At 70.3% G+C, this 57,271-nt stretch carries 43 protein-coding genes and 13 pseudogenes (1 of these 56 cut by a window edge); 25 read left to right on the plus strand and 31 right to left on the minus strand.

The window, feature by feature from the left end; genetic code table 11:
- Positions 1–59: 59 nt before the first annotated feature.
- The 7 genes from QMK30_RS29285 to QMK30_RS29315 form a co-directional block, all read right to left on the minus strand.
- Positions 60–704: a spherulation-specific family 4 protein gene (locus QMK30_RS29285; protein ID WP_283521350.1), complete on the minus strand. Its 645-nt coding sequence runs from the start codon at positions 702–704 to the stop codon at positions 60–62.
- Between the two features lie 68 nt (positions 705–772).
- On the minus strand, positions 773–1,675 hold the full coding sequence (locus QMK30_RS29290) for an NAD-dependent epimerase/dehydratase family protein (RefSeq protein ID WP_283521351.1): 903 nt from the start codon (positions 1,673–1,675) through the stop codon (positions 773–775).
- Positions 1,676–1,682: 7 nt separating this feature from the next.
- Positions 1,683–2,396: a nucleotidyltransferase family protein gene (locus QMK30_RS29295; protein ID WP_283521352.1), complete on the minus strand. Its 714-nt coding sequence runs from the start codon at positions 2,394–2,396 to the stop codon at positions 1,683–1,685.
- Between the two features lie 78 nt (positions 2,397–2,474).
- Entirely contained in the window at positions 2,475–3,488 is a 1,014-nt protein-coding gene (locus QMK30_RS29300; protein WP_283521353.1) for an SDR family NAD(P)-dependent oxidoreductase, read from the minus strand.
- Between the two features lie 30 nt (positions 3,489–3,518).
- On the minus strand, positions 3,519–4,880 hold the full coding sequence (locus QMK30_RS29305) for a hypothetical protein (protein WP_283521354.1): 1,362 nt from the start codon (positions 4,878–4,880) through the stop codon (positions 3,519–3,521).
- Entirely contained in the window at positions 4,877–6,388 is a 1,512-nt protein-coding gene (gene pelF / locus QMK30_RS29310; protein WP_283521355.1) for a GT4 family glycosyltransferase PelF, read from the minus strand. Before pelF ends, QMK30_RS29305 begins: the two co-directional genes overlap by 4 nt.
- A gap of 73 nt (positions 6,389–6,461) precedes the next feature.
- Positions 6,462–8,627, minus strand: a complete 2,166-nt coding sequence (locus tag QMK30_RS29315; RefSeq protein WP_283521356.1) for a hypothetical protein — start codon at positions 8,625–8,627, stop codon at positions 6,462–6,464.
- A gap of 467 nt (positions 8,628–9,094) precedes the next feature.
- Between QMK30_RS29315 and QMK30_RS29320 the strand changes: the two genes are divergently transcribed.
- The 3 genes from QMK30_RS29320 to QMK30_RS29330 are packed head-to-tail and all read left to right on the plus strand — an operon-like array spanning position 9,095 to position 13,244.
- Positions 9,095–11,449: an FHA domain-containing protein gene (locus QMK30_RS29320; RefSeq protein ID WP_283521357.1), complete on the plus strand. Its 2,355-nt coding sequence runs from the start codon at positions 9,095–9,097 to the stop codon at positions 11,447–11,449.
- Positions 11,450–11,460: 11 nt separating this feature from the next.
- Positions 11,461–12,228 (plus strand): SH3 domain-containing protein, encoded by a 768-nt coding sequence (locus QMK30_RS29325; RefSeq protein WP_283521358.1) that lies wholly within the window; start codon positions 11,461–11,463, stop codon positions 12,226–12,228.
- Positions 12,228–13,244: a serine/threonine-protein kinase gene (locus QMK30_RS29330; RefSeq protein WP_283521359.1), complete on the plus strand. Its 1,017-nt coding sequence runs from the start codon at positions 12,228–12,230 to the stop codon at positions 13,242–13,244. The genes QMK30_RS29325 and QMK30_RS29330 overlap by 1 nt, the downstream gene beginning before the upstream one ends.
- 13 nt (positions 13,245–13,257) lie before the next feature.
- Here the strand turns inward: QMK30_RS29330 and QMK30_RS29335 are convergent, their stop codons facing one another.
- Complete coding sequence (locus QMK30_RS29335; RefSeq protein WP_502963250.1) at positions 13,258–14,445, minus strand: streptophobe family protein; 1,188 nt, start codon at positions 14,443–14,445, stop codon at positions 13,258–13,260.
- 235 nt (positions 14,446–14,680) lie between these two features.
- Here QMK30_RS29335 and QMK30_RS29340 point away from each other — a divergent pair, with 235 nt between their 5' ends.
- On the plus strand, positions 14,681–15,952 hold the full coding sequence (locus QMK30_RS29340; RefSeq protein WP_283521361.1) for a DUF6777 domain-containing protein: 1,272 nt from the start codon (positions 14,681–14,683) through the stop codon (positions 15,950–15,952).
- 2 nt (positions 15,953–15,954) lie between these two features.
- Here QMK30_RS29340 and QMK30_RS29345 read toward each other — a convergent pair.
- Positions 15,955–16,094 (minus strand): annotated as a pseudogene (locus tag QMK30_RS29345) (CoA-binding protein); the annotation flags it as partial.
- Positions 16,095–16,098: 4 nt separating this feature from the next.
- Here QMK30_RS29345 and QMK30_RS29350 point away from each other — a divergent pair.
- A pseudogene (locus QMK30_RS29350) lies at positions 16,099–16,212 on the plus strand (polyphosphate kinase 2); the annotation flags it as partial.
- Here the strand turns inward: QMK30_RS29350 and QMK30_RS29355 are convergent.
- The 4 pseudogenes from QMK30_RS29355 to QMK30_RS29370 form a co-directional block, all read right to left on the minus strand.
- A pseudogene (locus QMK30_RS29355) lies at positions 16,213–16,513 on the minus strand (polyphosphate kinase 2 family protein); the annotation flags it as partial.
- A 38-nt stretch (positions 16,514–16,551) separates the two neighbouring features.
- A pseudogene (locus QMK30_RS29360) lies at positions 16,552–16,884 on the minus strand (hypothetical protein); the annotation flags it as partial.
- Positions 16,868–17,051, minus strand: a pseudogene (locus QMK30_RS29365) (pyruvate formate-lyase-activating protein); the annotation flags it as partial. The pseudogenes QMK30_RS29365 and QMK30_RS29360, both read right to left, overlap by 17 nt.
- Positions 17,052–17,251: 200 nt before the next feature.
- Positions 17,252–17,494: pseudogene (locus QMK30_RS29370) on the minus strand (carbamate kinase); the annotation flags it as partial.
- A gap of 2 nt (positions 17,495–17,496) precedes the next feature.
- On the opposite strand from QMK30_RS29370, the pseudogene QMK30_RS29375 reads away from it, so the two are divergent.
- From QMK30_RS29375 to QMK30_RS29395, 4 genes and pseudogenes are all read left to right on the plus strand, one after another.
- Positions 17,497–18,108 (plus strand): annotated as a pseudogene (locus QMK30_RS29375) (sensor histidine kinase); the annotation flags it as partial.
- Positions 18,109–18,969: 861 nt separating this feature from the next.
- Positions 18,970–19,869 (plus strand): universal stress protein, encoded by a 900-nt coding sequence (locus QMK30_RS29385; protein WP_283521362.1) that lies wholly within the window; start codon positions 18,970–18,972, stop codon positions 19,867–19,869.
- Between the two features lie 308 nt (positions 19,870–20,177).
- Positions 20,178–20,903 (plus strand): helix-turn-helix domain-containing protein, encoded by a 726-nt coding sequence (locus tag QMK30_RS29390; RefSeq protein WP_349362123.1) that lies wholly within the window; start codon positions 20,178–20,180, stop codon positions 20,901–20,903.
- Between the two features lie 126 nt (positions 20,904–21,029).
- Positions 21,030–21,725, plus strand: a complete 696-nt coding sequence (locus QMK30_RS29395; RefSeq protein WP_283521363.1) for a response regulator — start codon at positions 21,030–21,032, stop codon at positions 21,723–21,725.
- A 218-nt stretch (positions 21,726–21,943) separates the two neighbouring features.
- Here the strand turns inward: QMK30_RS29395 and QMK30_RS29400 are convergent, their stop codons facing one another.
- On the minus strand, positions 21,944–22,459 hold the full coding sequence (locus QMK30_RS29400) for a flavodoxin domain-containing protein (protein WP_283521364.1): 516 nt from the start codon (positions 22,457–22,459) through the stop codon (positions 21,944–21,946).
- Positions 22,460–22,479: 20 nt separating this feature from the next.
- Positions 22,480–23,208: a CBS domain-containing protein gene (locus tag QMK30_RS29405; RefSeq protein WP_283521398.1), complete on the minus strand. Its 729-nt coding sequence runs from the start codon at positions 23,206–23,208 to the stop codon at positions 22,480–22,482.
- 532 nt (positions 23,209–23,740) lie between these two features.
- Here QMK30_RS29405 and QMK30_RS29410 point away from each other — a divergent pair.
- Both QMK30_RS29410 and QMK30_RS29415 read left to right on the plus strand, forming a co-directional pair.
- Positions 23,741–24,532: an HAD family hydrolase gene (locus QMK30_RS29410; RefSeq protein ID WP_283521365.1), complete on the plus strand. Its 792-nt coding sequence runs from the start codon at positions 23,741–23,743 to the stop codon at positions 24,530–24,532.
- A 2-nt stretch (positions 24,533–24,534) separates the two neighbouring features.
- Positions 24,535–26,934: pseudogene (locus QMK30_RS29415) on the plus strand (glycoside hydrolase family 65 protein).
- A gap of 13 nt (positions 26,935–26,947) precedes the next feature.
- Here the strand turns inward: QMK30_RS29415 and QMK30_RS29420 are convergent.
- The 3 genes from QMK30_RS29420 to QMK30_RS29430 all read right to left on the minus strand — a co-directional run bounded on the left by QMK30_RS29420 (position 26,948) and on the right by QMK30_RS29430 (position 28,454).
- Positions 26,948–27,340 (minus strand): universal stress protein, encoded by a 393-nt coding sequence (locus QMK30_RS29420; RefSeq protein ID WP_283521399.1) that lies wholly within the window; start codon positions 27,338–27,340, stop codon positions 26,948–26,950.
- Positions 27,250–27,528, minus strand: a complete 279-nt coding sequence (locus QMK30_RS29425; protein ID WP_283521403.1) for a hypothetical protein — start codon at positions 27,526–27,528, stop codon at positions 27,250–27,252. Before QMK30_RS29425 ends, QMK30_RS29420 begins: the two co-directional genes overlap by 91 nt.
- A gap of 554 nt (positions 27,529–28,082) precedes the next feature.
- On the minus strand, positions 28,083–28,454 hold the full coding sequence (locus tag QMK30_RS29430) for a hypothetical protein (protein ID WP_283521366.1): 372 nt from the start codon (positions 28,452–28,454) through the stop codon (positions 28,083–28,085).
- A 479-nt stretch (positions 28,455–28,933) separates the two neighbouring features.
- On the opposite strand from QMK30_RS29430, the gene QMK30_RS29435 reads away from it, so the two are divergent.
- The 4 genes and pseudogenes from QMK30_RS29435 (at position 28,934) to QMK30_RS29450 (ending at position 30,821) form a co-directional block, all read left to right on the plus strand.
- Positions 28,934–29,632, plus strand: a complete 699-nt coding sequence (locus QMK30_RS29435; RefSeq protein WP_283521400.1) for a response regulator — start codon at positions 28,934–28,936, stop codon at positions 29,630–29,632.
- Positions 29,633–29,974: 342 nt separating this feature from the next.
- A pseudogene (locus QMK30_RS29440) lies at positions 29,975–30,157 on the plus strand (transcriptional regulator); the annotation flags it as partial.
- Between the two features lie 188 nt (positions 30,158–30,345).
- Positions 30,346–30,450 (plus strand): annotated as a pseudogene (locus tag QMK30_RS29445) (respiratory nitrate reductase subunit gamma); the annotation flags it as partial.
- Positions 30,447–30,821, plus strand: coding sequence for a cupin domain-containing protein (locus QMK30_RS29450; RefSeq protein WP_283521367.1), 375 nt, complete (start codon positions 30,447–30,449; stop codon positions 30,819–30,821). The pseudogene QMK30_RS29445 and the gene QMK30_RS29450, both read left to right, overlap by 4 nt.
- Before the next feature lie 190 nt (positions 30,822–31,011).
- Here the strand turns inward: QMK30_RS29450 and QMK30_RS29455 are convergent, their stop codons facing one another.
- From QMK30_RS29455 to QMK30_RS29475, 5 genes and pseudogenes are all read right to left on the minus strand, one after another.
- On the minus strand, positions 31,012–32,691 hold the full coding sequence (locus QMK30_RS29455) for a sensor histidine kinase (protein ID WP_283521401.1): 1,680 nt from the start codon (positions 32,689–32,691) through the stop codon (positions 31,012–31,014).
- Between the two features lie 325 nt (positions 32,692–33,016).
- Positions 33,017–35,623: a cation-translocating P-type ATPase gene (locus QMK30_RS29460; protein ID WP_283521368.1), complete on the minus strand. Its 2,607-nt coding sequence runs from the start codon at positions 35,621–35,623 to the stop codon at positions 33,017–33,019.
- A 196-nt stretch (positions 35,624–35,819) separates the two neighbouring features.
- Complete coding sequence (locus QMK30_RS29465; RefSeq protein WP_283521369.1) at positions 35,820–38,243, minus strand: phosphoketolase family protein; 2,424 nt, start codon at positions 38,241–38,243, stop codon at positions 35,820–35,822.
- Between the two features lie 285 nt (positions 38,244–38,528).
- Positions 38,529–38,732 (minus strand): annotated as a pseudogene (locus QMK30_RS29470) (CBS domain-containing protein); the annotation flags it as partial.
- A gap of 10 nt (positions 38,733–38,742) precedes the next feature.
- Positions 38,743–39,210, minus strand: a complete 468-nt coding sequence (locus tag QMK30_RS29475; protein ID WP_283521370.1) for a cyclic nucleotide-binding domain-containing protein — start codon at positions 39,208–39,210, stop codon at positions 38,743–38,745.
- 298 nt (positions 39,211–39,508) lie between these two features.
- Here QMK30_RS29475 and QMK30_RS29480 point away from each other — a divergent pair.
- The 3 genes and pseudogenes from QMK30_RS29480 to QMK30_RS29490 all read left to right on the plus strand — a co-directional run.
- A pseudogene (locus QMK30_RS29480) lies at positions 39,509–39,911 on the plus strand (zinc-binding dehydrogenase); the annotation flags it as partial.
- A gap of 426 nt (positions 39,912–40,337) precedes the next feature.
- Complete coding sequence (locus tag QMK30_RS29485) at positions 40,338–42,368, plus strand: prolyl oligopeptidase family serine peptidase (protein ID WP_283521371.1); 2,031 nt, start codon at positions 40,338–40,340, stop codon at positions 42,366–42,368.
- Positions 42,369–42,429: 61 nt separating this feature from the next.
- Positions 42,430–42,882 (plus strand): Rieske (2Fe-2S) protein, encoded by a 453-nt coding sequence (locus QMK30_RS29490; RefSeq protein ID WP_283521372.1) that lies wholly within the window; start codon positions 42,430–42,432, stop codon positions 42,880–42,882.
- Positions 42,883–42,905: 23 nt separating this feature from the next.
- Here the strand turns inward: QMK30_RS29490 and QMK30_RS29495 are convergent, their stop codons facing one another.
- Positions 42,906–43,556, minus strand: a complete 651-nt coding sequence (locus tag QMK30_RS29495; RefSeq protein WP_283521373.1) for a cysteine hydrolase family protein — start codon at positions 43,554–43,556, stop codon at positions 42,906–42,908.
- Positions 43,557–43,670: 114 nt separating this feature from the next.
- On the opposite strand from QMK30_RS29495, the gene QMK30_RS29500 reads away from it, so the two are divergent.
- Entirely contained in the window at positions 43,671–44,138 is a 468-nt protein-coding gene (locus QMK30_RS29500) for a pyridoxamine 5'-phosphate oxidase family protein (RefSeq protein WP_283521374.1), read from the plus strand.
- A gap of 156 nt (positions 44,139–44,294) precedes the next feature.
- Here the strand turns inward: QMK30_RS29500 and QMK30_RS29505 are convergent, their stop codons facing one another.
- Positions 44,295–45,200 carry a LysR family transcriptional regulator gene (locus QMK30_RS29505; RefSeq protein WP_283521375.1) on the minus strand — a complete coding sequence of 302 codons (906 nt, stop codon included), beginning with the start codon at positions 45,198–45,200 and terminating at the stop codon, positions 44,295–44,297.
- A gap of 74 nt (positions 45,201–45,274) precedes the next feature.
- Here QMK30_RS29505 and QMK30_RS29510 point away from each other — a divergent pair, with 74 nt between their 5' ends.
- Complete coding sequence (locus QMK30_RS29510; protein ID WP_283521376.1) at positions 45,275–46,294, plus strand: DMT family transporter; 1,020 nt, start codon at positions 45,275–45,277, stop codon at positions 46,292–46,294.
- Here the strand turns inward: QMK30_RS29510 and QMK30_RS29515 are convergent.
- Positions 46,285–47,619, minus strand: a complete 1,335-nt coding sequence (locus tag QMK30_RS29515) for an aminotransferase class I/II-fold pyridoxal phosphate-dependent enzyme (RefSeq protein WP_283521377.1) — start codon at positions 47,617–47,619, stop codon at positions 46,285–46,287. The genes QMK30_RS29510 and QMK30_RS29515 overlap by 10 nt on opposite strands.
- A 35-nt stretch (positions 47,620–47,654) precedes the next feature.
- Here QMK30_RS29515 and QMK30_RS29520 point away from each other — a divergent pair, with 35 nt between their 5' ends.
- Both QMK30_RS29520 and QMK30_RS29525 read left to right on the plus strand, forming a co-directional pair.
- Positions 47,655–48,317 (plus strand): pyridoxamine 5'-phosphate oxidase family protein, encoded by a 663-nt coding sequence (locus tag QMK30_RS29520; RefSeq protein ID WP_283521378.1) that lies wholly within the window; start codon positions 47,655–47,657, stop codon positions 48,315–48,317.
- Between the two features lie 9 nt (positions 48,318–48,326).
- Positions 48,327–48,980, plus strand: coding sequence for an FMN-binding negative transcriptional regulator (locus QMK30_RS29525; RefSeq protein ID WP_283521379.1), 654 nt, complete (start codon positions 48,327–48,329; stop codon positions 48,978–48,980).
- Positions 48,981–49,033: 53 nt separating this feature from the next.
- On the opposite strand, the gene QMK30_RS29530 is transcribed toward QMK30_RS29525, so the two are convergent.
- Entirely contained in the window at positions 49,034–50,041 is a 1,008-nt protein-coding gene (locus QMK30_RS29530) for a DMT family transporter (RefSeq protein ID WP_283521380.1), read from the minus strand.
- Positions 50,042–50,201: 160 nt separating this feature from the next.
- Positions 50,202–51,197: an EamA family transporter gene (locus tag QMK30_RS29535; RefSeq protein WP_283521381.1), complete on the minus strand. Its 996-nt coding sequence runs from the start codon at positions 51,195–51,197 to the stop codon at positions 50,202–50,204.
- Between the two features lie 319 nt (positions 51,198–51,516).
- Here QMK30_RS29535 and QMK30_RS29540 point away from each other — a divergent pair.
- Positions 51,517–51,945: pseudogene (locus tag QMK30_RS29540) on the plus strand (type II toxin-antitoxin system Rv0910 family toxin).
- Positions 51,946–52,078: 133 nt separating this feature from the next.
- Here the strand turns inward: QMK30_RS29540 and QMK30_RS29545 are convergent.
- Positions 52,079–52,687: a PadR family transcriptional regulator gene (locus QMK30_RS29545; protein ID WP_283521382.1), complete on the minus strand. Its 609-nt coding sequence runs from the start codon at positions 52,685–52,687 to the stop codon at positions 52,079–52,081.
- A 205-nt stretch (positions 52,688–52,892) separates the two neighbouring features.
- On the opposite strand from QMK30_RS29545, the gene QMK30_RS29550 reads away from it, so the two are divergent.
- Entirely contained in the window at positions 52,893–53,714 is an 822-nt protein-coding gene (locus QMK30_RS29550; protein WP_283521383.1) for a PhzF family phenazine biosynthesis protein, read from the plus strand.
- 76 nt (positions 53,715–53,790) lie between these two features.
- On the opposite strand, the gene QMK30_RS29555 is transcribed toward QMK30_RS29550, so the two are convergent.
- Positions 53,791–54,591, minus strand: coding sequence for a CPBP family intramembrane glutamic endopeptidase (locus QMK30_RS29555; RefSeq protein ID WP_283521384.1), 801 nt, complete (start codon positions 54,589–54,591; stop codon positions 53,791–53,793).
- Between the two features lie 164 nt (positions 54,592–54,755).
- Here QMK30_RS29555 and QMK30_RS29560 point away from each other — a divergent pair, with 164 nt between their 5' ends.
- The gene (locus QMK30_RS29560; protein ID WP_283521385.1) at positions 54,756–56,528 is read left to right on the plus strand and encodes a substrate-binding domain-containing protein; all 1,773 of its coding nucleotides are present in this window, start codon (positions 54,756–54,758) and stop codon (positions 56,526–56,528) included.
- 248 nt (positions 56,529–56,776) lie between these two features.
- On the opposite strand, the gene QMK30_RS29565 is transcribed toward QMK30_RS29560, so the two are convergent.
- Positions 56,777–57,271, minus strand: partial view of a glutamate-cysteine ligase family protein gene (locus tag QMK30_RS29565; protein WP_283521386.1) — the final stretch only. It continues 1,014 nt past the right edge of the window; 495 of the gene's 1,509 nt are visible here — the last part of the coding sequence; its start codon lies off the right edge, out of view; the stop codon is at positions 56,777–56,779.

The raw sequence follows: 57,271 nt of genomic DNA on the forward strand, positions 1-57,271 counted from the left end.
GGCCGCGAGCAGGGCGAGGCAGGTGAGCAGGACCAGCGGGTACAGGGCGTGCGGGCGGGTCATGGGACCTTCCGGTGCAGGACGGGCGGCAGGAGCGACCAGGGGTTGGGGCCGTGGCCCGGGACCGCGCAGTGCACGGCGGCGCGGCGCAGCGCAGCCGTGCGGGCGGCGAGACCGCAGAGGCCCGGCGGTACGCCGTGGATCAGATGGCAGAAACGCTCCGGCGGGTGGGAGGCGGTCCAGGGGGGTGCGGCGGGCGCGGCGGAGTAGGCGGTCCAGTCGCCTTCGAAGGTGACAAGGAGGTCGGCGAACGCCGCGTAGCCCGGCGCCGGATGGGTCCCCGGGTTGAGGACGACGGTTCGGCCACCCCGGGAGCGCGCGGCCCGGGTGATGCGCCGGTAGCGGCGTACCGCGGCCGGTTCGGACGCGACCTGGTCCAGGAAGAAGCCGTCGGTGGCGTACCAGTCTCGGTAGCGGTCGAAGTCGGCGGTGATGGACCGCAGCGGCCGGCGGCCGTAGTCGGTGTCGGCGTATCCGAGGAGACGCACCCCCGCCGCCCGCAGAGCGCGGGTGGCGGCGGTGAACGACGGCTCGGGCGCGGCGCCAGGACCGTCGGCGATGTTGAGCACCACGCCGTACAGCAGGGGTGCGGACTCGACGAGCGTCCACCATGCGTCGGGGTCGACGGCAGGGTGGACGTACATGGGGACGAGGAGCTTGGTCGGCGGCCCCGGGTGTGCTTGCGGCCCTGGGGCTGTCTGCGGCTCCGCGCTCACCGGGCTGCCGGGACAGCGACCGGGGGCAGCGACTGCCACAGGTCGGACAGCGACTGCGCGAGCGTGTGCCGCGGCTGCCAGCCCAGCGCGGACCGGGCGGCCACGATGTCCGCACACTGCCAGGAGACGGCGGACGAACGGTCCGAGCCGCCACCCGACTCCTCGATGGTGCCGTCGAACCCGGCGGCCCCGACCAGTCCGGCGGCGAGGTCGCGGACCACGGTGGCCTGTCCGCTGCCGATGTTGAGTACCGGCGGCAGTGGTCCGGGAGCGGTCGCGGCGAGGGTCGCCGCGTGCGCCACGTCCCGTACGTCGACGAAGTCCCGGTACGCCGAGAGGTCACCGACCCGTACGGTCCCCGACGTGCCGGCCCGGCGCAGCTCACCGGCGAGCCGTCCGGGCAGTCCGGCGGCGGGCGCACCCGGGCCCACCGGGTTGAAGACGCGCAGCACGACCGCGTCGAGCCCGGAGGCGTTGACGGCGGCGGTGCCGGCGAGTTTGGTGGCGCCGTACGGGCCCTGGGGGCGCGTCGCGGCGTCCTCGGCGACGGTTTCGCCGGGCCGGGTCGGCCCGTACTCGGCGGCCGAGCCGAGGTGGACGAGGCGGGCGGTGGGCGCGGCTGTCCGAAGCGCTTCGCACAGCGCGGCGGGCCCGCGGGCGTTGACGTCGGTGAGCCGGACGGAGCTGCCGGTCACCAGGCCCGCGCAGTTGACGACGACCGTGGGTGCGACGCCGTGCAGCGCGTCCGCGAGGACGTCGGGGTCGGCGGTCAGATCGAGCGGCACATCGGCGGCCGGGTTACGGCCGCCGATGAGCAGCCGCGCGCCCGGCAGGGCGCGCAGCTGCTCGGCGATGTGCCCGCCCAGGAATCCGGTGGAGCCCAGGACGAGAATGCGCATGACCCGCTCACGCCCCCTTGAGCAGCAGGCCGCGGTGGGTGGTGAACTCCGCGTTGGCCCGGTCGTAGTCGTCCGGTCGCCCTATGTCGAGCCAGTAGCCGTCGAACTCGTAGGCGTGCGGCGGCGTTTCGGCGGCGAGCAGGTCGAGGACCAGCTCGTCGAAGCCGAGCGGCAGACCCGGGGTGTAGGGGGCGAGGGTGTCGCGGGTGAGTCCGTACACCCCCATGGAGACGCGGTAGTCGATGCTCGGCTTCTCCTTGAAGCCCACGACCTTGCCGGACTCGGTCGTCAGGACGCCGAAGTCGATGGCGACCTTCCGAGCGTACGTGGAGACGGTCAACGGGGCACCGGAATGCGCGTGTTGCTTGAGTACGTCCCCGTAGTCGAGGTCGGTCAGGATGTCGCCGTTCATCACCAGGAAGTTGTCGGGCAGCCGGTCCATCATGGTGAGGAGCGGGCCCATGGTACCGAGCGGGCTGTCCTCGGTGGAGTAGCCGACGCGCAGCCCCCACTGCGAGCCGTTGCCGACGTAGGCGCGGATGATGTGGCCGAGGTGGCCGATGGCGATCGTGCAGGTGGTGAAGCCGCACGAGGCGAGCTGGCGGAGCACGATCTCCAGGATGGCGTGCTGGTCGCCGATGGGTACGAGCGGCTTGGGCAGCGCGGTCGTGTACGGCCGCAGCCGGACGCCCTTGCCACCGGCGAGGATCACTGCATGCATGGAAGTCCCCTATGCGTCGTGTGCGGGTGCGTCATGTGCCGGTTTTCGTGTCTGCGTACGTCGTGGGTGCCGGCCCGGTCAGATGTTGTAGATGCCGGTCTTGTAGCGCGACAGGTTCGCCGGGTCGCGGAAGAACTCGATGGTGTGCGTCAGCCCCTGCTCCAGGTTGAGTTCGGGCTGCCAGCCGGTGGCGGCGCGCAGCCGGGACGCGTCGGCGACCAGACGCATCACCTCGGACGCCGCGGGCCTGATGCGCTGTTCGTCCTCACGCACGTCGAGGTCGGTGTCCATCAGCTTGCCGATGAGGTGGGTGAGGTCTCCCACCGAGATCTCGCCGCCGGTACCGGCGTTGAAGGTACGTCCGACGACGGCGGCGGCGGGCGCGGTGCCGGCCGCGAGGAAGGCGCGGGCGGTGTCCTTGACGTACAGGAAGTCGCGGGTGGGGCGGAGGTCCCCGAGGGTGATGGTCCGCTCCCCCGCCGCGACCTGGCCGATGACGGTCGGGATGACCGCCCTCATCGACTGGCGCGGTCCGAAGGTGTTGAAGGGGCGCAGGGTGACGACCGGGGTGGCGAAGCTGGCGTGGTAGCTGTCGGCCAGCCGGTCGCCGCCTGCCTTCGAAGCGGCGTACGGGGACTGCGTGTTGATGGGGTGGTCCTCGGTGATCGGCACGGTCTGCGCGGTGCCGTACGTCTCGCTGGTCGAGGTGTGCACCAGGCGGGGCGTCTCGTGTCTGCGTACGGCTTCGAGGACATTGAGGGTGCCCGTGACATTGGTGTCCACGTAGCTGTGCGGGGCCTGGTAGGAGTACGGGATCGCGATGAGCGCGGCGAGGTGGTAGACAGCCTCGGTGCCTTCGATCAGCTGGTTGACCGAACCGGGGTCGCGGACGTCGCCCAGGACTATCTCGACCTGGTCCAGGGTCTGGGCGGAGAGGGTCTCCAGCCAGCCGTAGGACGAGAAGGAGTTGTACTGGGCCATCGCGCGGACCCGGAAGCCGGCGGCGACCAGGGTCTCGGTGAGGTGGGAGCCGATGAAGCCCTCGGCGCCGGTGACGGCGACGAGCGGGGACGCGGGTGCGGATGCGGTCACGGGGTGCTCCTCCGAATACGGATGCAGGGATCAGCGGTGTGCTGTGGGCCGGCCGAGGAAGCGGCAGGCAAGGGCGAGAAGGGCAACCGCCGCGAGGAAGCGGCAGAGCAGTTGGACGGGGCCGGTGGGCAGTCCGGCGGCCGCGGCGGCGGCTTCGGCCGCCGCGGCCGTGAGACAGACGGCCGCGGGCGGCCAGGCCACCCCGAACGCCTGCAGCAGCAAGGCGGTCCAGAGCACGGCGCCCAGACCGAGCAGTGCGGCCGGTGCGGTTCCGGCGAGCAGGGCTCCGACGGCGAGCAGCGCGAGGTAGGCGGCCAGGCACAGTCCGAGGGCGCGGGCGGCGCGCAGGGCGAAGCCGCGCGGTTCGGTGCTGGCGCGCAGGGCAGCCACCGCGAGGCCGCGGTAGCGGTAGAGCAGCCATTCGGCGAAGCCCATGCTCAGAGTGAGGAGCAGTATCGCGTGCGGGTCCTCGGTCCCGGTGAGCACGGCCAGCACGCCGGCCGCCAGGCCGAACAGTCCGTACGGCAGGGAGCGCCACAGGCCGGGCGCCGGGGCCGTGGGGGCCGGGTCCGAGCGCAGGCCGGCCCGTATTCCGTGGCCGGCCGCCAGCACGGTCAGCGTCATGGTGGCGAACAGCAGGACCAGGACCACGGCGGTCGGTGGCTGCCACCACAGGGTGGCGACCGCGCCCGCGGTGATGGGCAACAGGGCGAGCAGCAGGGCGCGTTCGCGGCCGAGGACCAGGAGTACGGTCGCCGCGCCCAGGTAGCAGGACTGCCCGGCGGCGAAGACCGCTGCCGGTCCCGGGCCGGCGATGAGCAGCGCGACGGCACTGGCGAGCAGGGCTCCGACCGGGGCGCCGAGGCGCAGGGCGCGGCCCGCGGTGGACGCGCCCCCGGTGCCGAGGCGCAGGAACGCACGGTGGCTGAGTGCCTGGTTCCAGGCCCAGGCCGCGAGGCCGGCGGCGATGAGCCCGTTGGCTGCGGCCGGTCCGGCCCATAGTCCGGCGCCGAGCACATAGGCGAGGCCGGGGAGCGCGAAGACGATTCCGCGCAGCGCGCAGCGCAGATGGTCGGGGCGCCAGGGGTCGGCGGTGGGCGGAGGTTCGGGGTAGTGCCTGGGGACCCGGGCGTAGAGGTCCTCGGCGAGTGTGAACAGGTCGGGGCGTGCGTAGCGGGCGCTGATCCGATCGCCCGTCATACCGTCGGACTCCAGGAGCGCGGCGACCTCGTACGGGTGGACGGCCGCGGCGACGGGCTCGACCAGACGGTCGGCGAGCTCGTCGATGGGATCCTCGGCCCAGCTGGGCCGGCCCCTGGTACCTGACCGGGGCCTGGGCAGGACGGGCAGGCTGCCGCCCTCGCCCGGCACCAGGCGCAGCGGGCCGCTCATCCGATGGCTCCCGCGTGCAGGTCCTCGCGCCATGCGGTGGCGCCGGTGTCGACGGCGGTGTCCTCGGCGCCCTGTGCGAGTTCGGTGTAGATCGCACGGAAGGTGTCGATGGTCTGGCGGAGGGTGAACTGCTCGATGACACGCAGCCGCGCGGCTTCGCCCATGGCGGACCGGCGCACCGGGTCCCGGAGCATTTCCAGGGCCGCGCGGGCCATGGCCTCGGGCTCGCGGGGCGGCACGACGAGACCGGTCTCGCCGACCGCCTCGCGCACTCCGCCGACGTCCGTGGAGACGGTGGCGCGCCCGCAGGACATGGCTTCTATCAGGGTGAAAGGGAAGCCTTCGCTGATGCTGGAGAGCATCACGACATTGCCCGCCGCGTAGGCGTCACGGATGTCCTCCACCCGCCCCTCGAAGACGACGGCGTCCGCGTGCCCGAGCTCCGCTGCGAGCGCCTCACAGCGCTCCCGGTAGGACTCGCCGCCGCGCGGTGTGCCGCCGAAGAGCCGCAGTCGGGCGTTCGGTATCTCGGCCCTGACCAGGGCGAAGGCCCTGATGAGGGTCTCCAGGTCCTTGATCGGGTCGACGCGGCCTGCCCAGCTGAGCGTGGGGACGTCCGGTTCGGGCCCGGCGGCCGGGAAGGCCGCCGGGTCGACGCCGTTGTAGACGGTGCGTATCAAGTGCGGTGCGGCGCCGCCCTGTTCCTCCCAGAGCCGGTTGTAGCGGTTGCCCGGGGTGATCAGGGCCGCGGTACGGTACGTCTCCTCGGCCAGCAACCGGAAGAAGCCGAGCAGCAGCGCCTTGACCGGCCACCGGTAGGGGCCGGTGCGGTAACCGAGGTAGCGCTCCCGCAGATAGACGCCGTGTTCGGTGAGCAACAGCGGTACGCCGCACAGCTGTTGCCCGATGAGGCCGGGCAGCACCGCGAGGCCGCCGCTGACCGCGTGCGACACCCCCTGCTCGGGTGGTGCGGCCGCGAGCGGGCGCAGTGCGTGCTCCAGCAGATCGGTGGCGGTCAGGGCGTCGTGCAGGGACGGCCTGGCGGCGTGCACCGCCAGGTCGGGGCGGTTCCAGACGGCCGCCAGGACGCGGACGGCCTGGTCGGTGCGCAGGGCGGGCGCGAGCACGCCGGCCCTGGCCGCGTGGGCCAGTTGGTGCAGTGCGGGCCCGAACTGGTCCTCTGCCGCGGGGTCCAGGAGTGCGGTGAGGAAGCGCTCGTACGCGGCCATCACTTGCCGCTTGCGCCGGCCGCGCGGCCGGGCGCCGACCGGGTCGGGTCCCCACATGGGGACGGTGACGGGTGGTGCGACATGGCCGGGCAGCTCCCAGGCGAGCGGCTCCTGTCCCGTTCCGGTCACCGCTATGACTCGGAAGTCGAAGTCGGGCATGCCGTTGACGAGTTGGTCGCACCACACGCTCACGCCGCCGTGGCTGTGCGGATAGGTGCCTTCGGTGAGGAGAGTGACCCGGGCCGCGCCGGATGAGAGCGGGCGGAGTAAGTCGGGCATGACGAGCTGGTCCCCCGGGAGATGCGTGCGGTGACAGAGACGCGGGCGGTGCGCGGTGTGCCGGTGCTGTGGGTCAGCCGGTGACGCCGTAGGGGACCCGCTTGAGAACTCCGGCGGGCACCGGCAGACGGGGGGCGCTGCGCTGCGTCGGCTGCGCCTTGTCCGGCCGGCTCACCCTGTTCACGGAGAGCGGGACCGTGCCGGCGGGCAGCGTGAGCGTCACCCGGTCCTGGAGCAGCCCAGGGGTGGCCCGCCCGGAGAGCGACCCGGCGTAGGGGGTGCCGAATGCCTGGGTGCCGAGCAGCAGGTTCTGCCGGGTTCCCGTGGGCAGGGTGGCGATGGCCCGGACGCTGCTGGGGGCCCGCACCGTGACGGCGTTGCCGATCCGGTACGCCGTCACCTGGCCCGCCTTGACGGCGGTGTCCCAGGCGGCCCGCTCGCGCATTTCCTCGCCGATCTGCTGCTGGCGCAGGTTGATCAGCGGGGTGTTGTCGGCATACAACGCCCGGTAGTCGTTGATGATGCGGTCGAGCACCGGGTAGGCGATCCGGTCCTCGGCCAGGTTGGACTGGTGGATGAAGTGCGGCCTCGGGTCGTTGGCGAGGACGTGGCTGAGCCCGATGCTTACTTCCAGGGGCACGATGTAGTCGGCGTAGCCGGTGACCGTGTCGAGGGGCTCGCTCAGGCAGGTGGTGCCCGGCGCGGTCTCGCAGATGCCGCTGCCGCCCTGGGCCGCACTGGAGTAGATCCAGTTGTACTCGTCGATCTGCTCGGTGGCGCGGCCCGCGTTGTAGAACACGTTCATCGGGTAGCGGGGCACGGTGAGCGCCGGTCCGACCTGCCGCTGCGCGCGGTCGCGGGAGTTGTCGGAGCCGAGCGAGGTGATGTTGTTGTCGGCGAGCGCGGGCGCGAGGTTGGGGTTGTCGTCCGGCTGCTGCGGCAGGATCTTCAGCCCCGAGTGCTCACCGGTGATCAACTCGCCGTTCTGCTGCGGGAGTCCGGCGCGCTCGCCCCAGGCGCGATTGTCGCCGATCTGGGCGGCGATCTCGGCCCGGGTGACGTACTTGGTGCTTCCGTCGGGGTTCTTGGCGCAGATCCACGGGACGACCGTGACGTTCTGGACGCAGCCGAGGAAGGGGTGGTTGTAGGTGTGGTTGATCCAGCGGTAGGAGTTCTTGTCCGCGGTCAGCTGCTGCGCCAGCGGGTCGGTGCCGGCGTGCTCCTCCTTGTAGAGCTCGCTGCCACCGCCGTTGTATGCCATGTCCAGGGTGAATCCCTTGATCGCGGACCACTGCGTCGCGTACTGCGCGTCCGCCGGCGTCATCCGGATCGGGTCGGGCTCGCCACCCTGGCCGGGGGCGCAGTCCACATCGCCCGGGGTGCAGTTGAGCTCGGTGTCCCAGCGATCGTCGGCGGCGAACACGTCGTCGACGTGGACCGCGAAGTAGTTGTGGGAGGCGCCGACCCGCACGCCCTGGGTGAGCCAGTCGACGATGCCCCGGGCCAGCAGCCGGTACTGCTTCTGGTACTGGTTGTAGACAAAGCCGACGACCAGTTCGCGGCGGCCGTCGTGGCGGTACTCACCGACGAGCGAGCCGCGCTCCTGGGTGCCCGGGATCGGCGCGTCGACGTAGCTGGTGAAGGCCGTCCCCGGCAGGGGCTTGGCGACATGGGCGTAACTCTCGCCCACGGTCGGCGAGTTGTCCTCGAAGGGAACCGCGCCGTCGAGATAGCCGAAGGGCCCGGCCTTCCCCGCGACGGTCACCTCGGCGGTCGCGCCGTCCAGGGAGCCGCTGTAGCCGCCATTGGCCGGGTAGTTGAGCCCGACCTCCGGGCGGGCGTACGTGTAGGCATCGACCTGCGGAACGGCGAAGGTCTTCTCGTACGAGACGAGCGCCGCCATCTCCGCGGAATCCGCGCCGAACGGATTTTCGTTGGGCAGTACCACTGCCTGGTACTTGGCCCGCGGACGCCCGTCGACGGTGTCGGCGAGGAAGTTCCCGTTGATCACCGGCCGGTTCTGGCGGGACAGGTCAAGGGTGGTGTACGGCGTCCCCGCGCCGTCGAGTTCGGCGGCGATCGCGGCGGTGGCAGGGCCGCCGTCGCTCACCACCAGGACTTTCAGGTCGATACGCGGATCCGGCGCCGCGGCGGCCCCGGTCGCCGGTGCGACGAGTATCAGCACCAGCGTGGCTGCGGAAAGCGCGGACAAGGCAGCAAGTCTGGCCGTACGGCTCATGTGTATGGATCCTCCCCGGAAGGGGCAGGCGGGATACACAGCCGGCATGCCCCCACCCCCCAGCGGGATGGACGCTCTCGAAGCCGCCCCCCTGTCCCGCTCTGTCGGATCACATACTGAGGGCCGCAATGGAGGTCTTGTGAGGGCATCGTGAAACCTGGCGCGAAACACACCTGTCTCACCTAGAACCAAATCCGGCCGATCGACTGCCCCTGCACCCTCGCCCCACGCGCCAACCGAGCGGACACCGGCCCTGCGTCACAGCTCACGACGCCGAAAGCGTTTACCGCGCCGACTGGCACACTCGCATGGTCTAGACCGCCGAAAGATACCTCGGGACACTCACCGGATTCAGCCAATCACCGACAGTCCCCGATCCGGCGACCACGGACCGGCCAACGAATCGGCCATCTTCGATCCCGCTTCCCGATCAAGCGCATTCCCGGGTGAATGGCTAGAATTCGGACATGGGAGAGCGTGCTGTCGCGCCAGGCGCCCCCGAACTCGTCCTCAAAACCGACGCAGGTTCCACGGTGATGAGACCGAGCCGGGACTATCACGTCGGGCGTGATCCGTTGAGCGACATCGCCATCGACGATGCCCGGGTGTCCTGGCACCACGCGGTGATCCGGGCCGTGGACGACCACTGGACCCTTGAGGACGAGGACAGCACCAACGGCACCTACACCGAGGGCCGGCGGATCCACGAGTCCACCGTGGGCCCCGGCAGTGTCGTCCGGTTCGGCAACGCCACCGACGGACCGCGCGCCGTTCTCCTGGGCCATGCCCCGCCGCCACCCGCGCCACGGCCCCCGGACCGCCCATCCTCCGTCTCCATGCCCTCGGCCACCGGCACCTTCCGGCAGCCGACCACGGTGCGGCCGCTGCCGGTCCGCACCGTACGCATCGGCCGCGGCGGCGACAGCGACCTGGTCGTCGACGACCTGACCGTCTCGCGTCGGCACGCCGAACTGCGAGCACATCCGGACGGTTCGTACGAGATTGTCGACCTCGACAGCCACAACGGCACCTTCCTCAACGGCCGGCCGGTCGCCCGCGCCCCCGTCTTGGCCGGGGACATCGTCGGCATCGGCCATTCGGCGTTCTGCCTGGCCGGCGACACACTGCAGGAGTTCGTCGACACCGGCGAGGTCTCCCTCGATGTCCAGGACCTGGCGGTCACGGTCGACAAGGGCCGCAAGACACTCCTCGACCACGTTTCCTTCCCCGTGGGCGAGAAATGCCTGCTCGCCGTCGTGGGTCCCAGCGGCGCCGGCAAGTCCACCCTCCTCAACGCGCTGACGGGACTGCGCCCCGCGGATCGGGGCACTGTCCTGTACGACGGCCGCGACCTCTACCGCGACTACGCGGAGCTGCGCCAGCGCATCGGTCTCGTACCGCAGGACGACATCCTGCATTCCCAGCTGACCGTGCGCCGGGCCCTCGGATACGCCGCCGAGCTGCGCTTCCCCCAGGACACCGCGAAGACCGAACGTCGGGCCCGGGTCGCCGAGGTCATCCGCGAGCTGGGACTGGAGCAGCGGGCCGATCAGCCGATCCACAGCCTGTCGGGTGGCCAGCGCAAGCGCGTCAGCGTCGCCCTGGAGCTGATGACGAAACCGTCACTCCTCTTCCTCGACGAACCGACCTCCGGGCTCGACCCGGGCATGGACCGTTCGGTCATGCACATGCTCCGCGGCCTGGCCGACGACGGCCGCACGGTCGTCGTCGTCACGCACAGCGTGCTCAGCCTGGATGTCTGCGACCGGCTGCTGATGCTCGCCCCTGGCGGCCGGATCGCGTACTACGGGCCACCCGATGACGCACTCGCCTTCTTCGGATTCGAGCAGTGGCCCGAGGCGTTCGAGGCCTTCGAGAACGACCACGGCCGCGACTGGGCGGAGCAGTACCGCCGGTCGCCGTTCCACCAGCAGTACATCGCGAACTCCATGGTGCGGCCGACGCTGCCGCAGGCCCCCGCCCTGGTGTCCGCCGCCCCGCCGAGGACCCGGAGCTGGGGTGCGCAACTCCGGACGCTGGTGCGGCGCTACGCGGCCGCGCTGAGCGCCGACCGGACCTTCCTGGCCATCATGATCGCCCTGCCGTTCGTCATGGGCGCGATGGCCCGCGCCCTGGCCGGCTCGAAGCTGACCCAGGAAACAGCCCTGAACGCCCTGCTCATCCTGTCTGTGGGTGGTGTGCTGACGGGCGCTGCCAACGCCGTGCGCGAGTTGGTCAAGGAGCGGGTGATCTACCAGCGGGAGCGTGCCGTCGGGCTGTCCAGATCCGCGTATCTGATGTCCAAGGTCGTGGTGCTCGGCACCATCACGGTGCTGCAGGCCATTGTCTTGACCCTGGTCGGTCTGGTCGGCGTCGATCTGAACGCCCCGGGCGGTGAAGGGGTGTTCATACCACCGCTGCCGGAAATTGCCGTCGCCGTGGCGTTGCTGTCCTTCACCGCGATGATGCTCGGTCTCCTCGTGTCGGCACTGGTGCGCAAGGAGGAGGTCACGATGCCGCTGCTCGTCCTCCTAGCCATCGTCCAAGTCGTTTTTTGCGGAGCGCTGTTGAAGCTGAACGGGGTGGTGGGGGTCGAGCAGTTGTCGTGGCTCGTTCCCTCCCGGTGGGCCATGGGAGCGATGGCGGGGACGATCGGACTGGGCCGGATCGTCCCCGGCAAGCTGACGGCGGATCCGCTGTTCGCACACTCCGCAGGAGTGTGGCTGTTCAACATGGGGATGCTGGTGGTGCTCTGCGTCGTCTTCGGATACGTGGTCGCGAAGCTCCTGCGCCGGCACGAACCCGCGATCATGCGGAAGTAAGGGCGGGCCCCATGGCGACCCCGGAGTTCCACCCGACGCATGTGGTCCCCCAGGGCGGTCTGCCCGCCTGGGAGGCACCGGAGGTGTCCCGGCCCACCGACCCGCTCGACCCGCTGCTTCCCGTCCAGTTGCTCGACCGGCGCGGCGACTGGGGGCAGATCGTGTGCGCCAACGGCTGGTCCGCCTGGGTCGACGGCAGGCTGCTGGTCTCCGTGCCCCAGGGGCCACCATCGGCCGGCCAGCCGCTCGCCCGCACGGCGGACCCTCGGCCACTGCTGGCCCGCGTCGAGGAGTCCCTCGGCCAATACCGTCGCGCGGCGCAGGACTTGGCCGCCGGGCGCAGCGACGAGGAGAGCTTCCGCCGCCGTACCCAGGGACTGCGGGTCGGGATGGTCGTCGAAGGCGAGTCGGTGTGGCTGTACGACGCCGAGCACGAGCGCTGGGTGTTCTGCGACGGGACGCGGCTCACCACGTACGCGGCCTCGGGGGGACCCGGCTCGGCCAGCGCGCGCCCACACAGCAGGGCGGACGCTCCGGAACCTTCGCGCGCGGCGGGGCCGGAGGCGGCCCGGGTGGTCGTGCGGGAGGCGGCGGACCAAGCCCCGGTGGGCGCGGCGGGCCCGGAGCCCACGCAGGTCGTGGACCCGGCCCGGGTGGCCGAACACGGCCCGGCCGATGCGGCCGGCAACGGTGCGACGCGCCTGGTGAAGCCCCTCGACGGCACCGGCGGCGCCCATGGGCAGGACGGACATCCGCCCACCAGGGCCGGTGACCGCTGATGGGCCGTTCCCCGCACGAACCGGACCTGCCCGCCGGCACTGGGTCCGGCCTGCTCGGGAAACAGATCGCGAGCTACCTGGTGGAGTGCGAGATCGGCCGTGGCGGCATGGCGGTCGTCTACCGTGCCAGGGACCTGCGGCTGGACCGTACGGTCGCCCTCAAGCTGCTCGCCCCCGAACTCGCCCGCAATGACACTTTCCGCCGGCGGTTCACCCACGAGTCGCGGGTGGCCGCCGCGATCGACCATCCGCACATCGTCCCGGTCTTCGAGGCCGGCGAGACCGACGGCGTTCTCTACATCGCGATGCGCTACGTCGCCGGACAGGATCTGCGCGCCCTGCTGGACCGACAGGGGCCGCTGCCGATCGGAGCGGCGACACGCATCGCCGCGCAGGTGGCGTCGGCACTCGATGCCGCCCACGACCACGATCTGGTGCACCGGGACGTCAAACCCGGCAACATCCTGGTCGCGGAGGGCACCGACAGCGATCACCCGGAGCATGTGTATCTCACGGACTTCGGGCTGACGAAGAAGTCGCTTTCGCTGACCGGGTTCACCAGCGTGGGCCAGTTCGTCGGCACGCTCGACTATGTGGCGCCGGAGCAGATTTCCGGACGCCCGGTGGACGGCAGGTGCGATGTCTACAGCCTGGCCTGCGTCGTCCACGAAACCATGGCCGGGGCCCCGCCCTTTCAGCGCGACGACGACATGGCGCTGCTGTGGGCCCATCAGTTCGACCCGCCGCCGGCCCTGACCGGGCTGCGTCCCGATCTTCCGGCCGGCGTCGACGGCGTACTGGCGAAGGCCCTCGCCAAGAGCCCGGACGACCGGTACGACTCCTGCCTTCAGTTCGTGGCCGCGCTGCGCACCGCCGCCGCGGGCGGCGGTTCCGCGACTGTGGGGCACGCGCCGACGCAGGTGGACCTGCCCATCGGTGCCCTGCCGCCGGTGGCCGGACCTCCGCCCGCGCCGCCCCGCTGGGCGCGGCCGGTCTTCCCCGGCCTCCTGACGTAAACGTCGGCGGGCTTCAGCGCGCCGACGGCTCCACCTCGCCCCGGCGACGCACCCGCGACGCGAGCAGGCCGCCGATGAAGCCGGTGACCAGCCCCCAGGCCACTGCCACACCGAGCGCCGCCCACAGGCGCGGCCGGAGCGCCACCTCTCCGCCGAGGCCGCCGCCGAGGTCTCCGATGCCCAGCAGCGACAGGCCGTAGTGCGCCGAGATCCGGGCGACCAGGCAGACGGTCAGCACCGTGAGGGTGAGTGCCACCGCCATGTGTACGGCGTGCTGCCACGGCCGCACCCGGGCGGGCGAGCGGACGGCCATGAGGAACGCGGCGGCCAGAAGGGCGACACCGGCGACGGCCACCAGCCACCAGACGCGTCCGTCGTAGTCGGCGAGCGCACGGAGATTCAAGGGGGCATTCTCCGGCGTACGGAGTACGGAGTCCAACGCCTGCGGCATCGGCAGCCCGAAGGGGCCGTCCACCTTTCCCTCCCAAGAGGCGCCGAGACCGAGCGTGAGGGCGAGCCAGACGAGGTTCGGAAGTCCGAGAAGGATCACTGCGGCCGTCTCGGCGGGGTGACCGCGCGTCACCACGACGACGAGTCCGACGACCAGCCCCAGAGCGACGTACCAGAGGAGCAGCACCACCATGGCGTGGGCGGCGGGTCGCACCGGCTCCTGGAAGCGCACCAGGCGGGCGGGGAGCGGGGCCCTGCGTGACACCAGGAGGGCGAGAGTGAGGACGCCCACGAGCCACAGCAGGCCGAAGACAAGGGTGCTGGGGATGTCGACCTCGAACCCGACCTCGGGAGAATCGTCCAGTACATCGCCGATGACGCCGCCCGTCGGGTCCTCGACCGGGACCGTGAAGCTGTGGCGGGCCAGGGCCGAGAGGCCGATGAGCACCAGCACCCACAGCGCCGCGGGCCGGGCGGCCCGGCCCGCGAGTTCGCGGGTACCGGCCACGGCTCGGTGACGCAGTGGCCGCAGGAACCCCGCGGCGATGGCCAGGGCCCCGGCGAGCGTCACCGAGAGAGGCATCACCGTGAGGCTCGCGCTCGTCTCCGCGATCGCCCCGGCATCTCCCGAAAGCCCGACGGAACCGCCGGCCGCCATGACGACAACGGCCGCGACCACCGCCGGGAACGCGCCGCCGGGCAGACCGGTGGCACCGGCGGCCCACAGGCCGAGGGCTGCCGTGACCACCATGGCCGCCAGCCCGGCGAGCACCGCCGCCAGGGCATCACGCCAGAGCTGTGGACGCGGCGCACCGCTTCCCGCTACGGATTTCTGTTGGCTCACGCTGCCACGCTAGGCAAGGGTTGGGCTCCGCGCCCGTTGAGCGGCCGACCGCGTCAGCTTGCGGATTCCCCGGGTAGGCAGCACAGAATAGGGACTGTACGTATGAAACTGGGATGAATCCCTACGTTGGGAAGCAGAGCCCGTGAGTACCCCACCGCCTTCGTCAGGCCGCCCCACAGGGCCCCCGTCCGGCCCCCTCTCGGGCCCTTCGCAGCCGGGTCCGACGCAACAAGTGCCCACGCCGCCACCCGGTCCTCCCGCCGAACCACCGAGCGGCGGAGGCTCCGGTGGTTCTGGCGGTCCGCGCGGCGCGTCGAAGGGGCCCGGGGAGGAACCCGGCCGTCCCTGGTGGCGGTCCGCGCCCCGAGTGGCGGCGATCGCCGGCGCTCTGGTGGCTGCGGTCGTCCTCACCGTCGTCCTCACCCGGCCCGACGGCGGACCGGTCGCGGGCGGCGAGGTCCTCCTCCAGGCCGCGGGCTCGTCCGGGCCCGATCCGTACACCGGATCGACCGCGCGCAAGAGCTCCCCCACGACATCGCCGCCGAGCGCGTCCGCCTCCACGCCTCAGTCGGAGTCGACGTCCCAGGCCACCGTCACCCGCGGCGTGCGAGGGTCCGCACCCGGTCTGTACGGCGGAACGCGCAACACCGCCACCTGCGATGTGGAGAAGCAGATCACCGCGCTCACCGCCGAACCGGCCAAGAGCAAGGCATTCGCCTCCGTCCTGAGCATCGAGCCCTCCGGCGTCCCCGCGTATCTGCGGAAACTGACGCCCGTCCAGCTGCGCATGGACACCCGGGTCACCAACCACGGCTACCGCGGCGGCTCACCCACCAGCTATCAGGCCGTGCTGCAGGCGGGCACAGCCGTCCTCGTCGACAACCGCGGTGTGCCACGGGTGCGCTGCGCCTGTGGAAATCCGCTGCTGCCGCCGGTCGCCGTGCAGGGCACGCCCCGGCGGACGGGTGACAACTGGCCCGCCTACCAGCCGTCGAAGGTCGTGGCGGTGGCGCCCGCGGTCCAGGTGGTGAACGTGTTCATCATGTTCGATCCGCGGAACGAGGAATGGTTCTCCCGCGACGCGGGCGACACGGGCGGCGGCGACAAGAAGACCCCGCCGCCGGTGACCGACCCGTCGCCGCCCACGTCCCCCTGCCCGTCGCCGCCCGTCAGCGGGTCCAGGTCTCCGGACGCCGGCGGGTCCGCAGATACCTGTCCCCCGTCCTCGGCGTCACCGTTCTCGCCGCCCCCGTTCTCGCCGCCCCCGTCCTCGCCACCCCCGTCCTCACCGTCCGCACCGCCGCCGTCCTCCGAACCGCCGACGTCACAGCCGCCCCCCGAGTCCCCGGCAGAGGATTCCCCGGCGCCGCCTTCACCGCAGTCCGGCTCGGCGGCCCCCGGGGGCGGCTCCTAGCCTAGGAGGGCGCGTACGCCGGCCTTGCCGCACTCCTCGGCGGTGGCCGGGACCGCGGCGGCGGGCACGCGACCGCGAGGTCGGGGGTCTGGGGCAGGGAGCTGACCGACGGGTAGGAGGGCACTCCGAGTATCGAGGTGGCGCCGGCTGGCATCCTGCTGCGCGAGCACTGGTTCTCGGTGAGTGACGCGGTGCAAGAGGAGCGGTTCCGGCGCCGGCTGACGGATCCGACGCGGCGCTGGAAGCTCTCGCCGATGGACGCACCGGCGCAGGAACAGCTGGTGCTCCTCCTTCGTACAGAAGCCCATGACGTGCTCGACTCCGGCGCGGCCCGCCGCGGAGCGGCTCATGGGAAGCAGCCCAGCTGCGGTCGAACAGCACGATCTCCCCGGCGGCCGGCAGCTGCTCGGCGTACCGCTGGAAGTACCACTGGGTGCGCTCCCGCTCGGTCGGCTTGGGCAGCGCCACGGTTCGATCCACCCGCGGGTTGAGGTGCTCAGCGACCCGCTTGATCGTGCCGCCCTTGCCGGCCGCGTCCCGTCCCTCGAACACGATGACCAGGCCGCAGCGGACCCCGACGTGCCGTCGGCGGTCAGCGGCAGCCAGCCGTTGTCGCGGACGACCGGCAGGCGCGCCCAGGCCCTGCCCAGGCCCCACGTGGCGCCGGCGCCCACGGCCGTGAGGACGATCAGGACGACGGCGTAGATGACGTGGTAGTCGGTGAAAGGGTTGGGGGACATGCTCGGCGAGCCGTCGGACAGGTGCTTGGCGGGCGGCCACTCGGCGATCCACATCAGCGCCATCATCACGGTGCCGGCGACGGCGGCCAGTCGCAGCGCGATGCCGCTGATCAGGGCGAGGCCGACGGCGAGCAGGCCGAGCATGAACAGCCAGTCGGCCCAGCCGACCCCGGCCCAGTCGTGGAACGAGTTCAGGCGCAGGACTCGGGGCATCGCGCAGCGGGAAGGGGATGCCGAGGGCTTCGTACTTCGCGGCGCCGAGTTTGTAGAAGGGCGACCCGTTCCACGCTGCCCAGGTTGACGACGAATCGGGCCAGAGCGTCGAAGTCGTCGGTCCAGCCGGGGACCAGGACGTACCGGAAGGAGGTGCGGGTGACCAGCGGACGGCCGTCCGGTATCCCGCTGTCACCGTTGCAGTCATCGCCGATCCTCTCTCGCGCCGCATGCCTTGTGTCCCACGCTCTTGACCGTTGCCGTCCGCATTCGTCGCCGGGAGTGCCGAACAGTGCCCGCCTGCGATCCGTCCGACCCCGGTCACGGGCCGTTCGGCCCCAGCACGTCAGTCGATGATCGGACCGGGGCGGACGAGCGTGCCCGACCTTCCGTGGACGATCTCGTACGCCTCGTCGAGGGCGCCGATCGCGGCCAGGCCTCCGGTGCGTTCGACGAACCGGGCGGCGGCCTCGGCCTTGTGCCCCATCGAACCGTCGGGGAAACCGCCCCGGCGCAGCTCTGCGGAGGTGGCGCCGAGGACGGGCCGCTGGTCGGGGGTGCCGTAGTCGGCGTAGACGCAGGGGAAGTCGCAGGTGGGCCGGGCTCGGCCCGGTGGTCGCGGTCCCTCTCGGCGCGGGAGGCAAGGCCCGTGGTGTGCTCCTGCTGGGGCGCGTGACGGGCCGCACGCCGTTCGTCGACGCCGACACCGGCCCCCTGCTCGGTTTCGCTGGGCAGGCGGCGCTGGAGCTGGAGCTGGCCGAGCGGCGCCGTGACGCGGACCAGATCGTCCTGCTCCAGGACCGTGACCGGATCGCGCGCGATCTGCACGACCTGGCGATCCAGCGGCTCTTCGCGGCCGGTATGACCCTGCAGAGCACCCAGCGCTTCGTGGATCACCCCAAGGCTGTGGAACGGCTGTCGCGGACCGTCGACGACCTGGACGACACCATCAAGATCATTCGGTCGACCATCTTCGGTCTGCGTACGCACGCCGGCGGGGCGAAGGGAGACAGCGGTCTGCGTGGTCGGGTGTCCGAGGTGATGAAGGCCTCGGCCGCCTCGTTCGGCTTCGCGCCCGCGCTGCGGATCGAGGGTCTCGCCGACACCGAGGTCGACGATGACATCGCCGACCACGCGCTCGCGGTGCTGGGCGAGGCGCTCAGCAATACGGCCCGGCACTCCGGGGCGCGGTCCGTGGACGTCCCCCGGCGCATCGCCTCGTGCGCCGCCCAATCCGCAGCGGCGAGGGCGTGATCTGTTCCATCCAGTCCTACGGTGATCGTCCCAGGCATGTCGCCTCCAAGTGGTGCCGTCGCGGTGAGCATGTGCGACGGACTTACGACCTCACCCACGATTGGCAGCGGCGTCGCGGCGCCTGGGACTCCGCCTCCGGCCTGCGGCCAGCTGTACACATCTGCGCGCCCGTCGGACAAGGCCTGTGCCTGCGCCTCACCGGTCGAGGTCGGGGCCATCGACAACTCGCACCAACGAAACACGGGCTCGCCTGCTCGCATACGACTCCTCGCGTACCGCGCCCGGTCGCCGAACGGCTGTGAGCGCTTCCCCCGGCGTCCCGAGACAGCCCGCAGCGGCCTGGTGCCCGAGCTGCGGGCCGTCCAGGCCGCCGAGGGCAGTTGCGCGTTCACTTCCGGATGCGCCGGACGGTTCGAGATCGCGGTCTCCGGGTCCGGTCTGTCGCCGATCGACATAGAACTCACCGACCGTTCGATCTCAGTGAACCCCGGGGAAACATGTCTTCTGCCTCGCCAGGGCACTGGCTTCGGGCACCGTGGTGCGGGCCACGACTGCGAAACCCACCCGCTCTGTCGCACACCGGCCTCGACAACACGCCGAATGCCGGGATCCGCCGGGATCTGCTTGTCCTCCCAGCCGATCCGGGCCGTTCCGGGACCAGCAACGGCATCCAGCCACCGGCCGAACGGCCCGCAGCTCACATCCGGGCCGTTCGGACCGTAGAAGGGCCCTGGCGGCCCCTGGCCCATTCGCCTGGCGCAAGTGAGTGTGTTGGCCAGGAAGACAAGCGACCAAGCAGGAGGTACCCCCATGGCTCGTGCCGTGACCGTTGGGATCGACGGCTCTCCCGAGAGCCTGGCTGCCGCGCGCTGGGCGGCGACAGAGTCCGTGCTCCGCAGCGTTCCGCTCCATCTCGTGCACGCTTGGGAATGGTCTCCGGCCCCCTCCGCTTCCGTCCCGACCACCGAGACGCAGCGCCATTGGGCGGGGCGCATCCTGCGTGCGGCCGTGGAGCAGCTCGGCAAGAGCAACCCGGAGCTTCAGCCGACCAGCGAGCAGATCTCCGAGTCACCCGTCGCCGCCCTCCTGGCAGCGTCCGAGAATTCCGAGATACTCGTCCTCGGATCCCGCGGCTTGAGTGCAATGAGCGGATTCGTGACTGGCTCGGTAGCCCTGCGAGTGGTCGCCCAAGCTCCGCGGCCGGTCGGACTCGTACGATCCGAGGGGCGTACCGCCGTGCACTCCCCTCCCCGCGCACTCCGGCCGACCGGCGCTTCGGGCAGCTCCGACGTCGTGGTCGGTGTCGACCTCGCCCATTCCTGCGACGAGGTGATGGGATTCGCCTTCGAAGCTGCCCGTGTGCGCGGCGTGGGGCTGCACGTCGTGCACGGCTACACACTGCCGTCGTCCTACGCGATCGCCGCAGGCGCGGGCACGGTGATCGACGATTCCTGGTTGGCCAGGGAACGCGAGTACGCGCTGAGCACGGCCGTGGATCCGTGGCGCGACAAGAACCCTGACGTGGCTGTCCGCGCAAGCAGTGTTCTGGGTCAGCCCGTCGCCCATCTGGTCGAAGAGTCAGTTGGTGCGCCGATGCTGGTCATCGGCCGACGCGAGCGAACCTCTCCGCTCGGAATGCACCTGGGATCTGTGGCTCACGGCGTGATGCATCATGCCGCCTGCCCAGTGGCTGTCGTGCCCCACAGCTAAGGCCTCACCCCGGTCCGGGCAACCGCCGAGCCGTGCCGCAGGCCGGCCCCCGGCGCGGCTGCGGGGCCCGCGCCCGCCCCCACGGCGCCCGTCAGGCCCATCACTCTCCGTTCCGGCATCGAGCGCCCGACGCGTGATCCCAGTACTTTCACCGATAGGACCGGTGACCACCACCGGTCGGGGAGCATGCCGGACTCCGCGCGCTCGCCGACCGGGCCAGGTCACTCCATGGCATGACCGACAGGGCCGGCAGAGCCGGTCTCGGGCCTCTCCCCCACCGCGGTCGTCAAGGAAAGGACGTGCTTCTCATGTCGGAGAATCCACTGCGAGGCGATGCTGATCCCGGGCCGCCTTTCACAGGCAGCGACATCGGCCGAAGGGTGGCCGCCCGGCGTGAGCAGCTCGGGCTTACCCGTGAGGAGGTGGCGGAGCGCGCGGGATCAGCACCCGGATATCTCCAGTACTTGGAGGAACGGTCGGCCAACCCAGGCATCGGGTTCCTCCTGAGGCTGGCCAATGCGCTGCAGACGACGGTCGCCGAACTGAGCGGCGAAACCGTTGATCTGCCGCCCGGCACCGGTCGCGCCGCCTACCACCCCGAACTGCTGGAGCTGAGCCGCGACGAATGCCGCGCCCTGCTGGGAACCCACGGCGTGGGCAGGGTTGCGGTGACCACATCGGAAGGCCCCGCCGTCGTTCCTGTCAACTACCTTGTCACCGACGATGACGTGGCTTTCCGAACGGCCCCCGGCGCAGCCCCGGCGGCCGCGGCCGGCAACGAAGTCGCGTTCGAGGTGGATCACATCGACGATGCGCTGAGTCAGGGCTGGAGTGTCCTGGTGGTCGGTGAGGCGCGTGCGGTCACGGACCCCGTTGCTGCCCAGGTTCTGGATGAGATGGCACGCAGCACACCGTGGGCCGGCGGAGACCGAGCTCTGTGGATCACTATCACGCCCGTCCGTGTCACCGGGCGCAGGATCGCTGTGCGGCAGACCCACGTCACGCCCGAAGCCGGACGCCTCGGGGACGAATGACAGCCGCCGCGGCGGACGAGAGTCACCCTGCATTCCACGGGGCCCATCCGGCCCTGGTGCGGCCCAGGGCAACGGGCAAGGATGGAACCACAGGGCAGGGTGCTCGTCACACTGCGGAGGACGCCCATGACCGAGGACACGGAAGTTTCACCGCGGAAGCCGATTCGTGTGTTCCTGCTCGACGACCACGAGATCGTCCGGCGCGGGGTGAGTGACCTGCTCGACGCGGAGCCCGACATCGAAGTCGTCGGCGAGGCGGGGACGACAGAGCAGGCACTCGTCAGAGGACCGGCCCTGCGTCCTGATGTCGCGGTGTTGGATGCACGGCTGCCCAAGGGCGACGGGATCACGGTCTGCCGAGAGCTTCGGTCGAGGATGCCGGACCTGGCTTGCCTGATATTGACGTCTTTCGACGACGACGACGCGCTCCTCGACGCAATCATGGCGGGGGCCGCAGGCTATGTGCTGAAGGAGATCAAAGGGTCCGCGCTGGTGACCGCCGTCCGCGAAGTCGCCTCCGGCCAGCCGATGCTCGACCCACCGACCACGCCCCGTCTGATGAGCAGCCTCCGCGGCGACGGCTCTACGCGGCGCACCGAATCAGGCGCCCTGTCCGGGCTCTCCGTCCGCGAACGGGAGATCCTCGATCTCATCGGAGAGGGACTGGCCAACCCCCAGATCGGCAAACGGCTCTACCTGTCCGAGAAGACGGTCAAGAACAACGTCTCCCGACTGCTCGCCAAGCTGGGCTTCGGTCACCGCATCCAGACAGCGGTCCTGGCCACCCAGGCTGTTCCGCAGGCCGGTCAGCAGGGCCGCTGAAGCGGAGGAGCGTACGCGCGCATCCGGGGCGGACGGAGACTGAGCGATCATGAGTACGTGCAGGATGCCGCGCGGCGCTGTCCGCGATGGGGCAACTGGGCTGAGAGGGGAACCTCCACTCCACGACACTGCCGGTGGGCTGATGGGCGTGAGGACCCGAGCTCCCCCGAGATCCTCGGCGCTGGTGTGGAGCATGGCATCCGGTTCATCGACAGTCCTCAGGTCACGGCAGGTTGCGTGGCCAAATCACGGCCGACGCCCTGTGCCCAGGACCGGATCTGCTGGCGGTCGCGGAAATCTCCGTCCCGGCCCTGATCGATCATCATCCGGGCGACCTTGCCTCTTGCCCCCTTGAACAGGCTTCCGCCGAAGGTGGCATGTCCACGTGCCTCAAGACGACCGGCGACGCGGGCCACCCCTCGAACTGGTGGAATCTCACGCTCCGCGGCGGAGGCATCCAAAGGGCCGCTGCTGAAGAGCCATACCGGGGTTCCGGCCAGGGCGCGGCGGTGGCGGTGGCGGCGAGCGAAGTGTGCTGCTTGTCGGTCCCAGCGACCCCAGTACAGCGCGCCTCCGAGCACCACCGCGTCGTACGTGCTGAGGTCGCGGACCTCGGCGCCGGGGTGTGCCTCTGCCTGCAGACCCTGTTCGCACAGGGTATCCGCGATGATCCGGGCGATCCCTTCGGTAGATCCGTTCTTCGTGCCGTAGGCGACGAGCACTTGTACAGCCATCACCGATCACCTCACTCCTTTCACAGCTTTCGCATCCAGTCTTCGCCGATACTTCGTGAACCCAGCTCGGCCGGCTGCACGTGTGAGTCGTCCAGGCGATAGGTGAGTTGGTCGACGACTGCGACGACACCGTCGATTTGGCTCGCCATGCGCAGTGCGATCGGCTTCTCGCTCATACGTTCCACCTGGCCCCTCAGCGTGACCACACCGTCCTTCACGTCCACGGCCACCGTCTGAGGAGCCAGCCACAGCGTGTCGACCATCACCTCGTCGACGACCGCGCGTCTGATCTCCTGGTCGGGACGCAGGAACACCTGGAGAAGATCGCGTCGTGTGACGATGCCGACCAGACGGTCTTCCTCGTCCAGCACGGGAAGCCGTTCTATGCGGCGTTGCACCATTGTCCGCGCGGCGTCCCCGATGGTGATGTCGGCGCGGACGGTGACTGCCGGAGTCGACATCAGGGATCCGGCGCTCCGGGCATGTGCTTTCGCCCTGTCCTTTCGGGCCCCGGGGCGCAGCCGCGTCAGCCACGCATGAGCGAAACCGTCCGGTTCCGACGCTTCGGCCTGTCGGAGCACGAGGTCGGTCTCGGAGATGACGCCAATGACCTTCTCATCGTCGTCAATCACTGGAAGGCCGCTGATGCGATGTACAGCTAGCAGCCTGGCGACCTCCTTGAACGGGGTGTCGAACTGGGCCGTGACGACATCGCTCACCATTACAGTTCCGGTCTTTGCGTGTCGCATGTCGGTGTCTCCGTCCTTCGGCGCAATTGGTCGTCGCTCCACGCCCCTGCATACGCCCGGAATCAGCCGGACATACGCCTCCAGGGCGGTGAGACCACCGAGCCGTGTCACGGTTGAGGGAGGCAAGTCGCTGCCGATTGAAGCGGATCACTCACCGCGCAGGACCGGGGGTTCGCCACCAGCCTCCGCCCGCCAGGGGCCCTGCCCCAGGGGCTACCGGGGTACAGGGCGGGGCCGACCGGCCCTCGTCGGCTCCGCAGGGCCGAACGTCCCTCCGCCGGGGCTGGTCCGCCCCTCCTCCGTTCGCCCCCTAGGTGTAACGATGCCGGCGGGAACCCTTCCCGGGCGATCCATCAAAAGCCAGCTCACTGTCAGGACCTGACTGCACGACCAAAGGGAGAGTGGACGCAATGACCGTACAAATAGGAATCAACGGATTCGGCCCCGTCTGCCGCACCTACCTGCGCGACGGGCCTTGCGTCCGGCTACTCGATCTCACCACGCTGACGGCTGAACGACAGTGACCGCCGGTATGCGGCGATCCGGAGCCGCCCGCAGCAGCCTCGTCCCCCGGCTGAGCGCAGTCCGGGCCGTCGTCCTCGACACTGACGGAGTGATCACCGACTCCGCACGGGTACACGCAGCCGCCTGGAAGAGAGCCTTCGACGCATGCCTGCGCGACCACCCGCCCGCGGACCGGCGACAGCGCGGGCCGTTCGACGCTCAGGCGGACTATCTGCGATACGTCGACGGCAGGCCCCGGCTGGACGGGGCCACCTCTTTCCTTGTCAGCCGCGGCGTGGCAGTGCCGGCCGGCACCCGCGCAGACGCACCCGGGACGGGCACAGTCGGCGCGGTGGCCTCCCTGAAGGAACAGTTCTACGTCGAACGGCTGCGCGGACCGGGCATCGCGGCCTATCCAGGGTCCGTGCGTCTGTTGCGTACCCTGCGTAGCGCGAGCATCCCACTCGCTGCCGCCTCGGCGTCCCACCACGCCAGAGAAGTCCTCACGCGTGCCGGGGTCCTGGACCTCTTCGACGAGCTGGTGGACGGTGCCGAAGCCGCTGATCTGGGTCTTCCCGGCAAGCCGGACCCTGCCTTGTTCCTCGAAGCCGCCCGGCGGCTGAAGACTCCGGCCGACCGCACAGCAATCGTCGAGGATGCACTGGCAGGTGTGGAGGCCGGCCGGCGTGGCGGATTCGGCCTGGTCATCGGCGTGGACCGGACCGCCGGCCCGGGCACCGCAGAAGACCTGCTGCGGCACGGCGCAGACATGGTCGTACGCGACTTGGCAGAGCTACTCGTCCCCCAACCCAAGGGCTGACCATGTCGAACTGGACCTGGGAATACGACGGTTACGACTCCGCCGAAGAGTGTCTTCGAGAGTCGCTGTGCACCCTCGGCAATGGTTACTTCGCCACTCGCGGCGCCGCTCCGGAATGCACAGCGGATACGACGCACTATCCAGGCACTTACGCCGCCGGCTGTTACAACCGGCTGATGTCGGACGTGGCAGGACGGCAGATCGAGAACGAGGACATGGTCAACCTGCCCAATTGGCTGTCCTTCCGCTTCCGAATCCGCGACGACGATGACGAAGGCACAGGAGAGTGGTTCACGCCGGACAGCGTCGCGCTGGTGGAGCACCACCAGGCTCTCGACCTGCGCTCGGGCACGCTGGAGCGCACGGCGACCTACGCGGACCGGCGGGGGCGTCGACTGTCCGTACGCCAGCTGCGCCTGGTCCATATGACAGACCCCCACCTGGCCGCCCTGCGTACGGAATTCACCGCTGAGGGATGGTCCGGCGGGCTCGACGTCGAGTCCGCAATCGACGCGGCGGTCACCAACTCCGGCGTCGCCCGCTACCGGCAGCTGAACGGTCAGCACCTCACCGACATCCGCCCGGGCGGCTCCGGCTTCGACTCTGTGTGGCTGTCCTGCCGCACCAGCACGTCGGACATCCATGTCGCCATGGCGGCCCGCACCACCGCCGACGTGGTGCTGGGTCCTGCCCGCACCGACCACACGCCGGCGCGTGCCTCTCAAATCCTTCGGCTGACGATCGCTCCGGGGCACACGGTAGTGGTCGACAAGACGGTGGCCCTGCACACCTCGCGTGATCCGGCGATCGGTGACGCGCTGAGGGCTGCGATCGACCGGGTGAAGGCGGCTCCGCGATTCGAGGAGCTGCTGCTGTCCCATCAAAGTGCCTGGCAGCAGCTGTGGCTCAGAGCCGGCACCGAGGTCCCTGGAGAGGCGGGGCACATCTTGCGGCTGCATCAGTTCCACGTTCTGCAGACCTTGTCGCCGCACACCGCAGACCTCGACGTCGGTGTCCCGGCGCGGGGCCTGCATGGCGAGGCATACCGCGGCCATGTGTTCTGGGACGAGCTCTTCGTCCTCCCCTATCTCAACCTCCACTTCCCAGCGGTGTCCCGGGGTCTGCTCACCTATCGCCACCGACGTCTCGACCAAGCCCGCCGCGCGGCGCGTGAGGCGGGACGGGCCGGCGCCATGTATCCCTGACAGAGCGGCAGCGACGGCCGCGAGGAGACCCAGGAAGTGCATCTCAACCCGCGCTCCGGACGCTGGCTGCCCGATCATTCCCGGCTGCAGCACCACGTCGGATCCGCCGTCGCGTACAACGTGTGGCAGTACTGTCAGGCGAGCGGTGACTCCGAGTTCCTGCGCACCAAAGGCGCTGAGATGCTGCTGCAGATCTCGCGTTTCTGGTCGGACGCGGCCACCTACGACGATGCCCTGGGCCGCTATCGGATCCGCGGTGTGGTGGGACCCGACGAGTACCACGACGCCTATCCCGGCACTGCGGCGGCGGGTCTGGACGACAATACGTACACCAATGTCACCGCTGCCTGGGTGCTCGCTCACACCCTTGACGTCCTGGAGGCACTTCCTCAACCGTGCCGACGCGAGCTGTTCGAGCGCACCGGCCTGGAGGACAGGGAACTCGCCCGGTGGGACGATGTCTCCCGCCGCCTCCATGTGCCCTTCCACGCGGGTGTCGTCAGTCAATTCGAGGGTTACGGAGACCTCGCTGAACTCGACTGGGACGCCTATCGGGCCCGCTACGGGGACATTCGCCGTCTCGACCGGATCCTGGAGGCCGAAGGCGACACGGCCAACCGCTACCAGGCATCAAAACAGGCCGACGTCCTGATGCTCGGGTACCTCTTCTCGCCGGGCGAGATGCGCACCCTCTTCCAGCGCCTGGGGTACGACATGGACGACACCCTCTGGCAGCGGACCGTCGACTACTACCTGCGCCGCACCAGCCACGGCTCGACACTGAGCGGGCTCGTCCACGGGTGGGTTCTGGCCCGAGTCCGCCCGACTCAGGCATGGGCGTACTGCAAGGAAGCCCTGGAAGGAGACATCGCCGACCTCCAGGGCGGAACCACCGGCGAAGGGATCCATCTCGGAGCGATGGCCGGCACCCTCGACCTGGTACAACGCGGCCTGTCCGGACTGCAGACACGTAACGACGGGCTGTATCTCGACCCGGTACCGCTGCCGGAGCTCTCCGCCTACGGTTTCTCCTTGCGCTACAGGGGGCATTGGGGCGTTCAGTTCCGGATGAGTCCCGGACAGCTTGAGATCACGGTCCCAGTCTCGGACCAGTCTCCGATCGCCATCGAACTCGCAGGTCGGACTGTCTCGGTGAAGCCCGGAGAAACATGCCGGCTCGTACTTCCGGAGCGCTGACCAGGGACGGCGTCTACGACGGTACGACGGCGAGGGAGCATCTGATGTCGTTCACGACGGCATCCACTACCGGGCCGAGTACCGGCCGGCGCCGTCCCACCACGAGCAGCTCCGTCCGGGGCGCTGCCCTGACCAGGGCAGCGGCCGCTGTGAAACGCAGAACGTCCTCCGGAAGCGCTACCTGCGGGTACCTTTCACGCCACGGGCGCAGGGCGTCGGGCAGCCGTACCTGCTCGTCCTCCCAGATCGCCCGGTCCGCCTCCGGCACCTCGTAGGGCATCCGGCCTTCCATCGGGCGTGGCAGCTGCCACGCATTCACCGCATGCAGGCGGACCGACTGGCGTTGTGCCGCTTCGAGCGCGAAGCGGATGGCATTGTCCGCCGGGCAGAGAGCGTCGATTCCCAGGGTGACCGTCTCAGGACGTACACCGGCGTCTGCTTCTTGCTGCCGACTGCCGGGAACCAGAACACCGGGCACGACGCCTGTTCGGCAGTCCCTCTGGCCACCGAGCCGAGCGACGAGTCCGTGAACCCGCCGACGCCGCGCACCCCGACCACCAGAGGTTCGGCCTGTTCGCACTCCTTGGTCAGCACGGGAACGGGGCTGCCGCTCAGCCGTACGGCCTCGGCGGGCATACGTGGATACCGGCGCATCACCCTGGCGACAGGACGCCGTAGGAGCGTCACGATAGGGCCACAGCGCCGCCCACCCGGACGGCGAAGCCCAGACCACCGCCGCGCCCAGCCGCGGCGGCATCCTGGTCGGCCTGGACCTCGCCCATCCCTTTGAGGAAGTGATCGCGTTCGCAGGGGCACAGCCGGCGACGCGCTGAGCGTCGGCCGCCAGTACTGCGGACGCATCGTCGTGGGTTCGTAGGCCCCACCCAAGACCAGCCGTGGACGATCTCCAGCGGCACCCGGCGCTGTTGCGCCTCAACAGCCGCCTGGATGAGGGCCCTTGCCGCCGGACCGGAGCCGTCCGTGCCGACGACGACATCGTCCTTGAGTTAATCCTGCTGGCGGCTGACAGGTGTCTTTCCTGCGATTCGAGGAGGTTCTGGAGGGCCCGTTCCAGCCTCAGGACTGGTGCAGGCTCTGCCTGCCCGCGTCCCGCGTCTCAGGTACGGCTGGACGACGGCAGCCACGGCTCAGCCGACTATGTCGAGGATCTCCTGGACCGGTCGCCGCGGAGTCGCGGAGCCGAGGGGGCCGAATCCCAGGCGGAGCACCATCTGTACGTGACCCATTGCCGACTGCGGGTCCCTCACCGCCCAACGAAGTTGTGGCCACTCAAGGGCGTGGGAGGTCAGGGATGTGGCCAGTCCCTGGAGCGCGGCCTCGAGCAGTACACGTTCCATCGCCTGCCCCGCGTCCAGCCAGTCCCGCTCGCCGTCTCTGGGCGTCCCGAGCAGCGCAAGCTGCGGTGACTGCTCGAAGACGGCCGCGCGACGACCGGGCGCGGGGCGTCCGGCCGCGAAGTCTCGGACCGGGGCGCGGCCGTCCCACCGCCGCGGCCCCAATGCGTAGTCGGAGATCCCTCCGTCCTCAAGGCGCCATCCCCGGCGCCGCCACGAGTCCAGCGGGCCGTCTCCCGTCGTACGTGAAGGGCCGCCCGCTCTCGATCCTCGGCATCGTCCACCAGGTCCAGAACTGACTGCACATGCCACGGGTCAGGGAAGGCCAGCTGTGCACCCTCGGCGGCAGCCGCTCTGCGCAGCTTGTCGCGGACGTCCTCGGGGACGGCTTCGTCCGTGAACGGCACACGGCTGGTGTGCCGACGGCGGATCGCGGGATACAGCCGCGCAAGACTCTCCTCGGCCCGCTCCGGCTCGACGAGTCGCACATCGGCGAGGAGCTCAGGATCGGCGGGATCGGGCAGCAAGACCGGCCGATGCCTCCCCGCCTGCGAGGGGCCCATCCGGCCCTGGTGCGGTCACGGGCAGACGGGCAAAGATGGGATATCAGGGCGGAGGCACTTGTGACAGCGTGGAGGATGGCCATGACCGAGGACCGAGGCGCTTCCTCGCAGAAGCCGATTCGAGTATTCCTGCTCGACGATCACGAGGTCGTTCGGCGCGGGCTGAACGACCTGCTCGATGCGGAGTCCGATATCGATGTCGTCGGTGAGGCGGGTACGGCGGATCAAGCCCTCGCCAGAGGCCCGGCACTGCGCCCGGATGTCGCCGTACTGGATGTGCGCCTGCCGGACGGCGACGGGATCACGGTCTGCCGGGAACTGAGGTCGAGAATGCCGGATCTGGCATGTCTGATGCTGACCTCGTTCGACGACGACGACGCACTCCTCGACGCGATCATGGCCGGGGCTGCGGGCTATGTGCTGAAGGAGATCAAGGGGACTGCGCTTGTTGCCGCCATCCGCACGGTCGCCTCCGGCCAGTCGATGCTCGACCCGGCAACCACAACCCGCCTGATGAGCAGTCTCCGCTGCGACGCCCGCACGGAGGACGCCAACCAAGGTGCCCTGTCAGCGCTCTCCGCTCGCGAGCGAGAGATTCTCGATCTGATCGGAGAGGGACTGACCAACTCCCAGATCGGAAAGCGGCTCTACCTGTCGGAGAAGACGGTCAAGAACAACATCTCGCGCCTCCTCGCCAAGCTCGGCGTCGAACGGCGTGTTCAGGCCGCGGTCCTGGCCACGCAGGACGTTTCGTCGGCCCGCGCACAGCGCGACCACTGAAGTGGAGTATCCCGGTCCGCGTAGCGGGAGGATCTTTTCAGCCGGGGACTCCCGGCCCTCGCCACACCGAACGCGTGCCACCCTGCGGGGAGGTGTCGAGCGTCATCGCGCCGCCCACTCTTCGGCTGCCTCTGCGAGATTCTTCGGGCCGCTGCGGCGCCCCTGTCTGGGACCCCTTCGCCATTGTCGGCGGCCGAGAGAGTGAGCGTGCCGGCCCGCACCACGTGGGAGATGTCGGCCGCGTCGGCGTGCGCGTGCCGCGCGATGTTGCTACGCGCCTCACCCCGCAGCGCCATAACATGATCACCGACCGCGGACGGCACATCGGTGTCGATCAGAGTGGGTGACGTGGTCGGTTGCGAGGATGCGGCGCCCTGTCCACTGCGTGTGGCCTGCCGGTCGCTGAAGGCGCTGCGCAAGGCCCAAGGGGCCTTCTACGCCACGCTCGACCGGGTCACTCTCGATGACTTGGTGGCCTCGCCGACCGGACCCGTTCTGCTGGGACTTCAACCGCTTCCCTCCTGAACGGGCGCCGATCTGCTTCGTTCAGCGGCGCGCCCGAATCCATGCTCATCACCTCCATCGCCCCTACCCAAAAAGGCGCATTCCGTATACTAGTTTGGTGTCCGGTGATGCTGTCGAGAAGTCGGCCAAGACCATCCGCGCCACCCTCCCCGCCGTCAACGGCGCGATGGGCGAGATCGCTGCGCTGTTCCGCACCCATCGGCTACCTGACCCGCCCGTACATCGTCTACCGCAGCCGCGACGAGCAACTCGGCTCCCGAGCAACCCGCCGCGGATGGGAGCGCACCAGATGACCCCGACACCGCCCGACCCGCACCACACCAACCCCCACCCAGCCGACGAGGTCGTACCGCTGCACGTCACCGGGGAGACGCTGCTGGCCGAGGCCCGCACCGCGAGCGCCGGACGTGCCGCGCACACCGTCGTCGCCATCCCCGGACTACGGAGCACGCTGATCGCGCTGGCTGCCGGGCGTGAACTCGCCGAACACCAGGCCCCCGGCGCCGCCATCCTCACTTGTCTGGCCGGACGCGTCCGGCTGACTACCGGCGAACGGGACTGGGCGGCCATGGGCGAAGGGGACATCGTGGCCATCCCCGATCAGAGGCACCGGCTCATGGCCGACACCGACGCCCTCGTCCTCCTCACAGTCCGCCTCGACTGATCGCATGACCCGGAGCGCAGCCGGACCGGGCCACTGCGGCATTCACCAGTAGCGCGGCAGCGCAGCCTGGTGTAGGTGCAGGGCTGTCGGCGTACGCGGAAAGCACTCAGCCGCGTACGCCGAATGGGCTCCGGCGCTGGTCTTGTGACGCAGGGGCACACCGATGGCTGGTCGGGCGGGATCGTAGACGTCAGCCGTTGACGGCCGGGAGAGGGACGCGCCAGTCCACGACGGTGCCGGTGGGCTGGTTGGCAGCGAGGGTGAAGGTGCCGCCAAGTTCCGTGGCACGGGAGTAGAGGTTGGCCAGGCCGCTGCCGTGAGCTCGGGCGGAGCCTGTACCGCAGCCGTTGTCGGCCACCCGTAACCGCAGGTGCGCCGTGGTGACCTCTGCGGTGACCTCCACCGAGGTGGCGTGGGCGTGCCGAGCGGCATTCGCCAGAGCTTCGCGGAGTACAGCGAGCAGGTGATCGGCCATGGTGTGGGAGACGAGGGTGTCCAGCAAGCCGGTCGTGCGCAGAGCCGGGGCGAAGCCCAACCCCTCGGCGGCCAGGCCTGACTCGGCCACCAGGCGGGAGCGCAGGCCGGTGTCCTCGGGGCGGCCCTGCTGCTGCAGGGCGTAGATGGTGGAGCGGATCACCTTGATCGTGTCGTCGAGATCGTCAACGACACGTGCAATGCGTTCGGAGACCCGCGGGCGGTCGGCTACCTGGCCAAGGGTGGACTGCAGGGACAGACCGCTGGCGAACAGACGCTGGATGGCCAGGTCGTGCAGGTCGCGGGCGATGCGGTCGCGGTCGGTCAGAACGAGCAGCCGTTCGGCGTCACGGCGGTGCCCGGCAATCTCCAGGGCAAGCGCGGCATGGTTGGCGAATCCTGCGATCATGGCAACGGTCGCCTCGGCGAAGGCGGGACATCCCTGGAGGCCAGCGACCTGCAGGACGCCGCGCACATGCTCTGGCGTGCCCAGGGGGACCAGAAAGGCCGGTCCCAGGGGCGTGCGAGCGGTGTCCTGTTCGGCACGCGGATCGGAGTTCCAGTCCTCGGTGGTGATCGTCTCGCCGGAGGTGTACACCTTCCTCGCCAAGCCGGCGTCCGACAGCACCAGTCCGCGGGCGTGGTCGGCGTCCTGGCCGGCGGCGGCCTCGATGAGAAGGTTGCCGTTGCGCGACGCGGGCACGGCGAGGGTGACCGAGTCGGCGCCGGCCATTTCAAGAACGGTGGCGGTGAAGGAATCCAGGACCTCGCCCGGGTCGGTGCCGGACAGCAGAGCACGAGTCAGTTCGCTGCTGGCCAGCAGCCAGCGTTCACGGCGCTGGACGGCGTCGTACAGGCGGGCATTGTCGACAGCCACCCCGGCCGCCGCCGCCAGCGTGGTCAGCACGGCCTCGTCATCGGCGTCGAACTCCGCCCCGCCCCGCTTCTCTGTCAGGTAGAGATTCCCGAACACCTTCTCGCGCACCCGCACGGGGGCGCCGAGAAAGGTCCGCATGGGCGGATGGCCCGCCGGGAAGCCGGAGGCCTCGGGGTGCTGGCCCAGATCCACCAGCCTCAGCGAGTGCGGCTCACGGATCAGGAGTCCCAGAATGCCTCCGCCCTGCGGCGAGGGACCGATCTGCGCGATGGTCTCCTCGTCCATCCCGACCGTGATGAACTGACGGAGCCCGCTCTCCTCGCCGATCACACCCAGCGCCCCGTACCGGGCATCGACCAGTGTGACCGCGGACTGCACGAGCTGCCGCAGCACCACAGCCAGGTCCAGCTCGCTACCAACGGCCAGAACCGCCTCCAGTAGCGCAGGCACCCGGTCCCGCGGCGAGTTCACCTGCGCGACCTGCGACTGCAGGTCCTCCAACAGCTCGTCCAACCGCAGCTGTGACGCCCCGGCCCCGGTAGTGCCCTCTTCGTCCGAGTCCTCATCAAACCTTGCTCCCCAGACCGCCAACACAATTCCCTTGCCCCCTCCAGCCTGCCCTGCCTACACGCAACCACGCGCGCACATCGAGGCTGGAGACGCTCGTGCCAGGCCATCGCGCCGGCGCCCTGTACGCGTGTGCTGGATCGCCGCGAAGAACCCGGGACTCGACACGCCGGCACCCACGATGACCGGCCTGGACGGCGAGGGCCAAGGGCGGTCCGCCGGCGGGATCAATGTTCGGAAGGCGGGCGCCGACCCGTGACCTCTTGCCGTCGCACTCCTACCGCGCCTGGCGCCGGCCTGGTTCTGCCGCCGCGCCTCGCGGTGCACCCTTGGGGCGCACCCGGCGCTGCAATCGCATCGCCACATATCCGAGAGCGGACAGCGCACACGCGATCAGCAGTTCGGTGAACCCCAGTGGCTCCGTACCGAGCAGGGCTCGCAGCGGCGGAAGGTACACGCCTGCGATCTGCAGGCCCATAGCTCCTGCCACGGCGAACAGAAGGAACGGATTGGCCAGGGTGCCGGGACGTACCCGGGAGCCGAGGGCCACGCCGAGCTGGGTCGCGCCCAGCACCAGGAAGAGCATGGACTGCCATGGTCGGCCGGTCTCGTGGGCCCAGATCGCGGCTACGAGTGCGGTTGTGGCGACGACCACTCCCATGGCCAGGATCCGGGGCCACAGGCCGGCCCCCAGCACGCTCTGTTCCGGCGGTCGCGGAGGGCTGCGCATCACGTCGGGATCGACGGGCTCGGCACCGAGTGCGACACCGGGCAGGCCGTGGGTGAGGAGGTTGATCCACAGGATCTGCGCGGGCAGGAGTGGCAGTGGCATACCCAGGAAGGGACCGATGAGCATGACCAAGATCTCCGCAGTGCCGCCGGCCAGCGCGTACAGCAGGAACCGGCGCACATTGGCATAGACACGGCGCCCCTCTTCGACAGCTGATACGACGGAGGCCAAGTCGTCGTCGGCGAGCACCAAGTCAGCTGCCTGCCGCGCGACTTCGGTGCCGCGGCGGCCCATGGCGACGCCAATATCGGCCCGGCTCAGGGCAGGTCCGTCATTGACGCCGTCCCCCGTCATCGCCACGACGTGCCCGGCCTCGCGCCAGGCCTGAATGATGTCGAGCTTCTGCTCGGGGCTGGTACGCGCGAAGATCCGCGCACTCGTCAGTTCGCCCGCAGTGCCCTGCCGGATCTGGTCACCGGTGATGACGTCATCGTGGGCGTCGGCGATTCCGAGACGCTCGGCGACCGCAAGCGCCGTCAGCGGGTGGTCGCCGGTGATGAGTAGAGGGATGATACCGGCGTCACGGCAGGCGGCGACGGCCGCCGCCGCTTGGCTCCGGGGCGGGTCCACGATAGCGACGAGGCCAAGCAGCGACAGACCTGTCTCCCAGCTCTCCCGGTTCTCGGGCAACGCATCACGTTCGGCCGTCGCGACGGCCAGCATCCGGTATCCGCGGCCGGCCAGTGCTTCCGCGCGGGCCGCAGCACGCTCCAGGATTTCCGGGTCGTCGTCCAACAGGGAAGCAACGAGCAGGGTTTCCGGTGCTCCCTTGCACACCAGACGGATCCCCCCGTCAGACCTCCTGTGTACGGTCGTCATGCGCTTGCGGTCACTGTCGAAGGGGATCTCGTCCACCCGGGGCAGCCGATGGTCGAGGACGGACCGGTTCAATCCGAGCTTGGCGCCCGCCGCGAGCAGAGCAGCCTCGGTGGGATCACCCAGCGCGAGCCAGGCATCGTCCTCGTCGGTCGACTGCCGCACGCTCGCGTCGTTGCACAACATTGCGGCGCTGAGCAGTTTGGTCAGATCAGGCGCACTGTCTGTGACCATGGCCGTGCCATCGCGCACGATGCGCCCGTCCGGCGCGTACCCGGTACCTGTGACCACCGCCTCACCCTGAGGTGTCCACAGCTGCTCGACGACCATCCGGCCCTCGGTCAGAGTCCCGGTCTTGTCCGTGGCTATGACGGTCACCGAACCCAACGTCTCCACCGCGGGCAGCCGCCGGACGATGGCGTGCCGCTCAGCCATCCGCCGGGCCCCAAGGGCCAGGGCCAGCGTCACGACGGCGGGCAGCGACTCGGGTACAGCGGCGACAGCGAGGCTGATCGCGGCCACCACCATGAGTTCCAGCGGCTGCCCCCGCACGAGTCCAAGAGCGAGCACCAGGGCACACAAGGCGACGGTGACCGCCGCCAGCATCCGGCCGAAGGACGCAAGACGGTGCTGCAGCGGGGTCAGGCCGGGAGCGGTGCCGAGCAACGACGCGATGCGGCCCGTCGCGCTGTGTGCCCCGGTGGCAGTGATCAGCACACGACCGCGGCCCCGCACGACAACCGTGCCTGATGCCACCGTGCCATGCGCCTCGTCGCCGCCGGTGGTCTTCTCCACCGGCACCGACTCGCCCGTCAGCGAGGACTCATCCACGAGCAGTGCCGCCGCGTCCACCACGTTGCCGTCTGCGGGGACGATGTCACCCTCCCCCAACAGCACCAAGTCACCCGGCACCACCTCTGACGACGCGAGGTGTTCCTCTTCACCGTCACGCACCACCCGTGCCGCGGGCGCGCTCAGCGCCGTCAGGGCGGCAACCGCCTGCTCCGCCCGCATCTCCTGTGCCACGCCCACGGCAGTGTTCGCGATGATCACGACCAGAATGACGACGGCGTCGGGCAGGTCCCCCGTGATGATCGTCAGCGCGGCGGCCACCAAGAGCACCAGGATCAGCGGATCCCGCAACTGTTGAAGCACGCGCCGCCACATGGGGGTGCGTGGCTGGGCCGCGACTGCGTTGGGGCCATGCTCGACGAGCCGTCGGGCGGCCTCTCCCCGCGCCAGTCCCGCCGCCGCAGTCACGATCTGGTCCGTACTCACCAACAGCCTCCAAGAGCCCCAGCATGGTCGCTCCCTCGCGACGCTACGCAGAGCGTTGGAGGCGTGACAGGGCCGACCGGGCCACTCCCTGCCGGAATGCGGCGCTTCGTGTACGTCCCGCAGCTCAACAGGGCCGCGATTGTCGGCGGATGCCGGGGGATCGGCCGGAATCGGCAGTCACGACGGCGGCGGTCAGCTACTGCCTCCAGGTCCATTCGGCGACCTCGGGCAGGTCGACGCCGTGTTCGCGGATCCAGTTGTGGTGGCGGTAGCGGGCGTCGGCCATGTGCTGGCGCACCGTCGCGGCGCGTACGGCGAGGCCCGGTACCCGGTCGATGACGTCCATGACCAGGCGGTAGCGGTCGAGGTCGTTGCGGACGACCATGTCGAAGGGGGTCGTGGTGGTGCCCTCCTCCTTGTAGCCACGCACGTGCAGGTGCGGGTGGTTGCTGCGGCGGTAGGCCAGGCGGTGGATCAGCCAGGGATAGCCGTGGTACGCGAAGATGACGGGCTTGTCGGGGGTGAACAGAGCGTCGTACTCGCTGTCGGTCATCCCGTGGGGGTGTTCCTCCTGCGGGAGCAGGCGTGCGATGTCGACGACGTTGACCACCCGTACGGTGAGTTCGGGCAGGTGGTGGCGGAGCAGCGACGCCGCGGCCAGTACTTCCAAGGTGGGAACGTCGCCCGCACAGCCGAGGACCACGTCCGGCTCGCGGCGGTCGGACTCGGTTCCGGCCCACTCCCAGATGCCGGCGCCGCGGGCACAGTGCGCGCGGGCTGCGTCCAGGTCGAGCCAGTCGAAGCAGGGCTGTTTGCCGGCGACGACGACGTTGACGTAGTCGCGGCTGCGCAGCACGTGGTCCGCGACGGCCAGCAGAGTGTTTGCGTCCGGAGGGTAGTAGACGCGGACGACTTCGGGGCTCTTGTTCAGGACGTGGTCGACGAAGCCCGGGTCCTGGTGGGAGAAGCCGTTGTTGTCCTGGCGCCAGACATGCGAAGTGAGCAGGTAGTTCAGGGAGGCGATGGGGCGGCGCCAGGGCAGTCGGCGGGAGACGCGCAGCCACTTGATGTGCTGGTTCGCCATGGAGTCCACGATGTGCACGAACGCCTCGTAGCAGGAGAACAGTCCGTGCCTGCCGGTGAGGAGATAGCCCTCCAGCCAGCCTTGACAGGTGTGCTCGGACAGGATCTCCATCACCCTGCCGCCGCGTTCCAAGTGCTCATCGGTGTCGAGGACTTCGGCTTCCCACGCCTTGCCGCTGGCGCCGTAGACGGCCTGCAGGCGATTGGAGGCCGTCTCGTCCGGACCGACCAGACGGAAGTCGCGGCGTTCGCTCGTATCGGCCATCACCTGTTCCAGCAGATCACCGAGGACGCTTGTGGGTTCGTGCGGTCCGGCGCCGGGCTTGTCGACCGGGACGGCGAACCTCTCCAGTGGCGGGATCGGCAAATCGTGCAGCAACAGCCCGCCGTTGGCGTGCGCGTTCGCGCCCAGACGGCGATCGCCGCCGGGGATACACGCCAGGACGTCCTCCCGGGGACGCCCCCGTTCGTCGAAGAGCTCCTCGGGTCGGTAGGACCGCAACCACCGCTCCAACTGGCGCAGGTGTTCAGGGTTTTCACGGACTGCGGGCAGCGGCACCTGGTGAGAGCGCCAAGTGCCCTCCACAGGCAGACCGTCGACCTCGGCGGGACCGGTCCAGCCCTTGGGGGTGCGCAGTACGATCACCGGCCATCGGGGCCGTACGGAAGCGCCTTCGCTACGGGCGGCATCCTGGAAGGCTGCGATACGGTCCAGGGCTTGGTCCATCGCCCGGGCCATCGCCTTGTGGACCTCTTCCGGCTGATCGCCGGTGACGTGGATGGGGTCGTGGCCGTAACCGCGCAGCAGGTCATCGAGTTCCGCCTCGGGGATACGTGCCAGCACCGTGGGGTTCGCGATCTTGTAGCCGTTCAGATGCAGGATCGGCAGCACGGCGCCGTCACGTACTGGATCAAGGAACTTGTTGGAGTGCCACGAGGCGGCCAACGGCCCCGTCTCGGCCTCCCCGTCACCGATCACACACGCCACCAGCAGACCAGGGTTGTCCAACGCGGCCCCATAGGCGTGAGAGAGGGAGTAGCCCAGCTCGCCGCCCTCGTGGATGGAGCCCGGGGTCTCGGGGGCGACATGACTGGGGATCCCGCCGGGGAAGGAGAAGTGCCGGAACAGCCGGGCCATGCCGACGCCGTCCCGGGTGATATCGGGGTAGGTCTCGGTGTAGCTCCCCTCCAACCACGAGTTGGCGACCACGGCCGGGCCGCCGTGGCCGGGGCCCCAGACGCAGATCGCGTCCAAGTCCCGCGCTTTGATGACACGGTTCAGGTGTGTGTGGACCAGATTCAGTCCCGGCGATGTGCCCCAGTGACCCAGCAACCGCGGCTTGACGTGTTCCGGAGAGAGGGGTTCTGCCAGCAGGGGGTTGGCCATCAGGTAGATCTGACCAACGGCCAGAAAGTTCGCCGCCCGCCAATGGGCATCCAGCGCCCGCAGCTCCTCCTCGCCGAGCGTCGACGGCGAGGTTTCGGATGGCGTGGCCGTACGGGGTTGGGTGGGCGTGCTGGATTGGTCCTGGCGCATGAAGAGCCCTCTCCGAAGGTCTTTGAGTCGCTCGGTCGATCCATGGTCCGGTGCTTCGCTGCCCGCAAGTGGTGACGGCCGGTTACGGCGCCCTTGGGGTGATCGGCGTGATCAGCAGCTTTCCGAGTTCGTGACCCACCGGGTCGGCGAGGAGCAGGCGAAAGCCACTTACGCTGCTCCCGCCAGTTCGTTGCCTTCCTGGCTCGGCGTCCAGTCGACGTCCACGACGCCGGGCACTGCACGGACCAGGCGGGCCGCGATCGGCAGCAGCCGGGTGTCGGTGAGGTCGCTGTCGCGGAACTCCTCCTTGGGGAGCGGGTCCGCCTCGGATACGACGCCGATGACTCGGCTTTCGGTGTCGAGGACCGGCAGGGCGCTGACCTTCCACCGGGCCAGGGTCTCGACGATCTCCTCGAACGGTGCGTCCCGAAGTATGGAGACCGCCGGGTGGGACATCACGTCGCTGACGAAGCAGGGCGGGCGGTTCATCGGTGTCTCCTCAGCGCAGATGATGCGTGTTGCCACTGCCGTAGGGTCCGTAAAGGTCAAGCAGTCGCACCCGGGTGGCTCGCAGCCGCTGTCCGATCACCTCGGCCACACGGCTGACGAGTGCCTGGCCGAGCTCCGGGTCCTCGGCGCACAGCGCCCGCACCGCCATCGCGTCGAATTCAAGCGCCCGCACCTCGGTGGCCGCCTCGGCACCCAGGTGCCAGCTGTACGGAGGAAAGAGCCACGACCAGCCCACCAGGTCTCCCGGCCCCAGCGACTCGACGACTGCTGCCTGCCGGCCGGGCACGTGCAGGTCCAAATGGACGCTGCCCGTCTGAATGATCCAGAACCGGTCGGCGCGGTGACCCTCTTCGAAGATCCGTGTGCCTGCCGGGAAAACAGTTTGGCCCGCCAGATCCAGCAGCCGATCGCGGCCTCCGGGCGGCAGAACGTTCAGAATGTCGGTGGCGCTGATCATGCTGCCTCCGTTCGCCAGACCACGCCATCCCGCGTGCGGCGCATGGTCTCGCTGTCTCACATTCAACGTAAGCTGCGGCATTTTTCGGCGGAAGGGGCCAAGCGGCCCCACGGCGCGGGCCCGCCGGTCCCCGTTGGGCCGAGCAAGCAGAGTTGGGCCTGAATCCCGACCGATGTCGTCATACGTGTGGACACCACCACTGTCTGCGGCACCGACCTGCACATCCTCAAGAGCGACGTGCCCGCAGTGGCCCCGGGGACGGTCCTGGGGCAGGCGGTCGGCGAGGCGGGTGACCGACCCTGCTCGCCTTGTCGAGGACCCCGCCGAAGGCCTGGGGGCCGATGTGGTGGTCGAGGCGGTCGGTGTGCCGGACAGCTTCGAGCTGTACACCCGATTGGTCCGGCCCGGCGGGCGGGTCGCCAATGCGGGCTTCCACGGCAAGCCCGCGACCCTCCATCTGGAAAGATCTGCGGACCAAGAACGTGACCATCACCACCGGTCTCGTGGACACCTACTCCATACCGGTGCTGCTGCGCGTGCTGGCCTCCGGCCGGCTACCGGCCACCTCACTCGTGACCCACCGCTTCGAGCTCGGACAGCTGGAAGAGGCCTACGACGTCTTCTCCCGGTCCGCCCACACCGGAGCCCTGAAGGTCGTCCTCGGAGGGCCGCGGCACGACGCGGTGACACTGCCCGCGTGACACCCGCGCCGCGGGGCGCGGGACGGAATCCGCCCAGTCACGGAGTACACCTGGGCCTGGGACGGTTGACCGACACTGTGGACCGGCACAAGCGGTGCGCGGAGCGCGTCACCCCGAGCGAAGCAGCGGACGGGGACGTCGGGGACGTCCACTCTCCGTCAAGGATGTCCACCGCGATACGTGGAGGGCCCAACACGCGATGACAGCGAAGACTCCTCCGCCTCGGACAACCAGGCCGATCGGAATCCCGGCCAGGCCGGGTCGGCTCCAGCGCGCCGGTGATCTTGAGTAACGAGTCCGACACCTACGCCTAGGAGTGCCGGACAGGCGCCATCCGGCATCAACCCAGCAGGGGTGAGCATCGCCCCAGGCTGCTGCCGGGCAACGAGCTTTTCCGCTCGGCCATTCGGCTGCCTAGAGTGCCCCATGGATCTCCACGGCTTCCCGCTCCAGTTCGCCCGCACCCGTCGTTTCTCGCTGGGCGCGCCGCACAGCTTCACGGTCTCGCCCGACGGCGAGCGGGTGCTTTTCGTCCGTACGGACAGCGGAACGGACGCGGTGAGCAGGCTCTGGCTGTACGAGGCCGGGCAGGAGCGGGCCCTCACCGGCCCGGACGTCGCGGCGTACGCGACGGACCGCGCGGCGCGCTTCGCCGCATACGCGACCGGTGGTGAGCTCTGGGGCGTGCGGACGGACGCGAGCGCCCCGCGCCTCATCCCCACGGCGCACCCCGCCCTGGACCCGCGCCCCTCACCGGACGGCACTCTGATCGCGTACGTCGCCGGGGGCGCCCTGCGCGTCGTACGCGCCGACGGGACGGCTGACCGGCCGCTGACGGAGCCGGAGGGCCCGGATGTGACCTACGGCCTGCCGGATCATGTCGCGGCCGAATCCATCGGCAGGTCACGCGGCTACTGGTGGTCCCCCGAGAGCGACGCGCTGCTCGTCAGCCGTGTCGATACGTCGATGGTCTGCCGCTGGTACATCGCCGACCCGGCGAACCCGGCGACAGCGCCCCGCGCGGTCCGCTATCCGGCGGCGGGCACGGCCAACGCGGAGACCTCGCTGCACCTCGTCACGGTCGAGGGCTCGCGCACTCCCGTCCTCCTGCCGCACGCGGCGCCCCGGGAGGAGGCCCCGCCCGGCGTCTGGAACGACCCCGCCTTCGAGTACGTCGTCGCGGCCTCCTGGGAGGGCCGCGATCCCGTCGCCAGCCTCCAGAGCCGGGACCAGCGCACGGCCTGGACGGGCAGCGTCGACCCGGTGACCGGCGCCTTCGAGCCGCTGTCGCGACTGACCGACCCCGAATGGGTGGAGTTCCAGCCGGGCACACCCCTGCACACCGCGTCGGGACTGCGGGTGGAGCCCTCGCCGCGTGGTGACGCCCGGGGAATCCGGATCGGCGGCGCCCACAGCCCGACCGGACTCCAGGTCCGCGAGGTGCTCGGCGCGGTGCACGAGCGGGTGTGGTTCACCGCGAGCGAGGAGCCGACCGAGGTCCATGTCTGGTCGCACGATCCGCGCAGCGGCTTCGTCAGGCTGACGGACGAACCGGGGGTGCACACGGCCGCAGCCGGGGGCGACACGGTCGTGGTCGACAGCAGGACGCCCGAAGGCCAGAAAGTGACCGTCCTGCGCGGCGGCGCCGCCGTCGGCCGGATCACGGTGCTCACCGAGGAACCGCTGGTCGTACCCCGCCCGCTCCACCTGACTCTCGGCGAACGGGAACTGCGCGGCCGGCTCCACCTGCCGTCCTGGTACGAAACGGGTTCGGGCCGGCTGCCGGTGCTGCTCAGCCCGTACGCCGGCCCCGGCATGCAGGTGGTGACCAGGGCCAGGACGTGGCACACGGCGGTGTGCCAGTGGTACGCCGAGCAGGGCTTCGCCGTACTGGTCACGGACGGGCGCGGCACACCGGGGCGCGGCGTGGACTGGCAGCGGACCATCCTGGGCGACCGGCTGGGCCCCGTACTGGACGACCAGATCGACGCACTGCACGCGGCGGCCGGGCGCCACGACGCCCTGGACCTGGAGCGGGTGGCCGTCCGTGGCTGGTCGTTCAGCGGCTATCTGGCGGCGGGCGCGGTACTGCACCGGCCCGATGTCTTTCACGCCGCGGTCGCGGGCGCCGCGCCGAGCGACCGCCGGCTGTACGACACGTACTGGGAAGAGCGATTCCTGGGGCACCCGAACGTCCAGCCCGAGAACTACGAGCGCTCCTCACTCCTCCCGTACGCGGACCGGCTGACCCGGCCGCTGATGCTGGTGCACGGGCTCGCGGACGGCAACGTGTTTCCCGCGCACACGCTGCGGCTGTCCCGGGCGTTGCTCGCCGCCGGTCGGCCGCACACCGTGCTGCCGCTTTCCGGGACGGGCCATGTGGTCGCCGGGGAGGGAGTGGCCGACACATTCCTGCTGCTGGAACTCGACTTCCTCAAAAAGTCGCTCGGCGTCTGAACACAATGCCCTTGGCGCGCGTACAACATCACATAGCCAGCAGCGGAAGGGGAATGCCGACATGACCGCATCTCAGGAGTCCGGCCGAATGCTCGGGCGGCGCACGATCGTGACCGCGGCGGGCGCAGTTGGGCTCGCCGCCACACTGACCGCGTGCGGAAAATCGGACAACGGGTCGGACACCGCGGTCGAGAAACCGGTGCCCGGCGAGGACGGCGCCGACGCGGGCGCGGTGCTCGCCAAGACCGCCGACATCCCCGAGGGGGGCGGGAAGATCTTCGCCGATCAGGGCGTCGTCGTCACACAGCCGACAGCGGGCCAGTTCAAGGCCTTCTCGTCCAAGTGCACCCATCAGGGCTGCGCCGTGACGACGATCAAGAACGGCATGATCAACTGCCCCTGCCACGGCAGTCAGTTCGCCGTCGCGGACGGCAGCGTCACACACGACCCGGCCACCAAGCCGCTGCCCTCAGTGCAGATCAAGGTGCAGGGCGACTCGATCACCCTCGCCTGACGCGACGGCTCCGAGGAGCCCGATCAGCCGCTCGCGCCCCTCCTCGGTCCCTTCCAGCAGCCGAGGACCGCGTCCGTCGTGGTGATCGTGGCGACGAGGGCGAGCGTATGGCGGACCATCGCGGGGGTGTAGTCCGAAGGGACCCCGGCGATGGCGTCCGACGGCACGACGGCCGTGTAGCCGAGGTTGACCGCGTCGAAGACGGCATTGGGAATGGCGATATTGGCCGAGACGCCCGTGACCAGCAGGTTCCGGCAGCCGAGGTTGCGCAGCAGGGCGTCGACGTCCGTACCGGCGAGCGGCGAGAGCCCATGGAGCCGGCGTACGACGAAGTCCTCGTCCCAGACCTCGATCGGCTCCGCGACACGCACCGCCGTGGTCCCGGAGAGCTGCTGAACCGGCAGGCGCGCGGCGGCGCGGAAGAGCCGCGCGTTGCGATTGGCCCCGCGCCCGTCCGGGCGCCTCTCCGCCACCGCGTGCAGGACCTGCACACCGGTCTCGTGCGCGCCTGCCACCAGCCGCGCGACATTCTGGAGCGCGCCCGACGACCTGGCCTCCTTGGCGAGTTCGGGCAGCGCGCTGTCCCGGCCCACGACACCTTGCTGACATTCGACGGTGAGCAACACCGTGGTCGCCGGATCGAGCTGCTCCGCGAGCTGTTCGTTGGACGGCAAGGCTCCCCCTCGGGTCGGACCGGACCGGGAGCGTGAGGCTAACCACCATTGCGTCGCGAAGGAAGAGACCGCATCCTCTCTCTGACATACAGTCAGCTATGGGAGGGACGAAGCATGGTAGCCACACAGCGCCGAGGCCGCCGCATCATGATGACCGAGACCGAGCGGGACACCTACCTCGCCGATCAGCGCACCTGCCGGGTGGCCACCGTCTCCGCCGACGGACGGCCGCACATCGGGGCCCTGTGGTTCGTGTGGGACGGCGGTTCACTGTGGCTCTACTCCATCACCCGCAGCCGCCGCTGGGCTCAGCTGACCCGGGACCCGCGGCTCGCCGTGGTCGTCGACGACGGTGTGGAGTACGGCGACCTGCGCGGCGTCGAACTCTCCGGCGACGCCGTCTTCGTGGGTGAGGCCCCGCGCACCGGCGAGCCCTGCCCTGAACTCGACGTACCCGAGGCCCTGTTCACCCGGAAATACTTCGGGATGGAGGTCATGCCGCAGGACGGCCGGCACGCGTGGCTGCGGTTGACTCCGGACGCGATCGCCTCGTGGGACTTCCGCAAGCTCGGCGACGCCTGACGGACACGCGGGACGGCAGGCGGACACGCGGGACGGCAGGCGGACACGCGGGACGGCAGGCGGACACGCGGGACGGCAGGCGGGTGGAACGGCAGGCGGGTGGAACGGCGGACAGAGCGGCGGCGGGCCGGCCGCGAGCTTGCGGGTCGGCGGCGCTCAGCCGGAGAGCGTCGCCGCGGCCTCCCCCAGTGCGTCCACCGCCGCACGGATCGACGGCCGCCGGTCGGCGTCGGCGCGCCAGACGGCGTACACATGCCGACTCATCGCGTGCCGCACGGGCACGACCCGCACCCCGTGCGGCACCGGGCCACGCCCCATCCTCGGCGTCACGGACACCCCCAACCCACCACCGATCAGGGCCAGCTGAGTGGCGTGCTCCTCGGCGACATGCGCGATGCGGGGCTCGATCCCCTTCCCGCGCAGGGTGAACAGCAGCCAGTCGCAGCAGAACTCCCCGTCGGGCCAGGTGATCCACTCGTCGGCTGCGAAATCTTCGAGGTCCACCTCGGCGCGGCCCGCGAGAGGGTGCCCCGCGGGCATGGCTACATCGGCGGGGTCGTCGAGGAGGGCCCGCTTGGCGAGGCCTTCGGGCATGGGCAGCGGCTTGTTGTACCAGTCGAGCACAACCGCCAGGTCGAGGTCTCCGCGCACGACGCGGCGCACCGCCTCCGCGGGCTCCATCTCCCGCGATCTGACGTGCAGTTGCGGGTGACCGGCACGCAGAGCGGCGAGCGCCGCGGGGAAGAGCCCGCGGGCGGCCGTGGGGAACGCGCCGATCTGGAGCTCACCGACGGCCCGGCCGCGCTGGGCCTCGATGTCCGACTGGGCCAGTTCGACCTGAGAGAGGATGCGTTCGGCATGGTCGGCGAGCAGCCGCCCGGCGTCGGTGAGCCGGACGCCGCGGCCATTCCTGGCCAGCAGCGGCTGGCCGACCTCGCGCTCCAGCTTCGCCATCTGCTGGGAAACGGCGGACGTCGTCACATGCAGCCCCTCGGCCGCTCCGCTGACCGAGCCGTGGCGGGCCAGGGCGTCCAGGGTGCGCAGGCGCTCCAGATTCAACATGTAAGTAATGCTAAGCGATGCACGCAAATTAATCTTGCTTGTGCTAAGAGATGGTCCGCGCGAAGGTTGACCCCATGAGCTCCGCGACCCCGCCCAGAACCCAGCCGGACGCCTCCGCTCCCGCCCCCGCCTCCCCCACCCGGCGCCCGGCGGTGGACTGGCGCATTCGTTTCGGGGTGCTCTCGCTGGTCTGGGGCTTCAGCTTCCTGCTCATCAAAGTCGGCACCGAGGCGTTCGCGCCCTTCCAGGTCACGCTCGGACGGCTGGTGTTCGGTACGGCGGTGCTCGCCGTGGCGATGGCCGTGAAGCGGGAGCGGCTGCCACGCTCCGCCCGCACCTGGGGCCATCTCACCGTGGCCGCGTTCTTCCTCAACGCCCTGCCGTTCTCGCTGTTCGCCTACTCCGAGCTGACGATTCCCTCGACCCTGGCGGGCATCTGCAACGCCACCTCGCCGCTGTGGGGCATGGCCCTGTCGATGGTCGCCCTGTCCGAGGACCGGCCGACCCGCCGCCGCGTCGCGGGTCTCGGACTCGGGTTCATCGGCGTCCTGACGGTCCTGGGAGCCTGGCAGGGCTTCTCCGGGCTGGACTTCGGCGGCACGGCGATGGCGCTGCTCGCCTCTCTCAGCTATCCGGTCGGCTGGATCTATGTGCGCCGCACCCTGGCGGGCAGCAAGGACTCCCACCTCTCGATGACCGGTGCGCAGCTCTTCATCGCCACGGTCCAACTGGCTCTGGTGACACCGCTGTTCACCACCCTGCCCACCTCGTTCCCGCTGGTTCCGCTGCTGGCCGTACTGGCTCTCGGCGCCCTGGGGACCGGCCTCGCGGTGCTTCTCCAGTACGGCCTGGTCGCCGAGATCGGCCCGACGACCGCACAGATGGTCACGTACTTCATCCCGGTCATCGCCACGGTCGCGGGCGTCGCGGTCCTCGGCGAACACCTGGGGTGGAACACCCCCGTCGGAGCCGCCATCGTGCTGGCGGGCGCCGCCCTCACCCAGAGCCGGGGCCGACCGCGCGACCGTGATCTCCCGACGACCGCCAGCCATGGCGAGCTTGCGCCAGTCGCACCCGGCGCCCGTCAGTCGTAGCGCCGGCCGCGCGGCGCGGGGCCGGTCGCCGAAGCCACCGCGTCCGCGACCGGGCCGATGTCCTCCGGGGCCAGCGTCGATACCGTGAGGCGTACGCCAGGGGGCGCGGCCATCCGGAAACGCGCCCCCGGCGCGACGGCCCATCCTGCGTGCAGGAGGCGCGCAACCGCCCCCGTCTCGTCCGGCACGGGCACCCACACATTCATGCCGCTGCGCCCGTACGCCTCGACCCCGCGCTCCGCCAGGGCCGCCACCAGGGCGTCGCGCCGCAGCCCGTACGCACGCGCGACCGCCGCCGCATCCACCGCCCCGGACGTCCACAGGTGTACGACGGTCCGCTGCAGCAGCCTGCTGACCCAGCCGGGACCGAGTCGCTGGCGGCCCATCACCCGGTCCAGGGTGACCGCGTCCCCGGTCAGCATGGCGATCCGCAGATCGGGCCCGTACGCCTTGGCCACGGAGCGCACGAACACCCAACTGTCCATCACCCCGGCGAGCGGACTCAGCGGCTCGTCGACGATGCCGTGCCCGTGGTCGTCCTCGATCAGCAGCACCCCGGGATGCGCGGCCAGCACGGCGCGCAGTTCGGCGGCGCGCGCGGCGCCCACCACGGCGCCGGTCGGGTTCTGCGCCCGGTCGGTGACCACGACCGCCTTCGCTCCCGCGCGCAGCGCCCGCTCGACCTCACCGGGCAGTGGCCCGTCGTCGTCGAGCGCGACCGGGACGGCTCGCAGCCCCAGGGCCGGGATGAGGTCGAGCAGGCTGCCCCACCCGGGATCCTCCACGGCGACCGCGTCACCCGGCTTCAGGTGCGCGGCCAGTACGCGCTCGATGGCGTCCAGGGCTCCCGAGGTGACGGCGACAGGGCCGTCCGGCACTCTGTCGGCGTCGAACGCGGCCCGCGCGAGCCGGGCAAACTCCGGATCGACGGGCTCCTGTCCGTACAGACCGGGCCGATCCTCGCTGTGCCGGGCCGCGGCCGCGAGCGCGTCGCGCAGAAGCGGCAGCAGGGCGGGGTCCGGGTTGCCCTTGCCCAGGTCACGCACCCCCGGCGGGACATCGACCCGGATGGATTCACGGGCCGTGCTCGCGGGCCGGAGGCGGACCCGGCTGCCCCGGCGGCCCGAGGTCTCGATCACCCCGCGCTCGCGCAGAGTGCGGTAGGCGGCCGCGACCGTATTGGGGTTGACCCCCAGATCGCCGGCCAACTCCCTCATGGGCGGCAGCGATTGGCCGGGCGAAAGCTCCCCCGCACCTACCGCGCGCTCCACACTCGCGGCAATCTCCGATGCACGCCGCCCGCTGATCCTATATTCTCCTAGCACAATCAATATTATGTACTAGTGCAATGGAGAACGCAATGTCGGAAACCACCTCCTACGCGCCGACCGGGCGTACCGCACCGACCCGGGCCAAGGAGCGCGCGTCGTACGACCAGGACCTGGTGCACGCGATACTCGACGAGGGCTACGTCTGCCATCTCGGCTTCGTCCGAGGCGGCGCGCCCGTGGTCCTGCCCACGCTCTACGGCCGGGTCGGTGAGCGCCTCTACGTGCACGGCTCCAGCGGCTCGCGTCCGCTCCGCATGGCCGGCCAGGCCGATCCCGGTCTCGCCGTCTGCCTCACCGTCACCCATGTCGACGGCCTGGTGCTGGCCCGTTCCGCCTTCCACCACTCCATCAACTACCGCTCCGTCGTGGTCCACGGCATCGCCCACCAGGTACGGGACGAGGAGGAGCGGCGTACCGCTCTCGACGCTCTCGTCGACCACGTCGTCCCCGGCCGCTCCCACGACTCGCGCCCCGCCAACGCCAAGGAACTGGCGGCCACCGCCGTGCTCTCCCTGGACCTGAACGAGGTCTCCGCCAAGGTGCGCAGCGGCGGACCCGACGACGAGCCCGAGGACACGTCGCTCCCGTACTGGACGGGCGTCGTCCCGCTGACCCGTGGTTACGGTGCGCCGGTTCCCGCCGACGATCTCGACCCGGCGGTCCAACTGCCCGACTACCTGACCACCCTGTGAGGAGTCGACGTGCTGATACACCCGTGGGACACACCGCTCGACGACGAGTGGCAGCAGTGGCTCGCCACCCACGACTTCGGCCAACTGGCCGTCAACGGGCTCCCGGGCGAAGCGCCGTACGTCCAGCCGATGCACTTCGTCTACGACCCGGAGCCGGGTACGCACGGTGAGATCATCGCCCACCTCGCCCGCCCGAACCCGCTGTGGAAGGCCGTCGAGGCCGATCCGCACGTCCTACTGAGCGTCATGGACGACTACGCCTTCGTCCCCGGCCCCTGGCAGGCGCCGACGGACACGCCGACCGAACACGGCGTGCCCACCAGCTTCTACGCCGCCGTCCAACTGCACTGCACCGCCCACCTCGTGGACGACCCGGCGCGGAAGGCCGATCTGCTGAACGTCCAGGTCGGCCACTTCCAGCCGGAGGGCGGGTCGGCCCCGGCGGCCGTCGGAGCGGCGCCCTACGGCCGGATGCTGTCGGGCATCCGCGGGCTGCGCCTCGAAGTGACCGAGGTGCGGGCCAAGTTCAAGTACGGCAGCCACAAACCGCAGGACGTCCAGGAGCGGACGGCCGCCGGCCTGGCCGAGCGAGCGGGGGCGCACGATACGGCGGCGTACGCCCATCATCTGCGCCGCCGCACCCCGGGCCCCACGCGCGCGTAGCGCCCGAAGATCCGGCAGACGGCAGACGGCAGACGGCAGACCGGCGCGGACCGTCAGATTTTGAGGTCGGTTCCGGAGACCCGGACGAGGACCGCGGCCCGACGTGTCGCGGCGGCGGTCCTCGCCTCCGCGACCGCGAGCCCCGCCACCGCAGAGAGCAGCAGCAGCGTTCCCACCACGGTGGCCACCGTCAGCTGCTCCCCCAGCAGGGCGACCGCGATCACGGCCGCGCTCACCGGTTCGAGGAGCATGATCACCGAGACGGTGGCGGACCGTACGACGGCCGCTCCGGCGAAGTACAGGACGTACGCGAGGGCTGTCGGCACCGCGGCGACGTACGCCATCAGCCACACCACCCGCGCGAGTTCGGCGCCGTGCGGCAGCAGGCCCTCCACCGACGCGAGCGGCAACAGGGCGAGCGACCCGATCGCGAAGGCCCAGGCGGTCGTCACGACCGGGTCGGCCCCGCCCCCGTCGCGCCCGAGCCGACGCGTCAGCAGCGTGATGGCCGCGTACCCGGCGGCAGACAGCACAGCCAGGGCCACACCCACCGGACGCACCGTGCCGCCGTCGTTGCCCAGGACCAGCACGGCGAGCCCGACGAGCGCGCCCATGACCGTGGCGATCCCGCCGCGCCCCAGTCGCTCCCCCAGGGTCAGCCAGGCACCCAGCGCGATCAGCACGGGTCCCGCGCCCAGGGTGACGACGGTGCCGACCGCCAGGCCGGTCGCCTGTACGGCGGCGAAGTAGGCGCTCTGGAACACCGTGAGCCCTAGTCCGGTGACGAGGATGCGCGTCAATCGGCGCCCGCGCGGCTCGGCGTGCGCGGTTGTGCTGCGCGCTCGGGAGCGCAGCAGGCAGGCGGGCAGCAGAAGCAGCAGGCCGCCGACGCAGCGCCAGAAGGTCAGGGCGAGTGGCCCGAGGTCGCTGAGGAGGAAGACCAGGGAGGCGGCTGCCCCCGCGGTGCCCCAGGCGACACCGGCGAAGATCAGGTAGAGCAGGCCGCGCCCGGTGGGCAGACCTGTGGGCAGACCCGTGGGCAGGGAGGAAGAGCTGGGCATGTGACTTCTCCGTGTGAAGACGGGACTGGTGGTCGCTCGGCTCCGCACGCGGGCAGCGACGAACCGCTCGGGGACTGCCCGAGCCCGGTCTTCGTCAGGGGAGAGCCGCCCGCGTTACGCGGCGGGAGGCGGAAGTGCTGTCAGCAGCATGATCGACACCCTAGGGCGCGGTGCGTCCGGCGGACAACTGCTTGTCCGCATCGTGGAGACGGGTGTCCGGTGCTCCGCCCGCCACGGGCCCGGTCGGCGCCTTGGGCGTCGAGGACTGGGCGATGAAGGCGCCGACCAGCACCACGGCTCCGCCGATGATCTGCGGAGCGGACAGGTGCTCCCGCAGCAGCACCCAGGCCAGCACAGTCGCGATGACCGCCTCCAGGCACGCGACCACGCCCGCGACCTGCGGCGACAATTTGCGCACCGAGAGCACACCGGTGACGTACGCGACGACGGTGGCGAGCAGCACGATCCAGCCGAGCAGCAGCACGGCGGGCACCCGGGTCCCGCCCATGTCCGCGCTGCCCGCGAGCAGTGACCAGTCCATGCCCCAGGGCCGTGCGACAACGGTCAGCACCGCCGTGCCGATGAGCAGGCCGTACGCGATGACACCGAGCGGGTCGGCGGCGTCGTCACCGGTGCTCCCCTGGTCGGACAGGATGAAGTAGCCGACCTGGCAGCAGGCCGCGCCGAGCGCGAACAGCAGGCCGAGGGCGTCGAATCTCAGTCCGGCCCAGATCTCCACGACGCAGGCGAGGCCGCCCACGGCCAGGACGACACCGACAGCGGCGGCGCGCGTCACCGGCCTGCGCTGCACGAAGCGGACCCAGCCGAGGACCAGCGCGGGGGCCAGGTATTCGACGAGCAGCGCGACACCGACGGGGATACGGGAGAGCGAGGCGAAGTAGAAGGCCTGCACCCCGGCGACCGCGAGCAGGCCGAACCCGGCGAGGAGCGCGGGACGGCGCAGGACCAGCGCCCGGTGGCGCCAGGCCACGGGCAGCATGATCAGGGCGGCGCCCGCCACCCGCAGCCACACCACATGCAGCGGGTCGAGCCCCGCTTCGATCAGCGGCTTGGCCGCGACACCTGAACCACCGAATGCGAACGCCGATACCAGGGCTAGTCCCAGGCCGACGCTCCTCCCCTGAGACGCGTGCATCGGCACATCATGTCAGCTGACGTCAGGAGCGTCATCCCTGTTACACCTGTCACATCCGACGGAAGTCCTCACGGAGCCGCCCGGCCGGCGCATCGGTCGGACGTGTTCTGGGCGGCCTTCCACTGCCACGACGAGGGCCCGCACCCGCGGGCTTCCGACGCCTTCGACTCGGCCGAGATCTGGCGGTTCTGACGCGATTCCCCGGCGCCGGGCACTTCGGTCGCGCCGCGCAGCCATTTCTGACAGTTCATCAGTATTGAATGTTCTGCCTCGCACAGCTACGTTCCGCGACACGGAGCCGACGAGAAGGGGTGGTCGCATGGCCGAAGCCGGCGCGGAGGCACGCATCGAGGCACCGGCCGAGAAGATCTGGGCGCAGCTGACGGACTTCACGTCGTAGGACCGGTGGAACGCGACCCACACCGACTTCCCCAAGGGCGGCCCTGAGGTGCTTGAGGTCTCGGCGACGTACGCGGAGAACCTGAAGCTCATGGGCTTCCCCGCCGAGGTGACCTGGACGGTCGAGGAGCTGGAGCCGGCCCGGCTGCTGGTGACCACGGGAAAGGGGCCCATGGGCGTCAACCTCGCCATGCGCTACTCGCTCACACCCGAGGGCGACGCCACTGTCGTCCGCATCGAGGGCGAGTTCACCGGAGCCGCGGTCTCCATGATGGCGGGCAAACTCAAGGACTCGGCGGGCGCGGCACTGAGCGAGTCGCTGCGCAAGCTCGACGGCCTCGTCACCTGACGACGCTCCGCCCGACGGCCCCCGCCACGCAACAGCCCCACCACCCGGCAGCCCAGCACCCGAACAGTCCGGCGAAATGACGGCGGCGCCCTGCGGATGACCGCGCGGCGCCGCCGTGCGCGGCCGGGACCTGTCAGTCCTGGTCGGCGAGGATCAGATAGAGCTTCTTGCGGGACTCGTTGATGACTGCCACAGCCTTCTGCCGCTGATCGGCGGAGCCGGTCTTCCAGACCTGACTGAACGCCTCCATCAGACCGAAGCCGGCCTGCCGGATCTCGTTCATCGTCTCCCAGTCGACGCCGCGTCCCGCTTCCTCCCACGGGGCCTGCGGCCCCGCTTCGGCCTCGGTCCGACCCGCGTCGGTGAGCGTGAACAGCTTCTTGCCGCCCTCGCTCTCACTGGTGATCAGGCCTTCGTCCTCGAGCAGCTGGAGAGTCGGATAGACCGAGCCGGGACTGGGCCGCCAGGCCCCGCCACTGCGCTCGCCGATCTCCTGAATCATCTCGTAGCCGTGCGTCGGCCGGTCCACCAGCAGCGCCAGGATCGACGCGCGGACGTCGCCGCGCCGCGCCCTGCCGCGGGGTCCGCCCCTACCGCCAGGACCACCCCTGCCGCCCGGTCCGCCGCCGCCCCACGGTCCGCCGAAAGGCGGCCCGAAGGGGCCGAAAGCGGCACGTCGGCCCTCGGAGTCACCCCGACCGTGATGACCGGGTCCCCACTCTCCATTTCCATGCGAACGCATCACTACGCTCCTTTCGTCGTTGATCTGTCGCGATGTGTCAACGATATATCGGAATGGGGTGTTCGGCGAGCATGGAACGCACATCCGGCGCACATCCGGCGCACATCGGGCACGCACCGGGCCCGCATCCGGCCCGCATGAAAAGGGGCCAGTCACCAGAAATTGGCCGTGGCCTGCGGCTTTGCCCGCCCCTACGTTCGGTGCCATGAGGATTCGAATCGTCGACGCCTTCACCGACCGCGCCTTCACCGGCAATCCGGCCGGAGTCCTGCTGCTGGACACCGGCCCCTTCCCCGACGACGACTGGCTCCAGCAGGTCGCCGCCGAGGTGAACCTCTCCGAGACCGCCTACGCCCACCCGCTCCCGGCGGGCGGCGAGGCCGACTGGGCGCTGCGCTGGTTCACCCCGGCCGCCGAGGTGGCCATGTGCGGCCATGCCACCCTGGCCACCGCTCACGTCCTGCACACCACGGGCGCCTCGACCGGCACCGTGCGCTTCTCGGCCCGCTGCGGCGTCCTCACCGCGACCGCGCACGAGGACGGTTCGCTCACGCTCGACTTCCCGACCGCGCCGCTCACGGAGGTCGCCGTTCCCGACGGTGTCGGCGAGGCGCTGGGCACGCGAGTCCTCTCGGCCCACGACACGGGTCCGCACACCGGGGATCTGCTGGTGGAACTGGCCAACGAGAAGGCTGTACGGGCCCTCGCACCCGACTTCGCCGCGCTCGTGGCTCACTCCCGGCGCGGGATCATCGCCACGGCCGCCGCCGAGGACGCCCAGCGCGGCTACGACTTCGTCTCACGCGGCTTCTTCCCCCAGGTCGGCATCAACGAGGACCCGGTGACCGGCAGCGCGCACACCGCCCTCGCACCGTTCTGGTCGGCCCGCCTGGGCCGCGACGAACTGACGGGCCTCCAGGCCTCGGCCCGCTCCGGTCTCGTACGTACATCGCTGCGGGGCGAGCGCACCCTGCTGACCGGGCGGGCCGTCACCGTCATCGACGGCGAAATGCTGACCTCCCCCTGAGGGCCCGACCCCCGGTCGGCGGAAGAACACGCAAAGGGGGCGTACGGACAAACCCGTACGCCCCCTTCATGCGCGCTCAAGCCGTCGGCAGCCACCCCACGTTGCCCGCCAGCAGCGCGTATCCGACGAACGCCCCGATGTCGAGCAGCGCATGGGCCACGACAAGCGGCCCGATCCGCCCCCAGCGCCGGTACAGCAGCACGAAGACGGCGCCCATGACCATGTTGCCGACGAAGCCGCCGATCCCTTGGTAGAGGTGGTACGAACCGCGCAGCACCGAACTCGCCACCAGGGCCGCCATCGGCGTCCACCCCAACTGCCCGAGTCTGCGCAGCAGAAACCCGACGACGACGACCTCTTCCAGTACGGAGTTCTGCACCGCGGAGAGAATCAGTACGGGGAACTTCCACCAGACCTCGGGCAACGACTCCGGCACCACGGTGAGGTTGAACCCCGCCTCGATGGCGACCAGATAGAAGGCGAGTCCGGCGCTGCCGATGCCCGCGGCGACCAGCGCCCCCCGCCCCAGGTCCGGCCATGGCTTCGTCCGGTCGAAGCCGATCACGCGCAGCCCCGTCCCCTCCCGCATCAGCAGGTACGCCACCAGCGCGACAGGCACCAGCGAAGAGGTGATGCCGAACAACTGCCAGGCCAGATCCAGCCACGGCCGCCCCGGTGCCTGCGACCCGTTCAGGTTCGCTGCCTGGTCCTTGAGACCGCCGGGTTTCGTCAGCGCCCCGATGAATCTGATCAGGGAGGACACTCCGCTCGCGCCGAGCGAGATCGCGAGCACAATCAGGACTTCGGTCCGGAAAATCCGTCGTGTCACCCCGTGTCCGAGATGAGAATCGGCCACCTGTCCCGCCTCCGCCTGCACACCTGCCTCCAGTTCATCAATCCCGCCTCATCCCCAACTCCACCCCGCTAGGGTCTCGAATGCAGGTGCGAAGATCGCACGCGACAGGCCGGGGGACGAGCGCCATTGCGGTGGCGGAGTCCCCCTTTTTCCTTGTTCACGATTCAAGGAGGGGCTCTACCGCCATGGGACGTCACAGCTTGCCCGACGAGGACGCGAGGGACGACGCCAGGTCCCGCTCACCGGTACGCCGTCGTACGGTCGCCATCGCCACTGTGCTCGTCCTGGGAGTGGCCGGGGGCGCCGCGGTCGCGGTGGAGGGGGGCTTTCTGTCCTTCGCGGGCTCGTGCGCCGACTCCGCCGTCCATCTGGAGGTGGTCGCGTCCCCCGATGTCGCCCCCGCTGTCCGCGAGGTCGCCGCTCTGGCTCGCGACAAGCAGGTCACTTCCGACGGACAGTGCCTCGACGTGGACGTCGTCGCCCGTGACGCGTACAAGGTCGCCGACACGCTCAGCGCGGGCAAGGCCGAGCCCGACTACCAGGTCTGGATCCCCGACTCCGACCTGTGGGTCCAGCGGGCCCAGAGTTCCGGCGACGGTGTCCGGCTCACCCCGGTCGGCAATATCGCCTCCTCCCCGGTCGCCCTGGCCACGGTCCCCTCAGCCGCCAAGTCGCTCGGCTGGCCCGAGAAGACGTACACCTGGGCCCAGCTCTCCGAGGCCGCGACCGAGAAGGGCACGCTGCGCCTCGGCGCGGCGGACCCCGCCCGCAGCGCCACCGGACTGCTCGGGCTCACCAGCATCGCCGGTTCCACGTACAGCGAGGGTCCCGACGCCGACACCAAGGTCGCGGCCGCCGCGAAGCTGCTCTCGCAGCGCATATCGGACAGCGACCAGCAGGTGTCGCAGACCCTCGCGCAAGACGAATCCGGCACGGAGAAGGGCAACCCCCGCCGGAATCAGGCCGTGCTCCTCTCCGAGCAGGCAGCCTTCGCGCACAACACCGAGGACGGCACGCAGGGGCTCGAACTCTTCTACCCGACGGACGGCACCACGCAGCTCGACTACCCGTACGCCCTGGTCGACGAGGGCAGGCTGTCGACCGACGAGAGCCGCGCGGCCCTGCGCTTCATGACCCTGCTCGGCGAGCGGGAGAGCCGGAATATCCTGGCCGGGCGCGGCTTCCGTACGCCCGACAAGCCCGCCTCCCCGGCCGTCGTACGGGCGGCGGGCGGCCGGGCGCCCCAGCCCTACGCGTCGGCCCCCGGGAAGGCGCCCTCCCAGAAGGACATCCAGCAAACGCTCGGCATGTGGACCATCACCGTGCAGAGCGCCCGGCTGACGACGGTCGTCGACGCCTCGGGCTCGATGGCCACCCTGGTGCCGGGGCGCGGCGACCAGACCCGCATGGATGTCACCAAGGCCTCACTGATCCAGGCCCTCGCGCAATTCACCCCGGACGACGAGGTCGGCCTGTGGGACTTCGCGACGAACCTGGACGGCCCGCTCGACTACCGCAGGAAGGTGGCGACCACCCGACTCGGCGACCCCGCGCCGGGCGGCCGCACCCACCGCGATAAGCTCTCCGCGGCGTTCTCCGCCCTCTCCCCGGTACCCGATGGGGCGACGGGGCTGTACGACACCACGCTGGCGGCCTACAAGGACGCGCAGGCCGACTACGCGAGCGGCAGGTTCAACGCCGTCGTCATCCTCACTGACGGCTCGAACCAGGACACCGATGGCATCTCCCGCAGCGGCCTGATCACCGAACTGAGGCAGCTCGTGGACCCCGAGCGGCCGGTCCCGCTGATCGCCATCGCGGTCGGCCCGGACGCCGACAGCGAGGAGGTCGAGCAGATCGCCTCAGTCACCGGCGGCGGGGGGTACCAGGTGACCGACCCGGCCGATATCCACGCCGTCATCCTCAAGGCGATCATGGAGGCGGGCCAGGGCGCCTGACACCACGACCGGCCTCCGGCACCTGAGCACAACGGCCGACGCCAACACCACCGCACCACCGCACCACCGCACCTGAGCAGCACCGCACGGGCGGCACCAGGCACACCCCAGCGACCCCGCCGACCCCACCGGCACGAGCCGCCCCCACCGACACCGGCCACCACACCGGTACTAGCCACCCCGGCCACCCCGGCCACCACGTCGGCACGCCGCCACCGACCAGGCAACGCGGGCCTCCTGGGGGCGCCTCACGCAGGCGCCGGGAAGCCCGCCTGCCAGGTGTGCACCGGCTCGCCCTCGTGCATCAGCTCGCTGTAGCGGCGCGTGGTGGCGGACAGCGCGGCCTCGCGCTCAAGACCGGCCTCCAGGGCGCGGTGGAAGGTGTCCACCTGCCAGGAGGCTCCGTTGACGCGCAGCTTGCACCGCTGCTCGATGACACCCAGGTAGAAGTCACGGTCGGCGGGCTCGACGCCCCAGGCGTCGAGCCCTGCCGCGGCCAGGGGCAGCAGCTCGTCGAGCACGAGCGAGACGCCCGGCACCCGCGCCGTGCCGGCCGCGCGGCCCGGCGTCGGCCAGATCAGCTCGGCGTCGATGCCCTGGCGGCACGCGACATCGAAGTTCTCTGCCGCCGCCTCGAAGGGCAGCCTCTTCCACACGGGCCGCGTGTCCTCGGCCAGCGCCCTGACCAGCCCGTAGTAGAAGGCGGCGTTGGCGATCACGTCCGTCACCGTGGGGCCGGCCGG

The organism is Streptomyces sp. H27-C3 (genome assembly GCF_030063415.1).
In the GTDB taxonomy this organism is placed as follows: Bacteria; Actinomycetota; Actinomycetes; order Streptomycetales; family Streptomycetaceae; genus Streptomyces.

What these genes read in the sequence shown, in the direction of transcription:
- QMK30_RS29450 (WP_283521367.1), top strand. Translation starts at nt 30,447, where the DNA reads ATGACCCCGACACCGCCCGACCCGCACCACACCAACCCCCACCCAGCC.
- QMK30_RS29390 (WP_349362123.1), top strand. Translation starts at nt 20,178, where the DNA reads ATGTCGGAGAATCCACTGCGAGGCGATGCTGATCCCGGGCCGCCTTTC.
- QMK30_RS29325 (WP_283521358.1), top strand. Translation starts at nt 11,461, where the DNA reads ATGGCGACCCCGGAGTTCCACCCGACGCATGTGGTCCCCCAGGGCGGT.
- QMK30_RS29500 (WP_283521374.1), top strand. Translation starts at nt 43,671, where the DNA reads ATGGTAGCCACACAGCGCCGAGGCCGCCGCATCATGATGACCGAGACC.
- QMK30_RS29290 (WP_283521351.1), bottom strand. Translation starts at nt 1,675, where the DNA reads ATGCGCATTCTCGTCCTGGGCTCCACCGGATTCCTGGGCGGGCACATC.
- QMK30_RS29295 (WP_283521352.1), bottom strand. Translation starts at nt 2,396, where the DNA reads ATGCATGCAGTGATCCTCGCCGGTGGCAAGGGCGTCCGGCTGCGGCCG.
- QMK30_RS29520 (WP_283521378.1), top strand. Translation starts at nt 47,655, where the DNA reads ATGTCGGAAACCACCTCCTACGCGCCGACCGGGCGTACCGCACCGACC.
- QMK30_RS29395 (WP_283521363.1), top strand. Translation starts at nt 21,030, where the DNA reads ATGACCGAGGACACGGAAGTTTCACCGCGGAAGCCGATTCGTGTGTTC.
- QMK30_RS29485 (WP_283521371.1), top strand. Translation starts at nt 40,338, where the DNA reads ATGGATCTCCACGGCTTCCCGCTCCAGTTCGCCCGCACCCGTCGTTTC.
- QMK30_RS29490 (WP_283521372.1), top strand. Translation starts at nt 42,430, where the DNA reads ATGACCGCATCTCAGGAGTCCGGCCGAATGCTCGGGCGGCGCACGATC.
- QMK30_RS29315 (WP_283521356.1), bottom strand. Translation starts at nt 8,627, where the DNA reads ATGAGCCGTACGGCCAGACTTGCTGCCTTGTCCGCGCTTTCCGCAGCC.
- QMK30_RS29510 (WP_283521376.1), top strand. Translation starts at nt 45,275, where the DNA reads ATGAGCTCCGCGACCCCGCCCAGAACCCAGCCGGACGCCTCCGCTCCC.
- QMK30_RS29550 (WP_283521383.1), top strand. Translation starts at nt 52,893, where the DNA reads ATGAGGATTCGAATCGTCGACGCCTTCACCGACCGCGCCTTCACCGGC.
- QMK30_RS29530 (WP_283521380.1), bottom strand. Translation starts at nt 50,041, where the DNA reads ATGCCCAGCTCTTCCTCCCTGCCCACGGGTCTGCCCACAGGTCTGCCC.
- QMK30_RS29465 (WP_283521369.1), bottom strand. Translation starts at nt 38,243, where the DNA reads ATGCGCCAGGACCAATCCAGCACGCCCACCCAACCCCGTACGGCCACG.
- QMK30_RS29410 (WP_283521365.1), top strand. Translation starts at nt 23,741, where the DNA reads ATGCGGCGATCCGGAGCCGCCCGCAGCAGCCTCGTCCCCCGGCTGAGC.
- QMK30_RS29435 (WP_283521400.1), top strand. Translation starts at nt 28,934, where the DNA reads ATGACCGAGGACCGAGGCGCTTCCTCGCAGAAGCCGATTCGAGTATTC.
- QMK30_RS29400 (WP_283521364.1), bottom strand. Translation starts at nt 22,459, where the DNA reads ATGGCTGTACAAGTGCTCGTCGCCTACGGCACGAAGAACGGATCTACC.
- QMK30_RS29405 (WP_283521398.1), bottom strand. Translation starts at nt 23,208, where the DNA reads ATGCGACACGCAAAGACCGGAACTGTAATGGTGAGCGATGTCGTCACG.
- QMK30_RS29330 (WP_283521359.1), top strand. Translation starts at nt 12,228, where the DNA reads ATGGGCCGTTCCCCGCACGAACCGGACCTGCCCGCCGGCACTGGGTCC.
- QMK30_RS29505 (WP_283521375.1), bottom strand. Translation starts at nt 45,200, where the DNA reads ATGTTGAATCTGGAGCGCCTGCGCACCCTGGACGCCCTGGCCCGCCAC.
- QMK30_RS29545 (WP_283521382.1), bottom strand. Translation starts at nt 52,687, where the DNA reads ATGCGTTCGCATGGAAATGGAGAGTGGGGACCCGGTCATCACGGTCGG.
- QMK30_RS29475 (WP_283521370.1), bottom strand. Translation starts at nt 39,210, where the DNA reads ATGATCAGCGCCACCGACATTCTGAACGTTCTGCCGCCCGGAGGCCGC.
- QMK30_RS29535 (WP_283521381.1), bottom strand. Translation starts at nt 51,197, where the DNA reads ATGCACGCGTCTCAGGGGAGGAGCGTCGGCCTGGGACTAGCCCTGGTA.
- QMK30_RS29285 (WP_283521350.1), bottom strand. Translation starts at nt 704, where the DNA reads ATGTACGTCCACCCTGCCGTCGACCCCGACGCATGGTGGACGCTCGTC.
- QMK30_RS29335 (WP_502963250.1), bottom strand. Translation starts at nt 14,445, where the DNA reads ATGGTGGTCACGGCAGCCCTCGGCCTGTGGGCCGCCGGTGCCACCGGT.
- QMK30_RS29560 (WP_283521385.1), top strand. Translation starts at nt 54,756, where the DNA reads ATGGGACGTCACAGCTTGCCCGACGAGGACGCGAGGGACGACGCCAGG.
- pelF (WP_283521355.1), bottom strand. Translation starts at nt 6,388, where the DNA reads ATGCCCGACTTACTCCGCCCGCTCTCATCCGGCGCGGCCCGGGTCACT.
- QMK30_RS29385 (WP_283521362.1), top strand. Translation starts at nt 18,970, where the DNA reads ATGGCTCGTGCCGTGACCGTTGGGATCGACGGCTCTCCCGAGAGCCTG.
- QMK30_RS29305 (WP_283521354.1), bottom strand. Translation starts at nt 4,880, where the DNA reads ATGAGCGGCCCGCTGCGCCTGGTGCCGGGCGAGGGCGGCAGCCTGCCC.
- QMK30_RS29320 (WP_283521357.1), top strand. Translation starts at nt 9,095, where the DNA reads ATGGGAGAGCGTGCTGTCGCGCCAGGCGCCCCCGAACTCGTCCTCAAA.